52 protein-coding genes and 1 pseudogene (2 of these 53 cut by a window edge) are annotated in these 56,627 nt (G+C 67.2%); 34 read left to right on the forward strand and 19 right to left on the reverse strand.

Going from position 1 to position 56,627, the window contains the following annotated elements; translation table 11 throughout:
• Positions 1–297, forward strand: partial view of a histidine kinase gene (locus DIE11_RS23485; protein WP_124627417.1) — the end only. Its footprint begins 1,476 nt before the window's first position; the window shows 297 of its 1,773 coding nt (coding positions 1,477–1,773); its start codon lies beyond the left edge, outside the window; the stop codon is at positions 295–297.
• A gap of 18 nt (positions 298–315) precedes the next feature.
• Here the strand turns inward: DIE11_RS23485 and DIE11_RS23490 are convergent, their stop codons facing one another.
• The 5 genes from DIE11_RS23490 to DIE11_RS23510 all read right to left on the reverse strand — a co-directional run bounded on the left by DIE11_RS23490 (position 316) and on the right by DIE11_RS23510 (position 5,808).
• Positions 316–1,398: a PHB depolymerase family esterase gene (locus tag DIE11_RS23490; RefSeq protein WP_124627569.1), complete on the reverse strand. Its 1,083-nt coding sequence runs from the start codon at positions 1,396–1,398 to the stop codon at positions 316–318.
• A gap of 325 nt (positions 1,399–1,723) precedes the next feature.
• Complete coding sequence (locus DIE11_RS23495; protein WP_124627419.1) at positions 1,724–2,107, reverse strand: GtrA family protein; 384 nt, start codon at positions 2,105–2,107, stop codon at positions 1,724–1,726.
• A 15-nt stretch (positions 2,108–2,122) separates the two neighbouring features.
• On the reverse strand, positions 2,123–3,166 hold the full coding sequence (locus tag DIE11_RS23500; RefSeq protein WP_059599679.1) for a glycosyltransferase family 2 protein: 1,044 nt from the start codon (positions 3,164–3,166) through the stop codon (positions 2,123–2,125).
• Positions 3,167–3,193: 27 nt separating this feature from the next.
• A complete protein-coding gene (locus DIE11_RS23505; RefSeq protein WP_124627421.1) occupies positions 3,194–4,573 on the reverse strand; it encodes a glycosyltransferase family 87 protein in 1,380 nt (459 codons plus the stop codon).
• Positions 4,570–5,808 carry a glycosyltransferase family 87 protein gene (locus DIE11_RS23510; protein WP_124627571.1) on the reverse strand — a complete coding sequence of 413 codons (1,239 nt, stop codon included), beginning with the start codon at positions 5,806–5,808 and terminating at the stop codon, positions 4,570–4,572. Before DIE11_RS23510 ends, DIE11_RS23505 begins: the two co-directional genes overlap by 4 nt.
• Positions 5,809–6,519: 711 nt before the next feature.
• Between DIE11_RS23510 and DIE11_RS23515 the strand changes: the two genes are divergently transcribed.
• The 19 genes from DIE11_RS23515 (at position 6,520) to DIE11_RS23600 (ending at position 24,751) form a co-directional block, all read left to right on the forward strand.
• On the forward strand, positions 6,520–6,747 hold the full coding sequence (locus DIE11_RS23515; RefSeq protein ID WP_124627423.1) for a hypothetical protein: 228 nt from the start codon (positions 6,520–6,522) through the stop codon (positions 6,745–6,747).
• Positions 6,748–6,844: 97 nt separating this feature from the next.
• Positions 6,845–7,027 (forward strand): Flp family type IVb pilin, encoded by a 183-nt coding sequence (locus DIE11_RS23520; RefSeq protein WP_059599676.1) that lies wholly within the window; start codon positions 6,845–6,847, stop codon positions 7,025–7,027.
• Positions 7,028–7,194: 167 nt separating this feature from the next.
• Complete coding sequence (locus DIE11_RS23525) at positions 7,195–7,401, forward strand: Flp family type IVb pilin (protein ID WP_059599675.1); 207 nt, start codon at positions 7,195–7,197, stop codon at positions 7,399–7,401.
• 31 nt (positions 7,402–7,432) lie between these two features.
• Positions 7,433–7,972, forward strand: coding sequence for a prepilin peptidase (locus DIE11_RS23530; RefSeq protein ID WP_124627426.1), 540 nt, complete (start codon positions 7,433–7,435; stop codon positions 7,970–7,972).
• Between the two features lie 32 nt (positions 7,973–8,004).
• Entirely contained in the window at positions 8,005–9,405 is a 1,401-nt protein-coding gene (locus DIE11_RS23535; protein ID WP_124627428.1) for an ATP-binding protein, read from the forward strand.
• Positions 9,406–9,440: 35 nt separating this feature from the next.
• The gene (cpaB, locus tag DIE11_RS23540; RefSeq protein WP_124627430.1) at positions 9,441–10,286 is read left to right on the forward strand and encodes a Flp pilus assembly protein CpaB; all 846 of its coding nucleotides are present in this window, start codon (positions 9,441–9,443) and stop codon (positions 10,284–10,286) included.
• A 115-nt stretch (positions 10,287–10,401) separates the two neighbouring features.
• Positions 10,402–12,363: a type II and III secretion system protein family protein gene (locus DIE11_RS23545; RefSeq protein WP_124627432.1), complete on the forward strand. Its 1,962-nt coding sequence runs from the start codon at positions 10,402–10,404 to the stop codon at positions 12,361–12,363.
• 20 nt (positions 12,364–12,383) lie between these two features.
• Complete coding sequence (locus tag DIE11_RS23550) at positions 12,384–12,683, forward strand: hypothetical protein (protein ID WP_059599670.1); 300 nt, start codon at positions 12,384–12,386, stop codon at positions 12,681–12,683.
• Positions 12,684–12,708: 25 nt separating this feature from the next.
• Positions 12,709–13,980, forward strand: coding sequence for a pilus assembly protein TadG-related protein (locus DIE11_RS23555; protein ID WP_124627434.1), 1,272 nt, complete (start codon positions 12,709–12,711; stop codon positions 13,978–13,980).
• A gap of 13 nt (positions 13,981–13,993) precedes the next feature.
• Positions 13,994–14,527 (forward strand): TadE/TadG family type IV pilus assembly protein, encoded by a 534-nt coding sequence (locus DIE11_RS23560; protein ID WP_124627436.1) that lies wholly within the window; start codon positions 13,994–13,996, stop codon positions 14,525–14,527.
• Positions 14,524–14,967 (forward strand): TadE/TadG family type IV pilus assembly protein, encoded by a 444-nt coding sequence (locus DIE11_RS23565; RefSeq protein WP_059599667.1) that lies wholly within the window; start codon positions 14,524–14,526, stop codon positions 14,965–14,967. Before DIE11_RS23560 ends, DIE11_RS23565 begins: the two co-directional genes overlap by 4 nt.
• A gap of 21 nt (positions 14,968–14,988) precedes the next feature.
• Positions 14,989–16,197 carry a CpaE family protein gene (locus DIE11_RS23570; RefSeq protein ID WP_124627438.1) on the forward strand — a complete coding sequence of 403 codons (1,209 nt, stop codon included), beginning with the start codon at positions 14,989–14,991 and terminating at the stop codon, positions 16,195–16,197.
• Positions 16,198–16,216: 19 nt separating this feature from the next.
• Positions 16,217–17,584 (forward strand): CpaF family protein, encoded by a 1,368-nt coding sequence (locus DIE11_RS23575; RefSeq protein ID WP_124627440.1) that lies wholly within the window; start codon positions 16,217–16,219, stop codon positions 17,582–17,584.
• A gap of 33 nt (positions 17,585–17,617) precedes the next feature.
• Positions 17,618–18,595: a type II secretion system F family protein gene (locus DIE11_RS23580; RefSeq protein ID WP_124627442.1), complete on the forward strand. Its 978-nt coding sequence runs from the start codon at positions 17,618–17,620 to the stop codon at positions 18,593–18,595.
• Positions 18,596–18,633: 38 nt separating this feature from the next.
• The gene (locus DIE11_RS23585) at positions 18,634–19,608 is read left to right on the forward strand and encodes a type II secretion system F family protein (RefSeq protein ID WP_124627444.1); all 975 of its coding nucleotides are present in this window, start codon (positions 18,634–18,636) and stop codon (positions 19,606–19,608) included.
• 419 nt (positions 19,609–20,027) lie between these two features.
• Entirely contained in the window at positions 20,028–20,174 is a 147-nt protein-coding gene (locus tag DIE11_RS36505) for a hypothetical protein (protein WP_185633808.1), read from the forward strand.
• A 424-nt stretch (positions 20,175–20,598) separates the two neighbouring features.
• A complete protein-coding gene (locus tag DIE11_RS23590) occupies positions 20,599–23,247 on the forward strand; it encodes a xanthine dehydrogenase family protein molybdopterin-binding subunit (RefSeq protein ID WP_260437165.1) in 2,649 nt (882 codons plus the stop codon).
• A complete protein-coding gene (locus DIE11_RS23595; protein WP_124627447.1) occupies positions 23,244–23,762 on the forward strand; it encodes a (2Fe-2S)-binding protein in 519 nt (172 codons plus the stop codon). The genes DIE11_RS23590 and DIE11_RS23595 overlap by 4 nt, the downstream gene beginning before the upstream one ends.
• Complete coding sequence (locus DIE11_RS23600) at positions 23,759–24,751, forward strand: hypothetical protein (RefSeq protein ID WP_124627449.1); 993 nt, start codon at positions 23,759–23,761, stop codon at positions 24,749–24,751. Before DIE11_RS23595 ends, DIE11_RS23600 begins: the two co-directional genes overlap by 4 nt.
• A 223-nt stretch (positions 24,752–24,974) precedes the next feature.
• On the opposite strand, the gene DIE11_RS23605 is transcribed toward DIE11_RS23600, so the two are convergent.
• From DIE11_RS23605 to DIE11_RS23625, 5 genes are all read right to left on the reverse strand, one after another.
• Positions 24,975–25,934 carry a transporter gene (locus DIE11_RS23605; protein ID WP_124627451.1) on the reverse strand — a complete coding sequence of 320 codons (960 nt, stop codon included), beginning with the start codon at positions 25,932–25,934 and terminating at the stop codon, positions 24,975–24,977.
• Positions 25,935–25,967: 33 nt separating this feature from the next.
• Positions 25,968–26,495, reverse strand: coding sequence for a flavin reductase family protein (locus DIE11_RS23610; RefSeq protein ID WP_124627453.1), 528 nt, complete (start codon positions 26,493–26,495; stop codon positions 25,968–25,970).
• A 5-nt stretch (positions 26,496–26,500) separates the two neighbouring features.
• Complete coding sequence (locus DIE11_RS23615) at positions 26,501–27,739, reverse strand: styrene monooxygenase/indole monooxygenase family protein (protein WP_124627455.1); 1,239 nt, start codon at positions 27,737–27,739, stop codon at positions 26,501–26,503.
• Positions 27,740–27,802: 63 nt separating this feature from the next.
• On the reverse strand, positions 27,803–28,588 hold the full coding sequence (locus DIE11_RS23620) for an SDR family oxidoreductase (RefSeq protein WP_124627456.1): 786 nt from the start codon (positions 28,586–28,588) through the stop codon (positions 27,803–27,805).
• A 67-nt stretch (positions 28,589–28,655) separates the two neighbouring features.
• Positions 28,656–29,885, reverse strand: a complete 1,230-nt coding sequence (locus DIE11_RS23625; RefSeq protein ID WP_124627458.1) for a dienelactone hydrolase family protein — start codon at positions 29,883–29,885, stop codon at positions 28,656–28,658.
• Between the two features lie 354 nt (positions 29,886–30,239).
• On the opposite strand from DIE11_RS23625, the gene DIE11_RS23630 reads away from it, so the two are divergent.
• Both DIE11_RS23630 and DIE11_RS23635 read left to right on the forward strand, forming a co-directional pair.
• A complete protein-coding gene (locus DIE11_RS23630; RefSeq protein ID WP_124627574.1) occupies positions 30,240–31,265 on the forward strand; it encodes an AraC family transcriptional regulator in 1,026 nt (341 codons plus the stop codon).
• Positions 31,266–31,441: 176 nt separating this feature from the next.
• Positions 31,442–32,635, forward strand: coding sequence for an NnrS family protein (locus DIE11_RS23635; protein WP_124627460.1), 1,194 nt, complete (start codon positions 31,442–31,444; stop codon positions 32,633–32,635).
• 207 nt (positions 32,636–32,842) lie between these two features.
• On the opposite strand, the gene DIE11_RS23640 is transcribed toward DIE11_RS23635, so the two are convergent.
• The 4 genes and pseudogenes from DIE11_RS23640 to DIE11_RS23655 form a co-directional block, all read right to left on the reverse strand.
• Positions 32,843–33,952: an S-(hydroxymethyl)glutathione dehydrogenase/class III alcohol dehydrogenase gene (locus tag DIE11_RS23640; RefSeq protein WP_059599651.1), complete on the reverse strand. Its 1,110-nt coding sequence runs from the start codon at positions 33,950–33,952 to the stop codon at positions 32,843–32,845.
• Between the two features lie 55 nt (positions 33,953–34,007).
• A complete protein-coding gene (gene frmR, locus DIE11_RS23645; protein WP_059599650.1) occupies positions 34,008–34,283 on the reverse strand; it encodes a formaldehyde-responsive transcriptional repressor FrmR in 276 nt (91 codons plus the stop codon).
• 83 nt (positions 34,284–34,366) lie between these two features.
• A pseudogene (locus DIE11_RS37420) lies at positions 34,367–34,525 on the reverse strand (LysR family transcriptional regulator); the annotation flags it as partial.
• Between the two features lie 298 nt (positions 34,526–34,823).
• On the reverse strand, positions 34,824–35,837 hold the full coding sequence (locus DIE11_RS23655) for a LacI family DNA-binding transcriptional regulator (protein ID WP_124627462.1): 1,014 nt from the start codon (positions 35,835–35,837) through the stop codon (positions 34,824–34,826).
• Positions 35,838–36,071: 234 nt separating this feature from the next.
• On the opposite strand from DIE11_RS23655, the gene DIE11_RS23660 reads away from it, so the two are divergent.
• From DIE11_RS23660 to DIE11_RS23685, 6 genes are all read left to right on the forward strand, one after another.
• Positions 36,072–37,226 carry an ABC transporter ATP-binding protein gene (locus tag DIE11_RS23660; protein ID WP_124627464.1) on the forward strand — a complete coding sequence of 385 codons (1,155 nt, stop codon included), beginning with the start codon at positions 36,072–36,074 and terminating at the stop codon, positions 37,224–37,226.
• 63 nt (positions 37,227–37,289) lie between these two features.
• Positions 37,290–38,528, forward strand: coding sequence for an ABC transporter substrate-binding protein (locus DIE11_RS23665; RefSeq protein WP_124627466.1), 1,239 nt, complete (start codon positions 37,290–37,292; stop codon positions 38,526–38,528).
• A 97-nt stretch (positions 38,529–38,625) separates the two neighbouring features.
• Positions 38,626–39,543: a carbohydrate ABC transporter permease gene (locus tag DIE11_RS23670; protein ID WP_059679901.1), complete on the forward strand. Its 918-nt coding sequence runs from the start codon at positions 38,626–38,628 to the stop codon at positions 39,541–39,543.
• Positions 39,544–39,554: 11 nt separating this feature from the next.
• Complete coding sequence (locus DIE11_RS23675) at positions 39,555–40,406, forward strand: carbohydrate ABC transporter permease (RefSeq protein ID WP_124627468.1); 852 nt, start codon at positions 39,555–39,557, stop codon at positions 40,404–40,406.
• 36 nt (positions 40,407–40,442) lie between these two features.
• Positions 40,443–42,413 carry a beta-galactosidase gene (locus DIE11_RS23680; protein WP_124627470.1) on the forward strand — a complete coding sequence of 657 codons (1,971 nt, stop codon included), beginning with the start codon at positions 40,443–40,445 and terminating at the stop codon, positions 42,411–42,413.
• 4 nt (positions 42,414–42,417) lie between these two features.
• Positions 42,418–43,716: a sugar efflux transporter gene (locus DIE11_RS23685; RefSeq protein WP_124627472.1), complete on the forward strand. Its 1,299-nt coding sequence runs from the start codon at positions 42,418–42,420 to the stop codon at positions 43,714–43,716.
• Positions 43,717–43,760: 44 nt separating this feature from the next.
• Here the strand turns inward: DIE11_RS23685 and DIE11_RS23690 are convergent, their stop codons facing one another.
• From DIE11_RS23690 to DIE11_RS23700, 3 genes are all read right to left on the reverse strand, one after another.
• Positions 43,761–44,921 (reverse strand): arabinogalactan endo-1,4-beta-galactosidase, encoded by a 1,161-nt coding sequence (locus DIE11_RS23690; RefSeq protein ID WP_124627474.1) that lies wholly within the window; start codon positions 44,919–44,921, stop codon positions 43,761–43,763.
• 170 nt (positions 44,922–45,091) lie between these two features.
• Complete coding sequence (locus tag DIE11_RS23695; protein ID WP_124627476.1) at positions 45,092–46,180, reverse strand: aldose epimerase family protein; 1,089 nt, start codon at positions 46,178–46,180, stop codon at positions 45,092–45,094.
• Positions 46,181–46,207: 27 nt separating this feature from the next.
• Positions 46,208–47,401: a DNA-binding transcriptional regulator gene (locus DIE11_RS23700; protein ID WP_059679896.1), complete on the reverse strand. Its 1,194-nt coding sequence runs from the start codon at positions 47,399–47,401 to the stop codon at positions 46,208–46,210.
• A 266-nt stretch (positions 47,402–47,667) separates the two neighbouring features.
• On the opposite strand from DIE11_RS23700, the gene xylA reads away from it, so the two are divergent.
• From xylA to DIE11_RS23730, 5 genes are all read left to right on the forward strand, one after another.
• On the forward strand, positions 47,668–48,990 hold the full coding sequence (xylA, locus tag DIE11_RS23710) for a xylose isomerase (protein ID WP_059599708.1): 1,323 nt from the start codon (positions 47,668–47,670) through the stop codon (positions 48,988–48,990).
• Between the two features lie 4 nt (positions 48,991–48,994).
• Entirely contained in the window at positions 48,995–50,473 is a 1,479-nt protein-coding gene (xylB, locus tag DIE11_RS23715; RefSeq protein ID WP_124627478.1) for a xylulokinase, read from the forward strand.
• Positions 50,474–50,582: 109 nt separating this feature from the next.
• Positions 50,583–51,611, forward strand: coding sequence for a D-xylose ABC transporter substrate-binding protein (gene xylF, locus DIE11_RS23720; RefSeq protein WP_059599639.1), 1,029 nt, complete (start codon positions 50,583–50,585; stop codon positions 51,609–51,611).
• A gap of 73 nt (positions 51,612–51,684) precedes the next feature.
• Positions 51,685–53,244: a D-xylose ABC transporter ATP-binding protein gene (gene xylG / locus DIE11_RS23725; protein ID WP_124627480.1), complete on the forward strand. Its 1,560-nt coding sequence runs from the start codon at positions 51,685–51,687 to the stop codon at positions 53,242–53,244.
• On the forward strand, positions 53,241–54,440 hold the full coding sequence (locus tag DIE11_RS23730) for a sugar ABC transporter permease (protein ID WP_124627483.1): 1,200 nt from the start codon (positions 53,241–53,243) through the stop codon (positions 54,438–54,440). The genes xylG and DIE11_RS23730 overlap by 4 nt, the downstream gene beginning before the upstream one ends.
• A gap of 58 nt (positions 54,441–54,498) precedes the next feature.
• On the opposite strand, the gene DIE11_RS23735 is transcribed toward DIE11_RS23730, so the two are convergent.
• Positions 54,499–55,401, reverse strand: coding sequence for a LysR family transcriptional regulator (locus tag DIE11_RS23735; RefSeq protein WP_124627485.1), 903 nt, complete (start codon positions 55,399–55,401; stop codon positions 54,499–54,501).
• A 99-nt stretch (positions 55,402–55,500) separates the two neighbouring features.
• Here DIE11_RS23735 and DIE11_RS23740 point away from each other — a divergent pair, with 99 nt between their 5' ends.
• The gene (locus tag DIE11_RS23740) at positions 55,501–56,376 is read left to right on the forward strand and encodes an aldo/keto reductase family oxidoreductase (protein WP_124627487.1); all 876 of its coding nucleotides are present in this window, start codon (positions 55,501–55,503) and stop codon (positions 56,374–56,376) included.
• A 14-nt stretch (positions 56,377–56,390) separates the two neighbouring features.
• Here DIE11_RS23740 and DIE11_RS23745 read toward each other — a convergent pair whose 3' ends face one another.
• Positions 56,391–56,627 carry the 3' portion of a cupin domain-containing protein gene (locus DIE11_RS23745; protein ID WP_124627489.1) on the reverse strand. It continues 162 nt past the right edge of the window, so only the last 237 of its 399 coding nucleotides appear in the window; the start codon falls outside the window, past its right edge; its stop codon occupies positions 56,391–56,393.

The following is a 56,627-nucleotide window of genomic DNA, read 5'->3' on the forward strand; positions in this document are numbered from 1 at the left end:
ATCACGATCCGCACGTCGAGCGACGGCGAACAGGTGTCGATCGCGATCAGCGATACCGGCACCGGCATGACGCCCGACGTCGTTCGGCGGATCTTCGATCCGTTCTTCACGACGAAGCCGGTCGGGCAGGGCACGGGGCTGGGGCTGTCGGTGTCGCACGGCATCGTCGAGCGCCATCGCGGGGCGATCGACGTGACGAGCGAGCCGGGGCGCGGCACGACGTTCTGCGTTCGACTGCCGATCCGGCGCGCCGAAGGCAGCGCGGACGCGGCGGCGGCAGTCGAGCAACGGGCATAAGCGACAGGCGACGCGTCGTCACCGCACCCGCTTGCGCCGTCGCCTGCGAAAGAAATTCCAGAACATCGCGGTCGCGTCCGGCCCCGTCGCGGAGTGGAACGCTTCGCGCGGATCGCCGCCGCTCCACGCGTGCGCCAGGCGGCGGACGATGCAGACCCGGACGATCAGCCGGCCGCCGCGCAGATAGTCGGTGTAATCGGCATCGTCATGCGCGTAGGTATGTTGCTCGCCGACACGCAGTTCGCCCTGTTCGTCGACGAGCCGATTGATCCGCGCGAACGCGACGCCGAGCTGCCGTGCGTTTTGCTCGGCGACGACCGTATCGAGTCCACCATGCACGACGAGCGCGGGCATGCCGGGATAAGCTCCCACGTCGACGCAGGCGTCGACGACGCTTATCGGATCGTCGCGCAGGCCGCGGCGCATGAGGCTCATTGCGGCCATCGTCGACAACGGCGGCGCGATGGCCGGACCGGAGTGCAGGCCGACGGCCGCGAACAGATCGGGAGACTCGATCGCCAGCCGTGCCGCCAGTCCCGCGCCGGCCGACATGCCGGCCAGGTAGATCCGGTCGGGGTCGAACCCGCGCGCCCGCACGATCGCGTCGATCAGTGACGCGATCGCCGGGGCCTCCGACTGCGACGCATCGCCATGCCAGTTCCAGCAGCGATGCGAATGGGCTGTCTTCGCCTGTTCGGGAAACAGCACGGCAAACCCGGCGCGCTCGGCGATGCGGCAGATGCGCGTGCCCGCGGCAAACGACTCGGCCGACTGCTTGCAGCCGTGCAGCATCACGACGACGGGCATGCCGTCACTCGCCGCCGAAGCGGCGGGCAGGTACAGCGCGTAGGCGAGATGGTTGACGAGGCGGCCGGCGGCCGGGCGCGCGGAATGAAACGAGCGCAGCCACGTTCCGGGTGCCTGATGTGGCGATGTCCGTGCGGGCGGCGCCGGCGCGCGCACGCGACGCGTGGTTCGGGCGGTGGCCGCGCGCTGGGTGGACGGCGCCGGTTTGGCCGTCTTCCTTTTGGGGCGCGTAGTCGCCGCTGCGGAAAGCAGATCGAACGGCCGCAGCCAGAGGCTGGATTTTTTCCTGGGCATGGACGGATCTCGTGCCGGCAGCTCGCGCGACAGCATGCGGCGAGCCCGGCCGCTGGATGGACGGCGAATGCGGGCGGCAGCGCACGATGCGTGCCGCGGGAAGCGTCCGCGTCGGCGTGCCTCGGCACGGCCGATACGGGGAGCGACTGACCGACAGAACACCACGCCGCGCGACATCAATCCGGCAGCGTCCCGATTCTGGCCGGCCACGCACCATGCTAACAGGCGTCGCTCGCCTCGGGTGCGATGGTTCCGTGACCAATCGGTGAATGCTTTGACCCCACTGCCGACGGATGTCGGTTGCGTGCGAGCGGATGCCGACGCTTCACCGATACGTCCACAACCGGTGCATCACGAACATGGTCGGCGGGATCAGCAGTGCGATCGCGACGATGGCCCAGCCGCGAGGCACGTCGAGCAGTTCGGCGGTGCGGGCGAGCAGCATCGTTTCGGCGAAGCCGGCCAGCGCGGCGGTCAGATAGCGCAGCAGGTTGCGCGAACGCACGGTCGACGAGAAGCTCCACAGCGTGTTCGCGAGATACGAGAACGCCGTCGCGCAGACGAACGCGACGGCGTTGGCGATTACCTGAGTGGCATCGAACAGCGCGTACATCGCGGATGCGATCAGCACGTGCAGCGCGGTCGAGCCGAGCCCGGACAGGCCGAAGCGCGCCAGCCGCACGCGCTCGGCGTAAAGCAGCTCGAACATCGCTACCTCCGCGCTTCAGCGCTCACCCACCCGCACGCGGGCCGGCTGCGCGCGGCGGCGTGCGTTCGGGCGCCGCGCATCGCGCGCGACCGGCAGTTCGATCACCTTGGCGTGCGTCTGGTAGCGACGGCGAATCAGATAGACGGGGCGTTGCTTCGACTCGTCGTAGATGCGTCCGATGTACTCGCCGACCACGCCGATGCCGACGAGTTCGATCCCGCCGATGAACAGCGTCACCGACAGCAGCGACGGATAGCCGAGCACCGGGTTGCCGAACAGCAGCGTGCGGCCCACGATGAACGCGCCGTACAGGAATGCGAGCGCGGCGATACCGAGGCCGATGTAGGTCCAGCTGCGCAGCGGCACGGTGCTGAAGCTTGTGATTCCCTCGAGCGCGAAGTTCCACAGCTTCCAGCCGGAGAACTTCGAGTGCCCGGCGCTGCGCGCTTCGCGCTGATACTCGATGATCACGGTCTGGTACCCGACCCATGCGAACAGCCCCTTCATGAAGCGATGACGCTCGGGCAGGCTGCGCAGCGCGTTCACGACCTTGCGGTCCATCAGCCGGAAGTCGCCGACGTTCTCCGGCAGCTTCACGTCCGACAGCAGGTTGTGCACGCGGTAGTAGATCGCGGCGGCGGTGCGCTTCGAGAACGAATCGCATGCGCGATTGCTGCGCTTCGCGGCGACGACTTCCACACCGTTGCGCCAGTGCTCGAGCATCACCGGAATCAGGCTCGGTGGATCCTGCAGGTCGGCGTCGAGCGGAATCACCGCGTCGCCGCCCGCCTCGTCGAGGCCGGCCGTCAGCGCCGCTTCCTTGCCGAAGTTGCGGGTGAGATCGATGACGCGCACGCGGCGGTCGGTCATGCTGACCCGGATCAGGCGCTCGAGCGTGTCGTCGCGGCTACCGTCGTTTACGCAGACGATCTCGAAGCGGATCGCATCGAGACCGGCCATCAGCGGAATCACGACGTCGAAGAAGCGTTCGACGGCCTCGCCTTCGTTGTAGAACGGTACGACCAGCGAGACGAGCGGTGTGTAGAGTGGTTCGCGCATGATGAGTTCCCCTGTAAGACGTGCGTATCAGCGGCCGGCACCGAAGGTGGGGCGGCCGGCGCGGCGCAGTCCGTGCGCCGGGCGGTGGTGTGAGCGGACCGGATGCGGGAACCCGGTCTCGGTCGAGTTGTCGTGTGCGTCGGGCATCGACGGGACGTCGTGTCTTTCTTGTGCAATCCGGCTGACGAGCAGCGCCAGCGACGCCAGCGTGACGAGCGGCATGAACTGGAACGACAGATGCGTGACGATCGCGAGGCCGGCGAGCGGCGTCGCCCACATCAGCATCAGCCATTCGCGATCGAAGCGTCGCCAGCCGTGCGTCCACGCATAGCGCGCGTACCACGCGATCACGAGCCCGTACCAGGTCAGGTCGTAGTCGTACAGGTACGGGCTGACGATCAGGCATGCGCAGGCGAGCGTGGCGGCGCGCAGCGCGTACGAACACGCGCCACGCCACGCGTACACGACGGCGATCGCGGCGGCCGAGGCCGACAGCAGCTGCAGGCCGCGCGCGACATAGGCGGGCCAGCCGGCGAGGGTGGCGAGCGCGAACACGGTCGGCATGCGCGCGAGCTTGACGTGGCCCGCGTCGACCGTCTGATACGCGTCGTTGATGCCGTGCACGAATGCGATCCACGACTCGATCCCGAACGCAAGCGTCGTCAGTACGACGCCGACGGCGATCGTCGCGGCCCATGCGGCCAGTGCGCGCCATTGTCCGGCGCAAAGCAGCGCGAGCGGGAACAGGACCGCCATCTGCGGTTTCATCGTCAGCAAACCGAAGCAGATGCCGGCGATAACGGGGCGGCGATTCAGCGTCAACAGTCCGACGCCGGCGAGCGTCGCGGTCAGCAGGCTCGTCTGCCCGACGATCACCGTGAGGAACGCGCCGGGGAACGCGAGCGCGCAGAGCAGCGCGGCATCGCGCTGCACGGTGGCGCGGATCGTCACCGCGAACAGCGTGTAGGTAACACCGAGCCACAGCACCAGCGCGAGCAGGTAAGGCATCCAGCCGAGCGGCAGCACCAACAGCAGCATGGTCGGCGGATAAAGCCACGGCAGCGAACCGTCCGCGGCGTTCATCATCGGGATCGCGAGTTTCTCGATCGCGAAGAGCGAGGAGAACTGCCATGCGTCCACCGCGTGCCCGAGCGCGGCGAGCCGTGCGGCGCTCCAGATCGGCGCGAGATCCTGCGCGAGCGGTTCGGGCACGGACGTATGCGACCCATGCACGCGTGCGAGGTAGATGCAGATGAACAGCAACTCGGTGAACAGTACCGCTGCCGCATAGAGGCGCACCCGATCACGATTGAGCCAATGCGGGAACCGGCGCGGGCCGGCGATCGGCAGTTCCGGATGGGCGTCGATGGCCGAATCGACATGCAGAAGGGAGAGCGGCGATTTCATTGCGCATTCCGCGACGCGAGGGTCGAGCGACGCACGACGACGAACAGGACGGCGAGCAGCACGACCGGGCCGATCTGCGGCAGCCTCGTGATCCGGTTGAACACCTCGAATATCGGCAGCAGCCACGCGAGCACGATCACGATCTGATCTCCCGGCAGCCAGCCTTCGTCGAGACCGTGGGCGATCAGGCAGAAGACCGCGATGCCGAGCCAGGCCAGCTCGTAATGCCACAGATAGGGTGTCGACAACAGTGTGGCGACCGCCAGCGCCGCGCCGCGCAGCCGCATGTCGTTCGTGCGACGCCAGACTTGAACGGCGGCGGCGATTGCGAGCAGCCCCACGGCGGCTTGTGCGGCAAGCGAGACCGGAATCGATGCACCCGCGAGGCGGAGCGCCGCGAACGGCGTCGGGGAAACGAACCAGTAGGCCGGCAGGGTGAAATGCATGCCGCGCACGATCGACATCGCATGGGCCAGGCCGTTCAGCGAGCCCGTGCCGGTCAGCGCAATGCCGGCCACCGTGAACAGCGTGGTCGTGATCGCTGCCGACATGAAGGTTCGCCACGAGCGCGTCGCGATCAGCACGAACGGAAACACCAGCGCCATCTGCGGCTTGATGGCGAGCAACCCGATCAGCATGCCGGCGACGACCGGGCGTCGGCCGAGGAAATGCAGCGCGAGTGCGGCGATGCCGGCGGTCAGGATGCTGTTCTGCCCGTACAGGACGCACGCGAACACGCCCGAATAGGCGAGCACGGCGAGCGCGGCGGCGCGCGGAACGGGCAGGTGCGCGCGCAGGCCCGACAGTCGCAGGACGGCGTACGCATAGCATAAAAGGCTGCCCGCAAAAAAGAGGAAATACGCGGGCAGGAAAGGCACGAGGGCAACCGGCGCGATGAACAGCAGCATCGTCGGCGGATAGAGCCAGGGCAGCGATTGGTGACCGATATAGGAACCGAACCGCGCTACCTCGGCATGGGAGAAGAAGACCGGATCATAGGTCGCTGCGGCATGGCCTTGCAGCACGAGCTGCGACGCGGTCCAGAAGACGGAGAAGTCGACGCCCGGTCGGGCAGTCGTCTGTGACGTGAAGGTGTCCGTAACGACGCCCCAGGTGATCAGAAAGGCCACGCAAAGCAGCAGCATGACGCAGCTGTACGGAACGATCCGGTCAGCTGTCAGCCATTGAGCACAGCGTTTGGCGCGATAGCGCACTCCACGATTGGCTGTGTACATGATGCCCCGTTTGCAGTGAAGGCTGCCTGGTCTTGCGCAGCCATTTTGTGTTGTCGTGTGTCCGGATCGAATCGCGCTCGATGGCGCTGTCCGGTGAGTGCATTGTTGGAGAAAAAATCGTGTGACGCAAACCGCGGGCTGAATCGCGAAATGGCGATTCGACGGCGACATGGCTGAAAAGCGGCTTTTCACGTCTGAGAAATCCGTACCGGCGCAAATGATGTTTCTCGCTTGAAACATTCCGTGTTTTTCACCGGTCCCGCGGTGTGCGGAATGCGCGTCGGGCGACGGGCGACCCGGATTCGGGAAAATCCCGAGAAAATTTTTTGGGGCCCTTGCACAGCACGACGGCGCCCTGCCGGCACGCGGCGCCGGCCGGCACGCGTATATCAAATCTGAAACATTTTGTGCAGCGCGCCGAAACCCGATCGACGGATGAATCGACGGAACCCTTGCTGCGCCTCGTTTTCCCTCCGGCTGGCCTGCTCTTTGCGTCAAGGTCCGCACGACAGTCGACGACGTGATGAACGACCGGTTGAAGCAACAGGCTGACAAGACCGGACTCAATCACCTGCGGAAAGCAACGGATCGAGGGCGCGTCGGGGAATACGCCGCCCAGGCCTTGGAAACCGCCGGAAACGTCGACCGGGCGAATAGGCGACGGCATCGTCCGCGCAAAAAGAATCACATGACAGCATTTGGGGAATAAAAATGAAAGACCAGAGCACGCCGCGGCTCGCATGCCGCGAAGAAGACCCGCAGTGGAATCGACGCGTCAGCGTCATCCGTTCAATCCGTATTCATGCCCGGGACGGTTATTTCGCCGTTCTGCTCGATCGCGCCATTCGCCAGATCGCAGCGCGCATGCATATCGCACGCATCAGCTCACCGACAATCGTTCGCCCGGCCAGGCTCGTACCCTGCCGTGTGCGTCGCTGAGCGCAGCATCCGAATCCTTGAGTTGTTCCGGCAGTACCCGCTCCCCGCGTCGATCCCCGACAACGGGTTTTTATAGTAGTGCGAAAGGAGAGTAGCCATGTCCACGTTCATCACGAAGATCCGCGGTTTCGTTCAAGACGAACAAGGCGTGACGGCCATCGAATACGGCCTGATTGCCGCACTTATCGCAGTCGGCCTCGTTGCAGCGCTGACGTTGGTCGGAAACGACCTCAAGACCGTCTTCAACACGATTGCAGACGATCTCAACGCAGCGATCTGAATGGCGGGGCGGCGAACGGCGGGTCCGGCCCGTTCGTCGCCATCCCGTCACTCGTGCAGGGCCGGACACTCAACCAACAGATGTCGAACGGAGCGAACGGCGGATGACTCGGCCGGTGCACTGCGCGAGTCTCCCCGCTCTCTCGATCAACCGAATCGGAGGCTGTCATGCGGACCAGCGGACGTGCGGTAGCGGTATCGCGATGGATCGGCGACGAGCAGGGGGTGACGTCGATCGAGTACGCGCTGATCGCGGCAGTGTTCGCCACCATCGTGCTGGGAAGCGTGGTTACCCTGAAGGGTTCGGTTCAAGACGCGTACAACATGATCGCGGCAATCGTGACCGCGGCGGTCAATACCGCACTGGGTCAGTGATTCCGACTATTACAGCCAATCGAGGTTCGCCATGTTGCCTGCCGCACTGCCTCACCCGGTCCCGTTGTGCGTGACGCTGCTCGTCGTCGTCGCGGCCAGCACGGACATCACGAGCCGACGCATCCCGAACCGGCTCGTCGCGATCGGGCTGGCCGGTGCGCTGATCGCCCAGTGCGCGCTGCACGGGGTCCAGGCGGGCGCACTCGCGTGGCTTGCCGGCGCGGCGACCGGCTTCGGCATGCTGCTGCCGTTCTATCTGATGCGCGGAATGGCTGCAGGCGACGTGAAGCTGATGCTGGCGATCGGCGCATGGGTCGGCGCACAGATGGCGTTCTACATCGTGCTAGCCACGTTTCTGGCCGGCGGGATCGGCGCGATCGGCCTTGTGCTGCTGCGCGGGCGCATGCGCCAGATGTGCGCGAACGTCCGGGCGCTGATCGCGCATCGCTCGATCCGCGCGTATGCAGGGGCAACCGACGGCCCCATCGAAGTTGCGTCGGTCGGCGCGTTGCCGTATGGCGTGGCAATTGCCGCCGGCACGCTGGGCATGCTGTTCGCTTCGTGCGTCTAGCGCGACGAACCCGCAACGAGGATGAAACGCACATGAACACGATCCCCACCGAACCGAAGCGCGACGCGCAGGTTGCACACCTGCCGCATCCGTCGCCGTTGCGGGAGGCGCATGCGAAGCCGGGCACGCAGTTGCCTGCCGCGCCGCGCTCGCTCGAGGAAACCGGACTGAGCCAGGCGTTCGTCGCAGGGCTCGTGCTGAAGTCGACGCTGGTGCTCGGCCGTCCGTCCTACGGCGACCTCATCGAGCGCCACTGCCTGCCGCTCGCGGTGCTCGACGACGTCTTCGCGTTCCTGGTGCGCGAGCATCTGGTCGAACTCACCCATCGCGGCAAGACGGATCTCGACGTGACGTTCCGCCTGACCGACGCGGGCCGCGTGGCCGCACTCGAGGAGTGTGCGCGCAGCACGTACAGCGGGCCCGCGCCGGTGACGCTCGACGCGTATCTCGACTGCGTGTCCACCCATTCGGTGCGCAAGCTGCACGTGGCTCAGAACGACGTGTGGGCCGTATTCGAAGGCATCGTGATGGACACGTCGGTACTCGACTCGGCGGCCGCCGCGCTGAACTCCGGCCGTCCGCTGCTGATCTACGGCCCCGCCGGCAGCGGCAAGACCTTCCTCGCCGAGCGGCTCGGCGCGTTGATGGGCGGCCACGTACCGGTGCCGTATGCGATCTATGCGGCCGGGGAAGTCATCCAGATCCACGATCCGCTCGTGCATGTCGACGCGCCGTTGCAAACGGAGGGTCAGTCGGTCGATCGTCGCTGGCGCCTGTGCGAGCGGCCGGTCGTGATGTCCGGCGGCGAGTTGACGCTTGACGAACTCGACCTGCGCCGCGATGACGCGGCGGGCTTCTACCAGGCGCCGCCACACATGAAGGCGAACATGGGCATGTACATCATCGACGATCTCGGCCGCCAGCGTGTCGAGCCGCGCGACCTGCTCAACCGCTGGCTGCGTCCGCTCGATCGAGGCGTGGATTTCCTGACGCTCGAATCCGGCAATCGATTCGTGCTGCCGTTCGACGTCTGGCCGGTGTTCTCGAGCAACCTGGCGCCGGAACAGTTCGCCGACGACGCATTCCTGCGCCGGCTCGGTTCCAAGCTTCACGTCGGCGCGCTGTCGATCGACCACTACCGCGCGGTGTTCGACGCCGCATGCGAGTCGCTCGGACTGGTGTCGAGTCAGGACGCCTTCGACTATCTGCTGCACCGGCTGCACCTGCCGACCGGCAAGGCGTATCTCGCATGCTTCCCGATGGATCTGCTGCGCCTCGTCGCCGCCGGCGCGCGGTATCGCGGCGATCCGCTCGAGGTGACGCACGACGCGCTGCATGACGCATGGGCCAGTTATTTCGGCACCGCGCCCGAGCGCGACGGCGGATATCTGCCGCCTGCCGAGCACGGCGGTCACACGTACATAACCGGTTGAGCCGTTTCTTTCACGATTCGTTGAGGAGCATTGCCATGAAAAACAGTCGAGCGCTCATGATGCTGATCATCGCGATGGTCGCGGGCCTTGCCGCGGTCGTGTTCGCGTCCCGCTGGTTGATGAATACATCCAGCAGCTCGGTCACGTCGGTCGCGGTGGCGACCACCGACCTGAACCTGGGCGAGCCGCTCGGGCCGAACCAGATCCGCATGGTGAGCTGGCCGTCGGGCAGCGTGCCGACCGGCGCGTTCACCGACACGAAGGAACTCGAAGGGCGCGTCGTGCGCACGAGCCTCGCACGCGGCGAACCGGTGATCGAGTCGAAACTCGCGCCGGTCGGCACGAAGGGCGGGCTGTCCGCCGTGATCGCCGACGGCAGCCGTGCGATCACCGTGCGGGTGAACGACGTGGTGGGCGTCGCGGGCTTCGCGCTGCCGGGAAACTACGTCGACGTGATCGTCAACACGCAGGAACAGCAGGGCAAGACCGACGGGCAGAGCATCTCCAAGATCGTGCTCGAGCACATCCTGGTGCTGGCCGTCGCGCAGCAGGTCAGCCGCGACGACACCGCACCGAAGGTCGTCAACGCGGTGACGCTCGAAGTCACGCCCGATCAGGCCGAACGCCTCGACCTCGCGCGCAGCGTCGGCACGCTGTCGCTCGTGCTGCGCAACCAGGTCGACCAGAAGACGCTGACGACCGATGGCGCGACCAAGCTGACGCTGCTCGGCAAGGCTCCGGTACCCGACGCGACGCCCGCACCGGTACACGAACGCGTACGGACCGTGCGCGTGCACGTTGCGTCGCACGCGGCACCGGACGCACGGCACGATTGTGTAGGCGTGCTGACCGGGGTACGGGGCAGCGTCGAATGCTTTTGAAACCGTAGAACACACATCCAGATAAACAGATTAACCAGATCGGCCGCCGTCAGGGCACGGCGGCCTTGGAAGTCGACAACCGGCCGCTCGCCGGTCACTCGGGGGATCAGACGAAATGAAGATCAATCCGCAATATTCAGGTACCGGCCCGGTGCGCACGCGTATCGCACGGGGCACGATGATGGCCGCGATCCTGTGTACGGGGTGGCTGACGGTGTACAGCGCGCTGGCCCAGGAAGGCGCGGAATCGGCTGCGCTGATGAAGGGCGGCGCGAGCGCGCCGGCTGCCGTCGCCAAGGGGCCGATGCAGATGACGATCAGCATGGCGCCGGCGCCTGCCGCCGCGGCTGCCGCATCGTCGGGCCCGCTGCGCGGACCGAATTGCGTGGGCGCGGTGCGCGAGTCGACCAGCGTCAGCGTGCCGCTCGGCAAGTCGCTGCTGGTGCCGATGCCGGAGCCGGTCCGCAACCGGACCATCGGCAACCCGGCCGTCGCGCAGGCGACGATGGTGTCGCCGCAGACGCTGTACATCCTCGGGCTGTCGGTCGGCACGACCAACATGATCGTGCAGGGTCGCAGCGGTGCATGCCGCGTGATCGACGTGGCGGTCGGCGCGGACGCCGGCGGCCTGCAGGCGTCGCTGATGCAGCTGATGCCGAACGAGCGCGACATTCACGTATCGACCGCCGCCGGCACGATCGTGCTGGCCGGCACGGTGTCGAACTCGCTGGCCGCGCAGCAGGCGGTGCAGATTGCTCATGCGTACGGCGACAGCGCCGGTGACGGCGGCGGCAAGGGCGCCGGCGTGCTGAACATGCTGGCCGTCACGTCGCCGCAGCAGGTGATGCTCGAGGTGAAGGTCGCCGAAGTGTCGAAGACGCTGATCAACCAGATGGGCAGCGCATTCAACATCCAGGGCGGATTCGGCTCGTGGAGCGGCGCGCTCGTCAGCAACCTGCTCGCGGGTGTCGCGAGCGCCGGGATCTTCAACAAGGCGAACAACAAGCCGTTCAGCATCGCGGCCGATGCGCAGAACACCGACAACCTCGTCAAGATCCTCGCGGAGCCGAACCTCGTGACGATCAGCGGCCAGGAGGCGACATTCCTTGCCGGCGGCAAGATCTTCATCCCGGTGCCGCAGAGCAGCGGGACGGGCACGTCGTCGATCACGCTGCAGGAAGAGGAGTTCGGTGTCGCGCTGAAGTTCACGCCGACGGTGCTCGGGAACGGCCGGATCAGCCTGAAGGTTGCGCCGGAAGTGTCGGAGCTGTCGCAGACGGGCGTCACGCTGAGCGCGACCAACATCGGCGGCACCTCGATCCTGCCGCTGATCACGACACGGCGCGCGTCGACGACGGTCCAGATGGGCGACGGCGAATCGTTCGCGATCGGCGGTTTGATCAAGGACAACGCGAGCGGCGCGCTGAAGGCGATTCCCGGCGTCGGCGAGGTGCCGGTGCTCGGCGCGCTGTTCCGCAGCACGTCGTTCCAGCAGGACCGCACCGAGCTGATCTTCGTGATCACGCCGCACCTGGTGAGGCCGCTGCAGACCGCCGACCTGCCGCTGCCGACCGACAGCTTCTCGAAGCCCAACGAAGCCGACGTGTATGCGACCGGCAACATGGAAGGGCGCAAGGGTGTCCGCAAGGCGGGCGCGCAACCGGCGAGCGGCGCGATGGATGCACCGCAGACGCCGGCACCTGCTCCCGCGCCGCAATCGGCTGCACCGGCCGCACCGGCCGCCGCGCTGCCCGCTCCGCGTGCGCCACAGCCCGCCGATGCACCGGCACCTGTGCCGGCGCAGCCTGAGAAGCCGGCGGCTGCAGCGGCCGCCGCGGCAGGAGCGGTGAACGCCGAGCCGGCGCATGCCGCGCAGTCGCAGCCGAAACCGCAACCGCAGGCCGATGCGGCCAGCGCGGCACGGATCGCGCGCATCGAAGCCGCTGCCGCGCGTCTCGCGGCGGCTGGCTCCGATACGCCGGCCAAACCCGCGCCGCGTTCGAAGAACAGTCTGCCGGCCGCCGCCCACGCGCAGATCGCGCGGGCGAATGCGGAACCCGCGTCCACCGATCGTTGAAGCCATCCAAGGGGAAGCTCATGAAATCCGCCTACCTCGTATTCGTGCGCCGTGCGGCGCTCGCCGTCCCGCTCGCGTTCGCGCTTGCCGGCTGCATGTCGTCGACGCCGGTGTGGGACAGTCGCTTCGGCGACTCGGTCCGCGCCGTCACGCAAGCCCAGATCATCGATCCGCATGCCGCCGAACACGCGGCCTCGCGCCCGGGGGTCGACGGCAGCGCCGCCGCGGCCGCGCTCGACAACTACGACAAGTCGTTCAGGCAGCCCGAGCCGAAAGCCAATGCATTCGTGATCGGGATCGGCAAGTCGTCGGGCCAATAACACAGGCACGCTCAGGGAGAACGCCATGTCCAGCGCAGCTCGTCATCCGAAACTCACGCGTCGAGGGTTGCATCGCCAGCAAGGCGCCGTCGCGATCATCGTCGGTCTCGCGCTGGCGGTGATGATCGGATTCGTCGGTCTCGCGCTGGACCTCGGCAAGCTGTACGTCACGCGCAGCGAACTTCAGAACAGCGCCGACTCATGCGCGCTGTCCGCTGCGCGCGACCTCACGTCGGCCATCAGCCTGCAGGTCGCGGAAGCGGACGGCATCGCCGCCGGCCACTCGAATTTCGCCTTCTTTCAGCAGAACGCGGTGCAGATGCAGACGGATTCGAACGTCACGTTCAGCGATTCGCTGACCAATCCGTTCCTGACGAAGACGGCGGTCGCCACGCCGGCGAACATCAAGTACGTGAAGTGCACGGCGCAGCTGACCAACATCGCGCACTGGTTCATCGAGGTGCTCAACACGATTCCCGGTGTGCAGGTCGCGAACGCGGCGCAGGTCTCGGCGAGCGCGATCGCGACGGTGGGCGCCGGGCAGACCACCTGTGCGATCCCGGTGTTCGTGTGCCGCGCGGCGTCCACCGCGCCGTACAAGGTCGGTGACTGGATCTCGTCGCCTTCCGGCTCGTCGTCGACATACGGGCCCGGCAACTTCGGCTGGGCCGCGCTCGACGGTTCGACCAACGAAACGACGATCGCCAGCGAACTGTCCGGCAATACCTGCAACATCACGTCGCCGCCCACCCTCGGTTCGACGGGCCTGAAGTCCGCGTCGCTGCGCGCGTGGAATACCCGCTTCGGCATCTATACGAACGGCGCCAACGGCTCGAGCGGCCAGCCGGACTTCACCGGCTACGCGTACGTCGGCCCCAACTACGGGCCGCCGGGAACCGCGGGCATCGTCGGCGACGCGTACACGCAGTTCGTGCTCGATCGCGCGAGCTTCAAGTCCTACCAGGGCGACGGTGCACCGCCCGCCGGCAGCGGCATCGCGACCAACGGAACCGCCACGGCAAGCAACTATCAGACGTTCGGCGGCGACCGCCGGGTCGCGCTCGCCCCCGAGGGCGACTGCTCGACGCTGCAGGGCGCAAGCAACCAGCTGACCGTCACGCAGTGGGACTGCGTGCTGATGCTGGATCCGCTGCCGTTCAGCCCGGGCGCCGGCGGGGTCGTCGCGCATCTCGAATACCTCGGCTCGGCGTCGTCCGGCAGCACGCCTTGCGCGACGCACGGTTTGCCGGGCAGCGGCAGCTCGGTCGGCCTCAAAGTGCCGATGCTCGTTCAATAGAGGAGACGCGATCATGAAAAGGCTCCCGATTCGCCGGTCGCGCATGCGCGGTGTCGCCGCGGTCGAGTTCGCGCTCGTGCTGATGCCGATGATCGTGCTCGCGACCGGTGTGGCCGAGTTCGGCCGCGCGATCTATCAGTACGAGACCCTCACCAAGGCGACGCGCGACGCGGCGCGCTACCTGTCGGTCTATCTGCCGGCCGACAGCGCGTATCCGCTCGCGGCGGCGCAGTGCCTGGTCGTCTACGGCAACACGACCTGCGGGTCTGCCGGCACCGAGCTGGTGCCGGGGCTCACGACATCGATGGTGATCGTGTGCGACGCCGCGCATTCGAGCGATTGCGCCGACGCGTCCGATCCACCGCAGTTCGCGAACCTGCCGACCTACGACGCGACCAACAACGCGGCAAGCGGCACGGCGACCGGCAGCATCAACGTCGTCGAGGTGAAGGTGAAGGGCTATAAGTACCAGCCGATTCCGGCCTACCCGGGGCTGTCGTCGATCACCTTCGGCAACATCGTCACCGTGATGAGGCAAGTGTCATGAACCCGCGCTCCTGTCTGCCGTCGCGCCGTCGCGCCCAACGCGGCGCGACGATCGTCGAATTCGCGCTGATCGCATCGATCCTGATGATGCTGCTGATCGGCGTCTTCGAATTCGGGCGCGTGCTGTTTTACTGGAACACGGCGGCCGAGGCCATCCGGCTCGGCGCACGCACGGCGATCGTCTGCGACGTGAACGCCGCCGGCGTCGTGAAGCGCGTGAAGTCGCTGATGCCGATGGTGTCGAGTGCGAACGTGTCGGTGAGCTACACGCCGTCGGGCTGCGACGTGAGCTCCTGCTCGTTCGTGACCGTCAGCATGACCAACTTTACGGTCAAGACGATGATTCCGCTCGCTAGCGTCTCGATCACGATGCCGCCGTTCACCACGACGCTGTCGCGTGAAAGCCTGAATTCATCCACGGGCGGCACCGCCTGTCAATAATCGAACCGACGAGGCACAGCCATGATCAATATCCTCGTAGCTGCCGACGATACCGCCCGGCTCACGCAGATCGCGCGCCTGGTCACCGACAGCGGACACTATCGCGTGACACGCGCGCATGGACGATCGTCGCAGATCGAGAATCGAACGGACGGACTCGATTCATTCGACATCCTGCTGATCGACGGCGCGACGACCGATGCGACCGAGCTGTCGGCGCTCGAGCGCATCTGCCGGCTGCACCCGGGCCTGACCTGCATCCTGGTGACGGCCGACGCGGCGCCGAACGTGCTGCTGGACGCGATGCGCGCCGGCGCGCGCGACGTGCTGCAGTGGCCGATCGACCCCGCGGCGCTGGCCCGTGCGCTCGAGCGTGCCGCCGCGCAAAGCACGCGACGCGACGCCGAAGATACGCGCTTCGTGTCGTTCATGTCGTGCAAGGGCGGCGCGGGCACGAGCTTCGCCGCGAGCAACGTCGCGTACGAGATCGCTGAAGGATATAAGCGCCGCGTGCTCCTGGTCGATCTGAACCAGCAGTTCGCGGATGCCGCGTTCCTCGTCAGCGACGAGACGCCGCCGTCGACGCTGCCGCAGCTGTGCGCGCAGATCGAGCGACTCGACGGCGCGTTTCTCGACGCGAGCGTCGCGCACGTGACGCCGACCTTCCACGTGCTGGCGGGCGCGGGCGACCCGGTCAAGGCCGCGGAGATGCGCGAGGATGCGCTCGAATGGATCCTCGGCGTCGCGGCGCCGCGCTACGACTTCGTGATCTTCGACATCGGCGTGAGCATCAATCCGCTGTCGATGATCGCGCTGGATCGCAGCGACCAGATCCAGCTCGTGCTGCAGCCCGCGATGCCGCACGTGCGCGCGGGCCGCCGGCTGCTCGAAATTCTCGTGTCGCTCGGCTACCCGACCGACCAGATGCGGCTGGTGGTGAACCGGATGACACGCGCGGGCGAACGGTCCCGCACTGCGCTCGAGGAAGTGCTCGGCCTGCATGCGAGCAGCACGATACCCGACGACGCCGATACCGTGCGCGAAGCGCTCGACCTGGGGCATCCGGTCTCGCGCGTCGCACGCAGCGCAGCGGTTACGCGTGCGTTGCAGGCCTGTGCGAAGCAGATCGTCGAAGGGGACGTGCGCACCAGGCACGACGCGTCCAGCAGCGAACCGTTGATGTCCCGGCTGTTCGGCCGCAAGGCCACGCCGAAGCTCAAGTCCATGTGAATCTTTCGGGGAAACCATCATGTCATTGCGCGAACAGATGTCCTTGTACCGGACGCAGCCCCAGGCGACGAGCACCGATCCGGCGGGTGCGACGCATTCGTCGGTACGCGACGCGTACCAGAGGCTGCGCCGTGAAATTCACTCGGCGGTTCTTGAACGGGTCGAGCTGGAGCGTCTGTCACGCCTGCCGCAGGAACAGGTGCGGCAGGAAATCTCGGCGCTGATCTCGCGCATCCTCGACGAGGAGCGCCTGCTCGCGAACGACATCGAGCGGCGCCAGCTCGTGATCGACGTGTACGACGAAATGTTCGGCTTCGGCCCGCTGGAGGCGCTGCTGCGCGACCCCGGGATCTCCGACATCCTCGTGAACACGTACCGGCAGGTCTATGTCGAGCGCGCCGGCCAGCTCGAGCTGACCGACGTGACGTTCTACGACGACGCGCACCTGATGAAGGTGATCGAGAAGATCGTGTCGCGGGTCGGGCGGCGCATCGACGAATCGACCCCGATGGTAGATGCGCGTTTGCCGGACGGCTCGCGCGTGAACGCGATCATTCCGCCGTCGGCGATCGACGGGCCGCTGATGTCGATCCGGCGTTTCGCGGTCAACCCGCTGAAGATGGACGACCTCGTGAGCTACCAGAGCCTCACGCCGCCGATGGCGGAACTGCTCGATGCGCTGGCCAAGGCGAAAGTGAACGTGCTCGTGTCGGGGGGGACCGGCAGCGGCAAGACGACGCTGCTCAACATCCTGTCGGGCTTCATCCCGCGATCGGAGCGGATCGTGACGATCGAGGACGCAGCGGAGCTGCAACTGCAGCAGCCGCACGTGCTGCGGCTGGAAACGCGGCCGCCGAACATCGAGGGCAAGGGCGAGATCACGCAGCGCACGCTCGTGCGCAACGCGCTGCGGATGCGGCCGGACCGGATCATTCTCGGCGAAGTGCGCGGCGCGGAAGCGCTCGACATGCTCAATGCGATGAACACCGGCCACGAAGGCTCGCTCGCGACGATCCACGCAAACACGCCGCGCGACGCGCTCACGCGGCTCGAGAACATGATCAGCGTCGGCGGCCTGACGCTGCCGCCGAAGACGATGCGCCAGCAGATCGCGTCGGCGATTTCGGTGGTGGTCCAGGCGACGCGGCTTACCGACGGCAAGCGCAAGATCGTCAGCATCCAGGAGCTGACCGGGATGGAAGGCGACATCATCAACATGCAGGAGATCTTCACGTTCAAGCGCACCGGCATGGATCGCGACGGGACGGTGCGCGGACACTTCTGCGCGACCGGCGTGCGGCCGAAGTTCGCCGAGCGGCTGCAGTCGTTCGGCATCAACCTGCCGGATTCACTCTACGACCCGGCGCAGCGTTACGAGACGAAGTGACGACGCGCCGTCGTCTGATTCCGGGGAGGTCTCATGGACTCGATATTCTATGGTTTTGTGATTCTCACCTTCGTCGCGGTGGTGCTCGCGATCGAAGGCGTCTATCAATGGTGGAACTCACGCCACGGTGCCGCGGCACGCCGGATCGAGTCGCGCCTGCGCGCGATGTCGGCCGGCGGCAGCGTGCAGCAGGAGCGGCTGTCGATTCTCAAGAAGCGGATGCTCGACGAATCGAAACCGTTCGACCGGCTGTTGATGCGTATGCCGCGCGTGCAGTCGGTGGATTTGCTGCTGCAGCAATCGGGGCTCGACTGGACGGTGGCGAAGCTCGTCGTGTACACCGCGGTGTTGCCGGTGACGGCGATGCTCGTCCTGCTGTTCACGCCGTTGCCCCTGATCGCCATGTTGCCGATTGCGCTGCTGACCGCGTGCATGCCGGCAATGTACGTGATGCGGCATCGCAACCGGCGGATGCTCAAGCTCGAGCGCCAACTGCCGGATGTCTGCGACATGATCGCGCGCGCGCTGCGCTCCGGCCACTCCTTTACGAGCGCGCTCGGGATGGTCGGCGAGGAGTTTCCCGATCCGATGGGCGGTGAATTCCGGATCACGTTCGACGAGATCAATTACGGCGTATCGCTGCACGATGCGCTGGTGAACCTCGCGACACGCGTGCCGGCCCATGACCTGCGCTACTTCGTGATCGCGGTGCTGATCCAGCGCGAGACCGGTGGCAACCTGGCCGAGCTTCTCGACAGCATCGCATCGCTGGTTCGCGAGCGCTTCAAGCTGTTCGACAAGGTCCGCGTGCTGTCGGCGGAAGGGCGGCTGTCGGCCTGGATCCTCGGGCTGCTGCCATTCGGCACGGCGGGCATGATGGCGGTGTTGAACCGGGAGTTTCTTTCGGTGCTCTGGCAGGATCCGGCCGGCATCAAGATGGTCGGAGTGATGCTGGGGTCGATGGCATTCGGCATGCTGTGGATCCGACGCATCATCCGGATTCGCGTCTGACGCGTGTCTCAGGCTTCACGAACCGATTCGAGGCTGTCATGCAAAACCTGAGCGTAGTACATACCGTGATGCTGGCCGGCTTGTTCATCTTCGTCGCCGGCGGCGTGCTGGTCGCGATGCTGCTGTTTGCGCCGCGCAACATGGAGCGCCGGATCCAGCAGGCGAGCGGAGCAAGTGTAGGCATCGGCGCCGGCGCCGGCGATGGCGGCGGGCAGCCATCGCGCTGGGTCGCGAAGCTCGTCGAGCTGTCGCAACCGATTTCCCGGCTGTCGGTGCCGCAGGAGGGCTGGGAGAATTCACCGCTGCGCATCCGGCTGATGAACGCCGGCTGGCGCGATCCGAACGCGGGCGCGCTTTACTTCGCGGCGAAGACGGTACTCGCGCTGGCGCTGCCGGGCGTCGCGCTGCTGGCGCTCGCCACGACCCGGCTCGCGGGTCAACGCATGCTGCTGTCGTTCATCCTCGTCGCGCTCGCCGGGATCGGCTACTACGTGCCGAACGTGATCCTCAGGCGGCGGATTGCGACGCGTCAGCGAGTGATTTTCGAGGACTTCCCGGATGCGCTCGACTTGATGACCGTATGCGTCGAAGCAGGGCTCGGGCTCGACGCGGCGCTGATGCGGGTGAGCGAGGAACTGCGCTTTCGCAGCGAAGTGGTCGCGGGTGAACTCGACTTGCTGCTGCTCGAGATGCGTTCCGGGTTCACGAAGGAAACCGCGCTGCGCAATCTGGCACTGCGGACCGGCGTCGAGGATATCGAATCGTTCTGCGCGATGCTGATCCAGGCCGATCGCTTCGGCACCAGCATCGCCGAATCGCTGCGCGTGTTGTCCGACATGCTGCGCACGCGACGGCGGATGCGCGCCGAGGAGCGCGCCGCGAAGATCGCGCTGAAGCTGCTGTTCCCGCTGATCTTCTGCATCTTCCCGGCGCTGATGTGCGTATTGCTCGGGCCGGCGATGATTCATGTGTATCGCGTGCTGCTGCCGACCTTCACCAGTATCGGGCAGTAAGCAGCGGCGCGGGACTGCCGCGCGAACCGGATGTACGTGCCGACCGGGCATTGCCGGGCCGGCACGGTCACCGTCTTCATGGGAGGCTCCTTCTCCCCCCGGGCGGCGCCGCGACACAGGTCGATCATAGCGGCGTCAATGCAACCCGGACCCATGGTCGACCATGGAGACAGCCGTAGTCCACTGCCCGCGCGGGTGGCCCCCTACGACTAACCTCGAACGCAGTCGCGGCGGCGCGCCGACCGGACTGAAAGCGGATCCGACAGGTCCGATCTGCACGGCTGAATCCATCCGTGTCGATAACGCGAGCGATTGTTTACCGAATTGCCGGCCGGCGCAGGCAGTCGCCGCGCGGCCGCAGCGCCCTCGGGCCGCCAGCGGTGGCATGCGCCAGCCGATGACGCGGCACGTATCCACAGATGCCGCTGCCGATGCGCGTCATCGTGCCCGAAAATCTCCTTGAAATCGTCGATTCGAATTCCTACGATTATTCAAAATCAGGCTTGAATGGAGCTGCGAACGGGACGATCGCCCCGCGTCGCGGAAAGAACGAACACAACGCCTGAAATTGAAGCGGTTGCCCGACGATACGGGCAACAGGCCAGTCAAGCACGATCGGGGCCGGGGGAATCATGAACGAACACGCAGCGCGATGCACGCCGCCTGACGCCTCATCGAGCAGGCGACCACCCGCGTGGACCGAACCCGCGATGCCGCCGGGCTACGGCGCGCGTCGTCTCCCTCCCGATTACTGACAGCCGGCGCGCGCAACCGCGCCCGGAACACCGCTTTCTCACCGACATCCTGTGCACCGACGCACACGCGTATCGGGCCGCTCGCGGCCGGCGTGGCGACGCACGTCGCGCACTCGACGACCGACATAACAATTCGAACGAGGGACGCAGCATGGCCATCCGTGTGCCAGTGACACGCCGGACTTTTCTGAAGCTCGCCGGCAGCGGCGCCGTTGTCGCCGTTTCGGTTACGCATTTGCCGGCACTCGTACTCGCCGCAGGCGAGACGCAGGCCGATGCGGACGGCCCGAGCTGGGCACCGGTGCCCGGAAAGGCGCGCTGGCGCATCGATGGCGTGCCGAAGGTAATGGGCCAGAAGATCTACGCGCGCGACTTCAAGTCCCGCGACTTCGTCGGCTGGCCGCAGCAGGAGAACTGGCTTTATGCGCTGCGCTGCGACCGGGTCGACGCGGTGTACCAGGGCTACGATCTCGGCGTGCTGCCGCACGAACTGCAGCCGATCGCCATTGTCGACAACGCGTTGCTGAGCGCGCGCAGGATCAATCTTGCACCGCGGCCCGATCCGATCGCGAACCAGGACATCTACTGGCTCGCGCGGGTGGGTCATCCGGCGGACTGCTACGGGCAACCGGCCGCGCTGTTGATCTTCGAGAACTTCGATATCTATCGTCGCGCGAGGAAGCTGCTCGATTTCAATCGCGGCGTGATCCGCTACGGCGCGCCGGTCGGCGCCGGCCAGGCCGCACCGGTCGTGCCGTATTCGCCCGTGACCGTCTACGTGCGCGACGACGCACGGCGGTTCAACTACGTCGACAACTACGAGGCCGACAGCACCGGCAAGCCGACCGCGAAGTATCTGGAGGAACGCGAGGCGGCGGTCGCCAACATCGATGCGACGATTGCCCACCACGCGGCCGCCGGCACGTGGATCGGCATTCGGGCGACGGGCGACGACGGGTTCGAGACGCCGGCGATGGATCCGATGTTTATGGAGCCCGAAGCGGGACTCGCATGGTACGACGCGTCCGCCTCGAAGATGAGCCTCGTTCTCGGCACGCAGTCGGCGAACGACGATGCGATCGGTGCGTGTGCGCTGTTCGACGGCAGCAACGTCCCGGTCAAGGAGGCCCAGGTCATCGCGTGCTACCCGGGCGGTGGTTTCGGCGGACGCGACAAGTCCTATTTCCCGCTGTATCTGGCTCTTGCGGCGCCGTTCGCGAAGGGCGCGCTGCGTTGGCAGCAGTCACGCTACGAGCAATTCCAGGTTGGCCTGAAACGCTGCGAGACGCAGTTCTCCGAATCGCTGTGGTTCGACCGCCGCGGCAAGCTCGAAGCGATCACCTGCGATTTCCTGATGAACGGCGGCGGGAAGAAGAACCTGTCGCCGTACGTCGCGCAGCTTGCCGCGTTGAGCGCGATGAGCTGCTACGAGATTCCGCGGGCACGCGCGCAGGCCGCGTCGACCTACACGCGGGAAGTCTTCGGCGGTTCGCAGCGCGGCTTCGGCGGGCCGCAGGCGTTCATGGCGATCGAGACGCTGATGGACGAGGCTGCACGCCGGCTAGGGATGTCGCCGTTCGAGATCCGGCGCGCCAATCTGCTCGGCAAGGCGCCCGCTCTCGGCAAGGGCCGCGCGATCACGGGCGCGCCGATCCTGTTCGACCTGCAGCTGGACGCGCTGCTCGACCGACTCGAACGTCATCCGTTATGGCTCGAGCGTGAGCAGATTCGTGCCGAGCGCAGCGCGCGCAGCCTCCGCTACGGTGTCGGCCTCGCGATGGCGAACGAAGCGTACGGCACCTCCGGCGACGGCATGTTCGGCATGGTGCAGATCCTGCCCGACGGCAACCTGCGCGTGGTCACGCCGTACACCGACATGGGCAACGGCGCGGCCACGACGCTCGGTCTCGCGCCGGCCGAGTTTCTCGGGCAAAACGCGCAAACGATTGCGATGAGCGAGATCGGACCGTTCAACTCGCTCGGGTTGCAACGTTCGAGCAATCCGCCAGACGACAGCAAGTACGTGTGCTACACGTACGGCTCGTCGAGCGCCTGTCTCGGCGCATTTCATCAGTACCACGCGGTCAAGGGCGCCGCGCAGGTGCTGTTTCTGCAGAGCGTGCTGCCGGCCGCGCGCGCATGGTGGGGCGTACCCGTGCGTGCGGAGGACGTGCACTGGACCGATCGCGCACTCGCCGCGAACGGCCTCGCACCGATTCCGTGGGCGACGCTGCTCGGCACGATCAGGAAGCTCGGCCTGCAGACGACCGCAGCCGTGCATGCGAGTTATGCCGGGTATTTCTGGAAGGGAACCTATCCGTTCGCGTCCGGCAGTGCGCAGATCGACTACGACTACGTGGCGGTCGGCCTCGATCCGTATCACCTGACGCCGTTGAAGCGCGTGCTGCAGCCGCCGCCGATCAACACGACACTTTACGGGCGCACGACCTATGCGCCGTCGGCGACGCTCGTCGCGGTGTCCGTCGATTCGGCGACCGGGCGCGTGAAGGTCGAACGCGTGGTGACGGCGGTGAGCGTCGGCCGGCAGTTGTCGCCGGAGCTCGTCGAAGGGCAGTCACAGGGCGCGGTCGCGATGGGTATCGGCAACGTGCTGACCGAAACGTGTCCGCTGGGGCCGGACGGGCCGGGCGGCGGCCGATGGAATCTGGATCGCTACGAGGTCACGCGGCTGCCGGACATCCCCGTGCAGGAGCTGATCGCCTTACCGCCGCCCGGCGGCGATCCCGCGAATGCACGCGGCATCGCGGAAGCGGTGATGTGTCCGATCGCGCCGGCGCTGCTCAATGCGCTCGCGATGGCGACGGGGCGGCGGTTCCGGGTGACGCCCGTGACGCCGGAGAAGATTCGGGAGGCACTGCAATGAGCAATCCGGTCCGGATGATCATCAACGGCAAGCCCGTCGAAGCGGACGCGGCCGACGCGGACATGAACCTCATCGACTTCCTGCACGAGCGGCAGGACCTGACGGGCACCAAGCTGTGCTGCGGCATCGGCGTGTGCCGCGCGTGCACGGTCGGCGTGCGCAATGCGCCCGATGCGCCGATGGAAAAGACGCTGTCGTGCTCGACCCCGGTCAGCGCGATGGCGGACATGCACGTGTACACGGTCGAGGGGCTCGCGCAGGGTGGCGCGCTGTCGCCGCTGCAGCAGAGTTTTCTCGAGTCGTTCGCGTTCCAGTGCGGCTACTGCGTGTCGGGTTTCCTGATGGCCGCGACCGCGATGCTCGATCATCTGCGCGCGCAGCCGGTGCACGAGCGCGATCTGGACGCGATGATCGAAACCTGGGTGGGCGGCAACATCTGTCGTTGCACCGGTTACGTGAAGTACATCGAGGCCATTCGCAAGGTGGCGATACGCTACACGAAGGGGGCGGCATGACGATGAGAAACTGCGTCGTCGCGCTGGCGACGATGCTGGCCGCACAGGTTGCATCGGTCGTGCCGGTTGCGCTCGCGGCGGCAAACGGCGATACGTCGTTGCACGAGTATGCGCAGCGGTGCACCGACGAAATCGGCGAGATTCCCGCGTTCGACTGCAATGACGGCACCGATGTGCCGATCACCGTCAACGGCCGCGTGCCCGTGCGCTACGCAGCACACATGACGTGCGATCGCCCGGCGCTATTGCCCTATGACGCGCCGACGTCCGGACAGTGCACACCGTATTCGAAGATCCTCGACCTGTCGCATGGCGACACGCAGATCTCGGCGTTTTGCCGCCGCAAGCAGATCCGCGCGAATCGGAGCCCGTATTACGACGAAGTCGACATCGTGCTGCATCATGCGGGCAACGGCAAGACCTGCTGGTTTCATGCGGAGCAGGGCGGCACCGCCGGCATGAACGCGGCGCGCGTGCCGCCGCCGAACGAGACGACGCCGCCGCCCGGCCATCCGTCCGCGGCGGAGTTCTGGTGGAAGCCGGCCGCGACTGCGACGAAGCGCTGCGTGTCGTGTCACGACGCGAGCCCGGTCATGTACAGCCCGTGGATCGGCCAGGTCTGGAGCAAGGTGCCGACCGATCCGTGGGGCAAGTACGTGAATCTCGGCGCTGACTTCGCGTCGTGGACGTCGCACGCGATCAGCACGCCGGGCAATACCTGCATCGGCTGTCACCGGATCGGCGATCAGAACAGCTGCAAGATCTACGTGCCGCTCGCGGCCGGTTTGCTGCCGCCGCCGAAGGGAAGCAACGCGCGTGCGAGCCGGTATCCGATGACGCACTGGATGCCGATCGACAACAACAAGAGCCTGTATGAATGGAATGCGGCGAACGCGAAGTCGGTGAGCGACCTGCTCGAATGCTGTTCGGCGCGCGGCAAGGACGATCCGAAGTGCAGTTTCACGCCGGTGGCGCAGGCGGCCAAATAGGTTGCGCGCGGGTTACGCGCCGGACCGCCACGGCGCCTCTCGCGCGCCGCATCCGCGGCCTTGCCGGGCTCGCCCATGACGATACGCGCGGATCGCCTCGGCCGGTGGAGCCACGGTCATGTGATGCGCCGGCTGATGAGCGATGCGCGAGAGAAACCGGGGTAGTAGAAGTTGCCATCCGTCATACGTACCCGCGGTGCGGCGTCACGCGTCGGTGTTTCGCCTACTGAAAGTGATGCACGTACCGCAGCACCATCCGCGAACCCTGCGGGCGGTTACGGGCATGGACTTCGAAGTACGCGTTGAACATCAGGTGATCCTGGGGCGAGAAGCTGTACATTGCACCGGGTCCGATCGCCAGCACGGCTTCCCGCGTGCCGGACACGTCCTGACCGTTCACCTTCGTGTCGGTGGTCTGGCGCAGCCAGTAGCCGTTGAGACCCAGCCGCAGCCCGGGCCGCACTTCATACTCGGTCGCAAAGTTCGCATGAACGGCCTGGCCGGCCTGCGTCGACGTCACGTCCGGCCCGAGCGCGGTCGCCGGCTCGTGATTGGTCGCATTCCACAAATAGTGCAGACGCCACGACACGGTCCACTTCGGCGTGATCCAGAACGTCGCGGCCCAGTACGGATCGAACGACCAGAAATGGCTGCCGGGATTGATCGCGCGCGCCGGATCGTATGCACCGGTCGGCGCAATGAACTGGAACTCCAGCCGCTGCGCGAAGCGCGGCCCCTGCGCGCCCATCACCGGATCGAACTGGATGAACGGTCCGACCAGCAGGTCGCCGAATCCGGCACGCGAATTCAGCGCGACGTTGCCGATTCCGTCGTTCGTATGCACGGAGGCCACCCACGGCAGGATCACGTCGAGCCCCGGATGCATGCCGCCGAACGTCAGCGGCGACTGGTAGACGAGCTGGCTCAGCCCCGCGAACAGGTCGATGTCCTGCTTCGGCAGCCCGACCTTGTTGCCGGCGTTGTCGTTGACGCGTCCGGCGGTGTAGTACGTCAGATACTGCGTGCCGTACCAGCCGGAGCCGGCCGGCGGCATCCCGTCGAGGAAGCTGGTCATCCCCAGGTTGACCGACGGCAGGTCGGTCGCATGCGCCGGCGCGGGGCCGGCCAGGCCGACTAACCCGAGACCTGCGATCGCAAGCAGGCGAGAGCCGCATTTCATCATCACCACCTCCTGAATATTTATTTGTATAACTAATCAAACGACGCGAGAAAGATCGGGATGTGCGGAGATTGCGCGATACTGGCCCGCATGGAACACTAGCGGCGCCTTTCCGAACGCATCGAACTGTTCGATCTGTCCGATGAACAGAAGATGGTCGCCGCCTTCGTAATGGCCCACGTTGCGGCACACGAAACGCGCGCTCGCGCCGTCGAGACAAGGTACGCCGCCCGCATCGGCTTCCACGTGGGACACGCCGTCGAACTTGTCGGCGCTCGGTGTCGCGAAACGGCGCGACAGCTCGATCTGGTCGTGCGCGAGGATATTGATCGCGAAGTGCGTGGCCGCGACGAAGTCCGGGCGGCTCGGCGCGACCTTGCGCAGGCTCCACAGCACGAGCGGCGGGTCGAGCGACAGAGACGAGAACGAATTGGCGGTGAGGCCGACCTTGCGCCCGTCCGCCGAACGCGTCGTGATCACGGTGACGCCGGTCGGAAACTGCCCGAACGCGGCGCGCAGTTGCTGCGGGTCGAGGCCCGAAATGCAGGTCGCGGTGGTGTCCATGTCGCTTACTCCGAACGTGCGGCGTGGTCGCGGATCAGCGCCGCACAGGCCGACGGTTCGAACCACCACGGCGCGAACTGGCGCGGATCGTCGAAGCCATTGACGAGCGTCGCGGCCAGCGACGGCAACTGGCCAGCGGCACCGAGCAGCTCGAGGATGTGCGGCGGCGGCGGGGTGAGCAGCGAGTTGGTCCAGCGCACGACGTGCTGCGCATAGGACCAGTAGCGTTCGAACGTGTCGTGCATCCAGCCTTCGTCGAACGGCTGGGCTTCGCGTGCGAGGATGGCGTCGCCGTATACCTTCGCGCATTTCGCCGCATTGTTCGAACCCTGGCCGGTGATCGGATCGTTGACGACCACCGCATCGGCCATGCCGAATACGGTTCGGCCAGACGGCAGGCGGAAGAAGGGCTTGCGCACGGTCGGCGTGAAGCGGCCGGACAGCGTGCCGTTCGGATCGGTGAGCTCGACGTCGCGGCAGCGCTCGAATTCCCACGGCACATACTGCTGCAGGAACGACAGGCTGCGGTCGAGATGCTGCTCGGGCGTCTTGACGTCGGCCCAGCAGTCGAGCGGGCCGCCGGGGATTCCTTCGAACACCATGATTTCGCACGGGCCCGTCGTCGTCAGCGCGGGAAAAACGAAGTATTCGCCGATGCCGGGCAGGAGGTTGAAGCGCACGCGCGAATACGGCTGGCTCGGCGTCATGCCTTTCACGTAGGTGAGCGCAAGCGCGCGTTGCGGGCGCTCGAATGCGCTGCGTGCGTCGTCGCGGCCCAGCAGGTGCACGATTTCGCCCTTTCCGGCCGCGAGCAGCACGAGATCGTGGCTGAGCGCGAGGTCCTCGAGTTCCGGCACGCCGACGTCGCAGATGCGCACGTCCGCGCCGCGGCGCCGGATCGCGTCGAGCCAGTCGGCCATCTTCACGCGCTGGTCGACCGATTGTGCGTAGCGGGTCAGCCGCGACGACCAGTCGATCGCCTTGCGGCCGTTGCCTTCCGGATGCGGCACCGCGATGCCGATGCCTTCGACGGACGGGCACGCTTCTTCCCAGGTGTTCAGGCCGAGATCGCGTTCGATCTGCAGTGCGGTATGGAACATGCACTGGCTCGACATGACCTTGCCGGCGCGGATCTGTTCCGCGTCGCGGTTGGTCGCGAGCGTGACGTGATAGCCCTGGTCGAGCAGCGTGAAGGCGAGTTGCAGGCCGGCCTGGCCGGCGCCGACGATAGCGATGCGTTTCATGATGAAATCCTTGGTAGAACGAATTGCATGAGGCGAAGTATGGGCGGGAGAAGCGGCTGCCGGTTATTCGGCCAGCCGCGGAATCGCCGGCACCGCCTGCTCGGGACCCATCGCGGAGTAGCCGCCGTCCACCGCGTAGTCGGCGCCCGTCACGAAGCTCGCCGCGTCGCTGCACAGGAACGTGACGACCTGCGCGACTTCCGACGGATCGCCCACGCGCCCAAGCAGATGAAACGGCGCGGCCACGCGATCGGTTTTCGCGCGGTCGCCGTGCGTGAGCTCGTCCATCACGCGAGACCACGTCCATCCCGGCGACACCGAGTTGACGCGAATCCGGTCGCCAGCGAGATCCATCGCCATGCTGCGGGTGAGCTGGCGCATCGCGGCCTTCGAGGTCGGATAGAGCCAGCGGCCGGTCTGTGCACATTGCGCGGAGATGGAACTGAAGTTGACGATCGCGCCGCCGCGCCGCTTCAGGAACGGATGAACGGCCTTGACCAGCATCGCGGCCGACACGACGTTGACGTCCATCGCCGCCAGCCAGTCGTTGCGCGTGGCCTGGATCCCGTTGTCGACGTAGCTGCAGGCCAGGTTGATCAGCAGGTCGATCGCGCCGAAGCGTTCGGCGACCGCCGACACCGCTCGGTCGATCGCGCGGTCGTCGGTGATGTCGGCCGCGATGAACATCCCGCGTTCGCCGAGCGTGTCGGCGACGCGCGCGCCGTTTTCCGCATCGAGATCGAGGATCGCGACGCACGCGCCGGCGCGGCCGAGGTCCTGCGCGACGGCGGCGCCGATCAGCGTCGCGCCGCCGGTGACGATCGCGACTTTGCCAGCAAGGGCAGTCATGGTGTGTCTCCTGGAATGATTGAGTGAAGGCGGCGCGCGTTGCGCGCGCCGCATGCGTATCCGTCGATCACGCGCTGTCGTGCCAGCGCTGCATCAGCCTGTTCGACGGCACGGTTTCGTCGAGCAGCTTGCGCGCCGTTTCGACACCGGCAACGGGCAGCCCGGCCGCGTCCAGCAGGCCGATCTGCACGAGCACGCTCGCCTGGTCCCAGTAAATGTGTTCGTGATACAGCTTGTCGCCGCGGAACTTGACGATCGCGACGAGCGGAATCTCGACACGCTTGCCGGTCGGCGCGACGCCGGGCAGCATCCAGTCGATCTCGGTCGTGTGCGTGAAGCAGAACAGCAGTTCGTCGACGATCTGGCTCGCGCCGACCGTGCGCGAGATCGGCGTGATCGTCGTGTCCGGCGGGTTCGCATGCACGAAGTGATGCGTGTAGAAGCGCTTGAGCTCGTCGTAGCCCACGCCGCCCGTCAGCGTCGGAATATGGTTCACGTAAGGCTGCGCGACCATCGTGGCCATCGTCGCGTCGACGTTGCGCGTGTCGAACTCGTGCCGGAGGTGTTCTTCCCACAGGGCGGACAGATCGTAGTGCGGGCCGAGCGCCGCGCGAAACGCGGCGATCGCGCGCTGGTGCGCCATGACCGCGGCGGCCTTGTCGAAATGATCGCCGCCGACGCGCGCGAACGCATGATCGACACCCGGGTAGACGTACACTTCGACGCCGTCGCGGCCGGCCAATGCAGCGGCGATGCGCTGCTGCGCGTCGGGCGGGCAGAAGCGGTCCTGGGCGGCGATCTGCAGCACGAGCCGGCCGCGCAGATGGGCGGCTTCGTCGAGCGCGTGCTCGATCCCCACGCCGTAATAGCTGACGGCGGCGGCCACGTCCGGCAGCCGGCACGCGGCGAGATACGCGAGCTTGCCGCCCAGGCAGTAGCCAAGCACGCCGGCCTGGCCCGTGCATTCTGGCCGTTGCATCAGCACGGCCAGCGCGGCGGCGATGTCCTCGACGCCCTTGTTTTCGTCGTACTCGCGGTACAACGCCATCGCGCGCTCGAAGTCGGCCGCCGTGTAACCGAGTTCGATGGCGGGCGCCTGGCGCCAGAACAGGTCGGGCACGAGCACCGTGTAGCCTTCCTCGGCGTAGTAATCGGCCACGTCGCGCATCGTCGCGTTCGCGCCGAAGATCTCGTGACACAGCACGATACCCGGCCCCGTGCCGCCGGCCGGCGTGCTCATGTATGCGCGAAACGTCCCGCCGTCCGGCGACGGGATGTCGATGTGTCGTCCTTTCATGTGTCCCTCCGTTCTGTTCGTGACTGGCATGGGCCCAGTATTGGCGGACGAAACGCGCGCTTCTATCCGCTTTCTTCGGCCGGTATCCGCGAATTCCGGAAACCTGCGGATCGGCCCGCCGCGTCGGGGACGGAACGCGGCGCACTGCGGGTATGTGCGGATGCGGAAGGTCCGCACAGTTTTCTACGATGCGCGAACGGTCCACTTCTTGCGTGATGTGCGCAGGGCTTGCGTAGTGTAACGAGGCGGACTGTCCGGATACTCCGGACGCTATCCGGATCGTGCGACGGGGTTCCCCGGAATCGGGAACGCGTGCACGGCGCAGGTGCAATCGAGCACGACGGGAGAACTTCGATGGGGCAATTTTGCGGAGCGGGCTGGCTGGGTGACGCTGCCTGTTTCAACCACGACACGCTGCTGCTGCAGTCAGATGACGTCGACGAGGTGCGCGCGCGGGTTGCGGACGTGTTCAAACCGCATCGGCTTACGCTGACCGGCGATTCGCGCGCGCTGCACGGCCGCATGCATCATGCGCGCTGGGGCAATCTGTCGCTGAATCTGCTCGACTACGGCGGCGAAGTGTCGATCGAACCGGGGCCGCTCGAGCACTTCTATCTGTTGCAGATTCCGCTGCGCGGCGACGCCGAAATCGAGTGCGGCGCGACGCGCTTCGTGTCGTCGCCCGACACCGCGTCGCTGCTGTCGCCGACGCTGCCGCTCCGGATGCGGTGGGGCGAGGCGTGCCCGCAAGTGATCCTGCGCATCGAGCGCGAGGTGATGGAGCGGCATGCGCAGCGGCATTGCGGCGATGACCGGCGCGTGCCTGTGGAGTTCGAGCCGGAATTCAGCCTGTCGTCGCAACAGGGCGCGTGTCTCGCGCAAATGCTGCCGATGCTGGCCGACGCGATCGCGACGGACGGGCATCCGCTGCGCCATCCGCTCGCATTCGAGCAACTCGAATCGACGCTGCTCAACCTGTTGCTGTACGGCCACCCGAACAGCGCACGCAACGGCACACGCCCCGCGCCGGCGCCGCTCGCGCCGTTCTATGTGCGGCGCGTCGAGGAATACATCCGTGCGCATCTCGACGAGCCGTTGACGATCGAACGGCTGGCCGAACTCGCGGGCGTCAGCCCGAGCACGCTGTTCGCCGGATTCCGCAATCGCCACGGCATCACGCCGATGGGATTCGTGCGCCAGTTGCGGCTGCAACATGTGCGCGACGAACTGCTCGACGACGCGACACCGGGGCTCGCATCGGTGACGGACGTCGCGCTGAAATGGGGCTTCGCGCACCTCGGGCGGTTCGCGATCGACTACAAGCGCGCGTTCGGGGAATCGCCGTCGGCCACGCTCCGGATGCGGCGTGCGCGGTGCTGACGGGAGGGCAGCCACAACGCAGGCTCACTTTTTAAAGTCTGGCACACGCGTGAAGCGCGCGCTTGACGCATGTCATGAACGCGGGCGATGCCACTGCGCCGCGTAGGGGCACGCTCCCGTCTCGCGTCTCACCGCGCTAGGATGAATGACGTCATCCTCGATTGCCGGAGACGCACATGAAAATCAGCGAGCCGATGCGAGCCCCGTCGGCGCCCGATACGTCACCGCTGCTGCAGCTTGGCCTGCGGCCGTTCTATCTGACCGGCGCGCTGTTCGCGAGCGTCGCCATCGTCTTGTGGCTTGCGGCCTGGCACGGCGTGCCTGTCGCCGGGCGCGCCGGTCCGATGACCGGGCTCATGTGGCATGTGCACGAGATGATCTTCGGCTTCGTCGCCGCGATCGTCGTCGGCTTCTTGCTGACCGCCACGCGGGCCTGGACTTCGCGCGAGACGCTGCGCGGCCCGGCGCTCGCGGCGCTGTGGCTGCTTTGGCTGGCCGGACGCGTGCTCGTCTGGTCGGGGCCGCCGATGCTCGCGGCCGTCGTCGATTCGTTGTTCTTGCCGGTGACGGCCATCGTGTTGTTGCGCGTGCTCATTTCGGCGAAGAACCGTCACAACGTGTTCCTGCCGGTCGCGCTGCTGCTGTTCGGCGCGCTGAATGCGCTGTTCCATGTATCGGTGACGACGGGGCGGGCCGATCTCGCGTTGCGTGCGGCCTACGCGGCGACGGGGCTGGTCGTGTTCTTCGTCGCGGTGATCACCGGACGCATCGTGCCGATGTTCACGATGAATGCGATTCCCGGCTTCAAGATTCACCGCTTCAGGATCGTGGACGCGCTCGCGGCCCCCGCGGTCGCGCTGACGTTGTTCGCGGACGCGCTCGGCGCACCCGATACGCTGTTGGTCGTCGCTGCGCTCGCGACCGCCGCGCTGCATGCGTGGCGCCTTGCCGGATGGCATTCATGGCGCGTCGGCAAGCGGCCTATCGTGTGGATCCTGCACGTGTCCTGTCTGTGGATTCCGGTCGGCTTCGTGCTGCTCGCGCTGTCGTTCGCTGGCGCGGTCGCGCACTCGCTCGCCGTGCATGCGTTGACCGTCGGCGCGATCGGCGGCGCGATCATCGCGATGATCACGCGCACGGCGCTCGGCCACACGGGACGCATGCTCGTCGCGGGCCCGTGGGAGCAGCTGTGTTACTGGCTGGTGATCGGTGCGGCAGTCATTCGCGTGTTTGGTCCGCTCTTGCCGGGTGTGCCGTACACGGTCTGGCTCGATGCGTCGGGCGCGTGCTGGATCGTCGCATTCGCGGCGTACGCGGTTCACTACGCGCCGTTCCTGATGTCGCCGCGTGCGGACGGTCGCCAGGATTGACGCTCGCGCGTCGTCGGATCGCTGCAGGAAGCGTCGGGCGCAGCATCAGAGCCGCCTTGCGCGCCGGGCACGGCGTCATGAGACGTCGACCGTTGCCGGTCTGATAAGCGATGGTTCGGAGAATGCGTCGCGCCGGCAAGCATCGCGGCTTGCCGGCGGTATCGCGCAACGAGACCGGTTACTGCAGCCGATCTCGTTGCGCGTATTTCAGAAATGCACGACGGTCCGGATGGACTCGCCGTTGTGCATCAAGTCGAATGCCTCGTTGATGCCGGTGAGCGGCTTCGTGTGCGTGACGAACGGTGCCAACTGGATCGTGCCGGCCATCGCTTCCTCGACCATGCCCGGCAGTTCGGAGCGGCCCTTCACGCCGCCGAATGCCGTACCCAGCCAGCGGCGACCGGTGACGAGCTGGAACGGGCGCGTGGAGATTTCCTGGCCGGCGCCCGCGACGCCGATGATGACGGACTGGCCCCAGCCGCGGTGCGCGCATTCGAGCGCGGCGCGCATCACGTTGACGTTGCCGATGCACTCGAAGCTGTGGTCGACGCCCCAGCCGGTCATTTCGACGATAACTTGCTGGATGGGCTTTTCGTGATCCTTCGGATTGACGCAGTCGGTTGCGCCGAACACGCGCGCAAGGTCGAACTTGCCGGGGTTGGTGTCGATCGCGATGATGCGGCCGGCCTTCGCGAGCTTGGCGCCCTGAATCACTGCGAGGCCGATGCCGCCGAGACCGAATACGGCCACCGTATCGCCTTCCTGCACCTTCGCGGTGTTCTTGACCGCGCCGAGGCCGGTCGTGACGCCGCAGCCCAGCAGGCAGACCTGCTCCGGGTTGGCGTCCGGGTTGATCTTCGCGAGGGAGACTTCGGCGACGACCGTGTATTCGCTGAACGTCGAGCAGCCCATGTAGTGATAGATCGGCTGGCCGTTGTAGCTGAAACGCGTGGTGCCGTCGGGCATCACGCCCTTGCCCTGGGTGGCGCGCACCGACACGCACAGATTGGTCTTGCCGCTCTTGCAGAACAGGCACTCGCCGCATTCGGCGGTGTATAGCGGAATGACGTGGTCGCCGGGTTTCACGCTCGTCACGCCTTCGCCGACTTCCACAACGATGCCGGCGCCTTCATGGCCCAGCACGGCCGGAAAGATGCCTTCCGGATCGTCGCCCGACAACGTGAAGGCATCGGTGTGACAGACTCCGGTATGGGTGATCTTGATGAGCACTTCGCCCTTGCGGGGCGGTTCGACGTCGATTTCGACGATCTGGAGCGGCTTACCCGCCTCGAACGCAACTGCAGCACGTGATTTCATGGCAATCCTTTAAAAAATCATCGAATGGATCGAAAGGTCGACGATTCCGCACCGGTCAGCGCAAGTAGGACCGAACGAGGGTCACGATATCGTCGATCGACCCGGAAGCGGGGCGCGATGCGTCCGCGAGCTGGGTGAATTCCTCGCGCAAATGGCTTTCGAGCACGCCGGCCATCACGCCGTTGATCGCGCCGCGAATGGCAGCCAGTTGCTGAAGTATCGGGCCACAGTCCGCGCCCTCCTCAAGCGCTTGCTCGAGCGCATTCAGTTGCCCGCGAACACGGCGCACGCGGGTCAGGACGCGTTTCTTTTCTTCGGGGGAATGCGGCATGGGATCTGTGGGTTTCCGGATACTGGGGGGCAGTATAGAGCAATGTGGCGCGGAGGTATACGGAATCGCTGCCGGGCACACCGTCAGATCAGCAGCGTGAGCGTGCGGAACAGCGCAAGATCCTCGTTGCGCGCCGACCGCGCATGCCGCCGGATCACTTGCAGCAGGCGGTCGATGAAGCAGCGCGCGGCGCCGCTCAGAGTGCTGGTGCGGCGCATGACGATACCGAGTTCGCTCGGCTCGTCGCTCGACCGGGGATATGTGCCGGGGCAGCTGGTCTGCCGTCGACGTCGAAGCAGCTGATGGTGCATGCGGGGATTCGGCATGAGTTCCGACTGGATCGGGCGCGAATGCGGGACGGGCGGCCGGCTTGGCGTCACCCGCTCGCCCAATCGGTGGATCCCGGCGATGTCAGCGACCATGCGCTGTACGGCAATCTGTCGTGGAAGTTCTGAGCGGGGAGGGGCGGCCATTTGCGCTGACACGCGAATGCGTGAACGGCCGGCCGGAGCGCGACGTCGACGTGGCGCGCTCCGTGCGTCAACTCCGCGCCACCCCCGTCGATTCCCGCACCACGAGCTCCGGCGCCCCGATCGTATGCACGGCGGCAGCCGGCTCGACGCCGTCGATCATGTCGAGCGTCAGCGCGATCGCCCGCGCGGCGATCTGCGACGTCGGAAACCGCACCGTCGTCAGCGCGGGGCGGAACTGGTGGGCGAGCTGGATATCGGTCATGCCGACCACCGACAGATCGGCAGGCACGCGCAGCCCAAGATCGGCGGCTGCCTGCATCGCGCCGATCGCCATCAGGTCATTGGTGGCGAACAGCGCGGTGAGGCCCGGCTTCGCCCGCAGCAGCGCGGCGGCCGCTTCGTAGCCACCTTCGATCGAATCGTGAACCGACACCGTCGTCAGCGCCTCCGCCGGATGGCCGCATGCCGCGAGTTCGTCCGCGAACCCGCGCAAGCGCACCGATTGCGGACCGCCCGAGCCCTTGCCGACGAGCGCGCCGAACGCGCGATGCCGCAGCCCGGACAGATGCGAGGCTGCCAGCGCGCCCGCCGCCGCGAAATCGACGGTGACGCACGGCAGCGTGCGCGACGCATGCACGTGCTCCCACATGCACAGCACGATTGACGCGCCGTGGCGTGCGATGTCGGCGAGTTCGGCTTCCGCGAGGTCGGTGTTCATCACGATTGCGCCGGCGGCAAGCGTGCCGGCGATCCGCTCGAGGTAGTTGCGCGTGATCGCAGGATCGTCGTCGGTATTTGACACCAGCAGGTAATGGCCGCGCTTGCGCGCCTCGCGCTCGGCTGCCAGCACGAATTCCGGATAGAACGGGTTCGTGATGTTCGACAGCATCAACGCGAGCGTGGACGTGCGGCCCTCGGCCAGTGCCCGCGCGGTCAGGTTGGGCCGATAGCCGAGCTCGCGGATCGCCGCCATCACGCGCTCGACGGTCGCCGGCTTCACCTTCTGCGGATTGCGCAGCACGTTCGAGACGGTCGCCGCGGTGACGTTCGCGCGCCGCGCGACTTGCGCGAGCGTCACCATGCGCGGCCTCGGGCCGGGCGGGCAATGCTGCACGAGGGAAGGGAAGCGAGGGAGTGTCTGCTCATATTCTGGGAGTGCGTCCCACAAGTTGCACAAGGACAGGCGATACGCTAATTTCTCGACACATCAGATCAAGGAGACGACATGGTACGGCGAACAGGGCGAATTGCACCATCGGAATTTAAGCGGTTAAATTTCTCGTCCCGAAGCGCCTGACCAGGAGAGGAGAGCGCGATGACCGCCATTTCATTGAAGGACGTCTCGAAGCGCTACGGCGACCATGCGCCGGTGCTGCGCGACGTGAACCTCGAGATCGCGTCGCACGAGTTCTGCGTGTTTCTCGGTCCGTCGGGTTGTGGCAAGTCCACGCTGTTGCGGATGATCGCCGGGCTCGAGGACGTGACCGAAGGCGAGTTGCGGATCGGCGGCGCGCGCATGAACGACACGCCGCCCGCCGAGCGCGGTGTCGCGATGGTGTTCCAGAGCTATGCGCTGTTTCCGCACATGACCGTGTTCGACAACATCGGTTTCGGCCTGCGCATCGCCGGCACGCCGAAGGACGAGATCCGGCGCCGCGTGACCGAGGCCGCGCGTGTTCTGCAACTCGATGCGCTGCTCGATCGCAAGCCGAAGGCGTTGTCGGGCGGCCAGCGGCAGCGCGTCGCGATCGGCCGCGCGATCGTGCGCGAGCCGCGCGTGTTCCTGTTCGACGAGCCGCTGTCGAATCTCGACGCGACGCTGCGCGGCCAGACGCGCGTCGAAATCGCCCGCCTGCATGCACGCTTCACGCAATCGAGTTCCGTCTACGTGACGCATGACCAGATCGAGGCGATGACGCTTGCCGACCGGATCGTGCTGCTGCACGCGGGCGACGACGTCGCACGCTTCGGCAGCATCGCGCAGGCCGGCGCGCCGCTCGAGCTGTATCACCGGCCGGCCAACCGTTTCGTCGCGGGCTTTATCGGCTCGCCGCGGATGAACTTCCTGCCGGCGGTCGTCGACGCGGCCGATGCGCATGGCTGCCGGCTGCGGCTCGAGGGCACCGGCGAAACACTGACGCTGCGCGATCGCCCGCTGCCGCGCCACATCGGCAGCGGCGCGCGCGTGACGCTCGGGATTCGTCCCGAGCATCTGACGATCGCTGCGTCGGGCGATGCCGACCCGCCCACGATCGTCCGCGACATCGCGCTCGTCGAGCAACTCGGCGAAGCCGCCTACGTGCATCTCGACCAGCCCGGCGGCGTGCCGCTGCTCGCGAAACTGCCCGGCCAGGCCGCGATGCGGCGCGGCGAGCGGCATGCGTTCCACGTGCCGCCGTCGCGCTGTCACCTGTTCGACGAGGCCGGCATCGCGTTGCCGGCCATCCACGCCGAAGCGGCGTTCGCATAGCGGCGCAATGCCGACCCGCCGCGCGCGACGCGGCACCTATCACACCAATACCAGGAGACAACGATGAAACTTCGTGCGAGCCGACTGCTGCTTGCCCTGACGACTGCCGCCGCGCTCGCGGCGGGGACGGCCGACGCGGGCACGCTCAAGGTGAACGTCGCCGCGCGCGGCAACCAGCGCGCGACGTGGCAAGCCGTGTTCGACCAGTTCCACAAGGCGAATCCCGACGTCGACCTGAAGGTCAGCTACGTCGGCGAGGAGGCGTACAAGGTGCAGATGTCCGGCTGGCTCGCGACCGATCCGCCCGACGTGTTGAGCTGGAACAACGGCGAGCGGCTCGCGTATTTCGCGAAGCGCGGGCTGATCGATGACCTGAGCGCGGACTGGCAGAAGAACGGCTGGAACGACACGTATGCGGCCGTCAAGCAGTCGTCGACCTACGGCGGCAAGCTTTACAGTTTGCCGCTCGGCTATGACGCGTATGGCCTCTTCTACCGCAAGGACCTGTTCGAGAAGGCCGGCATTCACGGTGAGCCGGCCGATTGGGCTCAGTTTCTGGATGCGTGCCGCAAGCTGAAGGCGGCCGGTATCGCGCCGATCGCGGTGGCCGCGCGCGATGCGTGGACGCTGGCCGCGTGGTTCGACTACCTCGACCTGCGGATCAACGGCTACGCATTCCACCAGAAGCTGATGGCCGGCGACGTCGCCTATACCGATCCGCGCGTGCGGGCCGTGTACGCGGCATGGAAGAAGCTGATCGACGACAAGTATTTCATCGACAACGCCCTGTCCTACGACGTCGATTCGCTGAGCCCGCTGATCGTCAACGGCCAGGCCGCGATGACGCTGATGGGCACCTGGTATTCGGCGGGTCTCTCGAGCGCGACGCGCAACCCGATCAGTTTCTTCCGCTTCCCGGTGATCGACGCGTCGGTGCCGCTTGCCGAGGACGGCCCGGTCAACGTGATGATCGTGCCGGCAAAGGCGCGCAACAAGGCGGATGCGCGTCGCCTGCTCGCGTTCATGGGGCAACCGGCGGTCAACGGTGAGTTCGCGAAGGGGATGGGGCAACTGCCGTCGAACAACAAGGCGCCCGAGCCGCAGGACCCGATCTCGAAGATCGGCTTCCGCACGCTCGCGACCACGCCGGGCGGCATCGCGCAGTTCTACGACCGCGACATGACGAAGGAAATGGCGGACGAGGGGATGAAGGCGATGCAGCAGTTCCTGTCCGACCCGACGCAGCTCGATGCGATCCTGCAGCGCCTCGAGCAGACCCGCAAGCGCATCTACCGGAAGTAACGCGCCGCGCGGCCGGGCCGGCCACGCCGGCCCGGTGCGTCGTTGCCGCCGTCGCGTCCGTTTCGTCAGTTACGTCCGTCTCGTCGAAGGTAATCTCATGTCAACCAGCCTGTCCGAAAGCACCGCGCGCCGCGCAGCCGGCCCGCGGCGGCATGCGCGTGCGTCGCTGGCGCGCCGCCGCAACCGCGCGGCCCTGCTGTTCGTGCTGCCGGGTTTCGCGCTCTTCACCGTGTTCGTGCTGTATCCGATCGTCAGCAGCATCTGGCTGAGCTTCCATCACTGGGACGGGATGACGCCGATGACGTACGCGGGGCTCGACAACTACCGCGAGCTGCTGCAGTCCGACACGTTCTACGTCGCGCTGAAGAACAACGTGCTGTGGCTCGTGCTGTTCCTCGCCGCACCGCCACTCGGCCTTGCGCTCGCGCTGTACCTGAACCAGAACGTGTTCGGGATCCGGCTCGTGAAGTCGCTGTTCTTCGCGCCGTTCGTGTTGCCGGGCGTCGTCGTCGGCCTGGTGTTCTCGTGGTTCTACGACCCGACGTTCGGGCTGCTGAAGCTGATCGTCGGGCACGGGATCCCGGTGCTCGGCGATCCGCGTTATGCGACCTTCGGCGTGATCGCCGCCGCGCTGTGGCCGCAGATTCCGTTCTGCATGATCCTCTACCTGACCGGGCTCACGGGCATCAACGGCGAGATCGTCGAGGCGGCGCGCATGGAGGGCGCGCGCGGCTTCACGCTGCTGTGGCACGTGATCCTGCCGCAGTTGCGGCCCGCGACCTTCATGGCAGTGGTGCTGACCGTGATCGGCGCGCTGCGCAGCTTCGACCTGATCTCCGTGATGACGGGCGGCGGCCCGTTCGACAGTTCCACCGTGCTCGCTTACTTCATGGTCGACCAGGCGATCAAGTACTACCGCGAAGGCTATTCGGCCGCGATCGCGGTCGTGCTGTTCGCGATCATGCTCGTCTATATCGTGTGGCAGCTACGCAAGCTGGTGCGCGTCGAATCATAAGGATCACGAAAATGTATCCGATACCCGTGTCCCGCTGGGGACGTCCCGCCCGCTGGTTGTACCGGCTGTCGCTGCCGTGCGCGCTCGCGCTGTGGCTCGTGCCGCTGCTCGCGGTGCTCGTCACGTCGGTCCGCTCGACCGACGAGATCATGGCCGGTCATTACTGGGACTGGCCGAAGCAGTTCGCGCTGCTCGACAACTACGGCACCGCGCTCACGCAGACGCCGATGCTGCATTACTTCTCGAACAGCATCCTGATCACGGTGCCGTCCGTCGCCGCATCGATCCTGCTCGCGTCGCTCGCGGGGCACGCGCTCGCGAACTACCGGTTCCGCGGCAATCTCGTGCTGCTCGGGCTGTTCGTCGCCGGCAACTTCGTGCCGATCCAGATCCTGATGATCCCGGTGCGGCAGATCATGCTCGGCGTCGGCCTCTACAACACCGTGTGGGCGCTCGTGCTGTTTCATACCGCGTTCCAGACCGGCTTCTGCACGCTGTTCCTGCGCAACTTCATCCGCGAGCTGCCGTTCGAGCTGATCGAGGCCGCGCGCGTCGAAGGCGCGTCCGAGTGGGCGATCTACTGGCGCGTCGTGCTGCCGCTCGTGCGGCCGGCGCTCGCCGCCCTCGCGATCCTCGTGTTCACGTTCGTGTGGAACGACTACTTCTGGGCGCTGTGCCTCACGCAAGGCGACGACGCGGCGCCGATCACGGTCGGCGTCGCCGCGCTCAAGGGGCAGTGGACGACCGCCTGGAACATCGTGTCGGCCGGCTCGGTGCTCGCCGCGCTGCCGTCGGTGCTGATGTTCTTCGCGATGCAGAAGCACTTCGTCGCGGGGCTCACGTTCGGCGCGACGAAAGGCTGATCCGTCACATCCATTTTCTTCTGCAAGGAACCCACGATGCACCTCGGCGTTTGCTATTACCCCGAACACTGGCCGCGCGAACAATGGGCCCGCGATGCGCGGCGGATGGCCGAACTGGGCCTGACCCGCGTGCGGATCGCCGAATTCGCGTGGAGCCGGATGGAGCCGGAGCCGGGCCGCTACGACTGGGCGTGGCTCGACGAAGCGATCGACACGCTCGCCAGCCAGCAGCTGAAGATCGTGCTCGGCACGCCGACCGCCGCGCCGCCGAAGTGGCTCGTCGATCGCCATCCGGAGATCCTGCCCGTCGGCGCGGACGGCGCGGTGTGGCAGTTCGGTTCGCGCCGCCATTACGACATCGCGAGCCCCGTGTATCGCGAGCACTGCGTGCGCATCGCGGACGCGATGGCACGACGCTACGGTGCGCATCCGGCGGTCATCGCATGGCAGACCGACAACGAGCTCGGCTGTCACAACACGCTGCCGAGCTATACGCGCGCGGCGCTCGAAGGCTTTCGCGCGTGGCTCGCGGTGCGCTACGGCGACATCGGTGCGCTGAACCGCGCGTGGGGCAACGTATTCTGGAGCATGGAGTATCGCGGTTTCGACGAGATCGAACTGCCGCGCCATACGCCGACCGATGCGAATCCCGCGCATCTGCTCGACTTCCGTCGCTATCAGTCGGACGAGGTCGCGCGGTTCCACGCCGTGCAGGTCGATGCGATCCGTCCGCACGCGCCGGGCCGCGACGTGCTGCACAACTTCATGGGCTTTTTTACCGAGTTCGATCACTATGCGTTCGCGCATGGCGGCCTCGACGTCGCCGCGTGGGACAGCTACCCGGTGCCGCGCACCGAAGTGCTGCCGCTCGACGAAGCGGACAAGCGACGCTGGGCACGTACTGGCCACCCGGACGTGTCGGCGTTCTCGCACGACCTGTATCGCGGCGTCGGCAACGGGCGGATGTGGGTGATGGAGCAACAGGCGGGGCCCGTGAACTGGGGGCCGTACAACCCGGTGCCGCATGCCGGCGCGGTGCGGCTGTGGACGTGGGAAGCGTTCGCGCACGGCGCGGAACTCGTGTCGTATTTCCGCTGGCGACAGTATCCGCATGCGCAGGAGCAACTGCACTCGGGGCTGAATGCGCCGGACGACCGGCTGTCGCCGGGCGGCCACGAAGTGGCGCGCGTCGCACGCGAACTGGCCGCGCTGGATATCGGGCTCGTCACCGGCCCGCATGAGCCTGCACGCGTCGCGCTGCTGTTCGATTACGCGGCCGACTGGATGATCCGGATCCAGCCGCACGGCGCCGACTTCGACTACCAGCAGCACGCGTTCGACTGGTATCGCGCGTTGCGCGAACTGGGGCTCGACGTCGACATCGTCGCGGCCGACGCCGACGTGTCGCGTTATGCACTCGTCGTCGCGCCGACGCTGCCGGTTGTGCCGGACCGTGTCGTCGAGCAGGCGGCGTGCGGAGACGCGCACTGGCTGTTCGGGCCGCGCACGGGCTCGCGCACGGCGGAATTCGCAATCGCGCCGGGCCTCGCACCCGGCAAGCTGCGCGACGTGCTGCCGGTGCGAATCGGCCAGGTCGAGTCGCTGCGGCCGTCGCTCACACCGCGCGTCGCGTTCGACGGCATCGATGGCCATGCGCTGAAATGGCGCGATCACGTCGATATGGAATCGGCGACCGGCATCGACGTGCTTGCTGCCTGCGACGACGGCGTGCCCGCGCTCGTGCGGCGCGGCCGCGTGACGATGGCGACCGCCTGCTTCGACCACGCGCTGTTGCGTGCGATCGTCGCCCGCTGCGCGCGCGACGCCGGACTGCCGGTCCGCGCGTTGCCGGATGGCGTGCGCTTGCGCCGGCGCGGGCGTCTCGTGTTCGCACTCAATTATGGCGACGCGCCATGCACGCTGCCGGCGCCGGACCGTGCGCGTTTCGTGCTCGGCGGCCCCGAACTCGGCGCGGTCGACGTCGCCGCGTGGGTCGAGCCGGACTGACGCGATGCAATCGCCGCGGTCGCTACGGTCGCATTTCGCGCGCCTCGCCGGGATCGCGCATTTCTTGCCGCTGTCCGCCGCCGCGCTGATGCTCGGCGTCGCGATGTCCTTTACGGCTCCGTACCTGTCGCTGTTCGGCGTGGAGGCGGCGGGGATGTCGCCGTTTCTCGCGGGCATCTTCATGACGCTGATCGCGGCGAGCGGTGTCGTCGCGAGCACGTGGGCCGGGCGCTGGTCGGACCGCCGCGACCGGCACAGGCCGTTGCTCGTCGTGTCGCTTGCGGCGGCCGCGCTCGGTTTCGCGCTGCTGTGCGTGCTGCGCGCGCACGGGCCGGTGATCGCGGCCGGCACGATCCTGCTCGGTGCAGGGGCGGTGTCGCTGTCGCAGATCTTCGCGTTCGCGCGCGCGGTGCTGCCGGTCGACGACGATGCGCAGCGCGATCTCGCGTCGGCGGCGCTGCGCACGATGCTGTCGGTTGCGTGGGTGTTCGGTCCCGCGCTCGGCGCGCTGATCCTCGCGCAGACGGGTTTCGTCGGGCTTTTTCTCGCTGCTTCAGCGGGCTTCGTCGCATGCGCGGCGATCATCGCGCGGATTCCGGAGCCCGCGCGGCGGCCGGCGGCGGCTCATGTACGCGCAGTGGACCATGCTGCGCCGCTGTCCGCCGAGGCACCGGCGGAGATCGTCGTCGCACCGCGCGCAAGCGTGCGGCGCACCCTCGTCGCGCTCACGCTGATGGGGCTCGCGGCGAACGCGACGATGATCGTGCTGCCGCTGTACATCGTGCGCGGGCTCGGCGGATCGCCGGGCAACGTGTCGGCCGCGCTGGGTCTCGCCGCGTTGCTCGAGATCCCGATGATGCTTTGGCTCGGCATCCGGTCGACGCGGCTCGACAAGGCGCGCTGGCTGACAGCGTGCGCGGCCGTGCATGCGGCGTATTTCATCGGACTCGCGGCGGTGACGCGGGTGGACATGATCCTGCCGCTACAACTGCTAAGCGCTTGCGTGGTCGCGATTACGTCGTGCCTCGGCATGACGCGCGTGTGCGACCTGATGCCGACGCGTCCCGGCACCGCGACCGCGATGTTCTTCAGCACCGCGCGCGTCGGCTCGATCGCATCGGGCGTGCTGTCGGGCGCGTGCGTCGACCTGTTCGGTTATCGCGCGACGTGCGCGGGGTGCTGCGTGCTCGCGCTCGTCGCATTCGCGCTGCTCGCCCGGGACGCGCACGGCGAGCGGGGCGGTGCGAGTGGCGCAGGCGGCACCACGGCATCTGCCGGAGGCCGCTTCGATGCACCGCACTGACGCGGGATGCGTCGGTGCGGTGATGCGGTGACGACGCGAATGCGTCAGCGTTGGCGATACGCGTCGAGCGACGACAGCGCGTTGCCGTGGAAGTCGAACAACGTGTTGTTGTCCCATTGATCGCCGGCACCGAGCTTCCAGCCGACACCCGGCGTCGGGATCCATTCCGGTTCCCACCAGAACACGCCCTTGCCGCGATTGCCCGGCACGCCCTTCACGATATCGACGACCGCCGCGAGGAACTGCGCCTGGCCGGCCGGCGACGGCGGGAACGCGGTCGAGCCGGTGTTCGTCATCGCGTTCGGTTCCGAGTCGCCGTCGCTGGTGGTCCATGGATACGCGGTCTCGACGACGATCAGTTCCTTGTCGTATCGCACCGCGAGGTCATTCGCGTTGTTGCGCAGGTCGTCGAGCGAGCCTTGCCACTGCGGGTAGTACGACAGGCCGATCACGTCGAACGCGACACCGCGCTGCGTCGCGCTGTCGAACCACCAGCGGCTTTTCGCGTTGTCGCCGCCGCTGTCGATGTGCAGCATCACCTTGATGCGCGGATCGACGGCCTTCACCGCATCGCGGCCCGTCTTCAGCAGCTGCGCGAGGTTGTCCCACTGGTCGTAGCGGCCGAGCGGCCACAGCATGCCGCCCGTGATCTCGTTGCCGATCTGCACCCACTCCGGCCGCACGCCGGCGCGCTGCAGTTGGCGCAGCACGTCGGTCGTATAGGCCGACAGCAACGCACACGTTTCGGCGAGATTCTTGCCGGCCCACGCATGCGGCGGGTATTGCTTGCCGGGGTCGGCCCACCAGTCGCTGTAGTGGAAATCGATCAGGATACGCATCCCGAGCGCGGCCGCGCGTTTCGCGAGTGCGACGACATGGGCCGCGTTGTTGTAGCCGGCCGCATCACTCTGGTTGGCCGGGAAGAATGCCGGATTGCCGGGATCGTTCCATACCTTGATGCGGATCGAGTCGACGCCGTGCGCGTGCAGGACCTTCAGGCAGTCGGTCGGGCGGCCGTGGTCGAAGTACCGCGCGCCGTGCGCCTCGAGCTCCGGCAGCGTCGACACGTCGGCGCCCATCGCGAACGGGATGCCACCCGCCGCGCGCGCGACGCCTTGCGCGACGGCCGGCAGCGCGCCGGCCAGGTCGACGCATGCGAGCGCCGCGGTCGAGACACTCCAGCGCAACATCGATCGTCTGTTCATCGTCATCCTCCAGTATCGGGCCCGGTCGATCGATCGCAGGATCGCGGGCTTCGTCGGTTTAAGCGCTTAAATTTCAGCCTCGATGCGAGGCCGGATCGAGCGTAGCGCAGCCGCCGATGCCGATGCAAAGAACGCGTGCGTTGCCTACTATCTGGCGACCGGCATGTCCGCTACCCGCGCACCCCGACCCGATATCGGGTCGTCTGGCGATAGGTGTTGCCCGGATGAAGGATGGTTTCGTCGCGCAGCGCATCCATGTTGACCTGGTTCGGATAGAACCCGGCTTCGACGCACAGCGCCGCATGTCGCACGCACGGCGTGCCGCCGGCCACGCGCACGCCATCCAGATAATTGCCCGTATAGAGCTGCAGCCCGCGCTGATCCGTCGACACGGCAAGTTCCCGACCGCTTTCCGGATCGTAGATCGACGCGACGGGCCGCACGTAGCGCTCATGGTCGCGCAGCACGTAGCAGTGGTCGAACCCGCGCCCGCGCGTGAGCTGCGCATGTGGCCAGTCGAGGCGAGCGCCGATCGGCGCGCTCTGCCGGAAATCGAACGCGCTGCCCGTCACGTCGGCGGTGCCGGTCGGGATCAGCGCATCGTCCACTTCGACGAACGCGTCGGCGTGGATCTGCAGCAGGTGGCCGCGCACGTCGCTGCCCGCGCGTCCGCTCAGGTTGAAGTAGCTGTGATTCGTCAGGTTCAGCGGCGTCGGCGCGTCGGTCACACCCACATAGTCGATCGTCAGCGTGCCGTCGTCGTCGAGCGTGTAGCGCACCTGCACGCTCACGTTGCCGGGGAAGCCCGCATCGCCTTCCGGCGAATCGAGCCGCAGCGTCAGTCCGCCGCGGTCGTCGACCACGTCCCAGCGCGCGCGGTGAAAGCCGCTCGCGCCGCCGTGCAGCAGGTTGCCGTTCTCGTTGCGGTCGAGCGTATAGTCGATGCCGTCGAGCGAGAAGCGCGCATCCGCGATCCGGTTCGCCCACCGGCCGACCGTCGCGCCGAGGTACGCACCCGATTCGACATACTCGGCCGGCGTGTCGTGCGCCAGCACGATATCGGCGAAGCGCCCGGTGCGGTCGGGGGCGAGCCACGACACGACGGTCGCGCCGAGATCGCTGATGACGACGCGCATGCCGTGCGCGTTGCGCAGCGTGTAGCGCCGCACCGGATCGCCGCCGGGCAGCGCGCCCCACGGCTCGGACGGAATGCGGCCGACATCGGCTGACGGGCGGGAAGAGTCGGTATCGATATGCATGAGTGGGTTCGCTCGTGGGCGGTGAATTCAGTGAGCGGCCGCCGCGCGTTCCTGGTATTCGCGCGGGGTGCAGCCGAGTTCGCGGCGGAACACCGCGTACATGTATTGCAACGACGTGAAGCCGCAACGGATCGCGACTTCCGCGCTAGACGCATTGCGGCCCGCGAGCAGCGCCTGCGCGGCCTCGAGCTTGTGACGCAGGATTTCCTGGTGCACGGTGCGCTGCAGTTCGCGCCGGAAGTGCTCTTCGAGCAGCGAGCGCGACACGCCGACATAGTCGGCGACCTGTTCGGTCTTGATCCCCTGGCATGCGTACTGCCGGATGAAGTGCCGCGCGCGCATCACGTGCGGGCTCGCGAGCGGCTGGTGGCGCGTCGATTCGAGCACGTTGATGCCGACCGGCGGCACGAGGATGCGCTGCCCGGGAAACCTGGCGCCGCGCAGCATCCGGTGCAGCAGGTGCGCGGCGGTGCGGCCCATTTCCTCGGTGCCCTGGATCACCGACGACAACGGAATGCGCGTCAGCGTGCGCGTGAGCGGATCGTTGTCGATGCCGATGATCGCGACCTGTTCCGGCACCGCGATGCCGGCGAGCAGGCACGCCTGCAGCAGATGCCGCGCGCGCGCATCCGTGACCGCGATCACGCCGACGGGCTTCGGCAGGGCATGCAGCCAGCCGATCAGTTGCTCGATCGCGTGATTCCAGCCCGATGCGCTCGTCGACACGCCGCGGTAGATCGGCGCGTCGAGCCCGTCCGCGCGCGCGAGCCGGTCGAACGCGAGCTCACGCTGCTGCGCCCAGCGGTTCTCCTGCGCGACCGGCAGGCTGTACATCGCGAAATGCGCGAGCCCCGCGCCGATCAGGTGCGTGTAGGCGAGCGACACGAGCTTCGGGTTGTCCGTCGCAATATATGGGACACCGTCCGGGTACTGCGCCGGATCCTCGTACGACGAGCCGACCGCGACGATCGGCAGCGGCGAGCCGGCAAGCGCGTCGGCGACGGCCGGATCGTCGAAGTCCGCGATGATGCCGTCGCCGTCGAAGCGTTCGATGCCGGCGAGCCGGCAGCGGAAGTCGTCTTCGAGGAACAGGTCCCACACGACGCGCGTCGTGTGCAGGTACTGGCCGATGCCGCTGATGATCTCGCGGTCGTAGACCTTGTTCGCGTTGAACAGCAGCGCGATGCGGTGCGGTGTCTGGGCGGAAGAGGCACGGGTCATGTCGGTCTCGGGGCGGGCGCCGCTCGGGCGTCGCGCCATTGTCTCCGGGGCGCGCGGGCGGTGCCGCGCGGTTCTCTGGTGTCCGGCGATTGTAGGACGGAACGCACGCCGCGCGCAGCGGCTGGCAAGAAACGTTAAGCGTGCTGCGCAATTTCGCAATTGCCGGCCGGCAGGCGCGCGGGCACGATCCAGCCAACCGGATTCGGCCGCGTGCGTCGTCGTCGCGACGCGCGTTGCGCTGCACCAAGACCCAGCACGGAGACGCCATGTCGTATTTCGAACACATTCCCGCGATTCGCTACGAAGGTCCGCAGTCGGACAACCCGCTGGCGTACCACTATTACGACCCCGAGAAGCGCGTGCTCGGCAAGACACTCGCCGAGCATCTGCGGATTGCCGTCTGCTACTGGCACACGTTCGTATGGCCGGGACACGACATCTTCGGGCAGGGCGCATTCCAGCGGCCGTGGCAGCAGCCTGGCGACGCGCTCGAACGTGCGCGAATGAAGGCCGACGCGGCATTCGAGTTCTTCACGAAGCTCGGCACGCCTTTCTATACGTTCCACGACACCGACGTCGCACCGGAGGGCGACAGCCTGCGCGAGTACGCAGCCAATTTCGCGCGGATGGTCGACTATCTCGGCGAGCGCCAGCAGGCGAGCGGCGTGCGGCTGCTGTGGGGCACGGCGAACCTGTTCTCGCACCCGCGCTTCGCGGCGGGCGCCGCGACGAATCCGAACCCCGACGTGTTCGCGTGGGCCGCGACCCAGGTGTGCCACGCGCTCGACGCGACACACCGGCTCGGTGGCGAGAACTACGTGCTGTGGGGCGGCCGCGAAGGGTACGAGACGCTGCTCAATACCGACCTGAAGCGCGAGCGCGAGCAGTTCGCGCGTTTTCTGTCGATGGTCGTCGAGCACAAGCACCGGATCGGCTTCAAGGGTGCGCTGCTGATCGAGCCGAAACCTCAGGAGCCGACCAAGCACCAGTACGACTACGACGTCGCGACCGTGCACGGATTTCTGGTGCAGTACGGACTGCAGAACGAGATTCGCGTGAACATCGAGGCGAACCATGCGACGCTCGCCGGCCACTCGTTCCACCACGAGATCGCGAACGCGTTCGCACTCGGCGTGTTCGGCAGCGTCGACGCGAACCGCGGCGATCAGCAGAACGGCTGGGACACCGACCAGTTCCCGAACAGCGTCGAGGAACTGACGCTTGCGTTCTACGAGATACTGCGCCACGGCGGCTTCACGACCGGCGGGATGAACTTCGACGCGAAGGTGCGGCGCCAGAGCATCGATGCGGAAGACCTGTTCTACGGCCACGTCGGCGCGATCGACGTGCTCGCGCTCGCGCTCGAACGTGCGGCCGTGCTGGTCGAGAACGACCGGCTCGATGCGCTGCGCCGGCAGCGCTACGCGCAGTGGGACGACGCGTTCGGCCGCAAGATCCTGTCGGGCGGCTATACGCTGCAGTCGCTCGCGGATGACGCGCTCGCGCGCGGCGTGGACCCGCGGCATGCGAGCGGCGCGCAGGAGCGGCTGGAGAACATCGTGAACCAGGCGATCTACGGCCTGCGCTGACGCCATGTATATCGGACTCGATCTCGGTACGTCGGGCGTGAAAGCGGTGTTGCTCGACCGCGACGGCACGGTGCGGGCGAGCGCGAGTCGCCCGCTGACGGTGAGCCGGCCGCGGCCGCGCTGGTCCGAACAGGCGCCGCGCGACTGGTGGGACGCCGCGTGCGGCGCACTGGCCGCGCTCGTCGATGAGGCACGCGCGGGCGGCATCGATCCGCGCGCCATCGACGCGCTGGGACTGACCGGGCAGATGCACGGCGCGACGCTGCTCGATGCGCAGGGCGACGTGCTGCGTCCCGCGATCCTGTGGAACGACGGCCGCGCGGATGCGGAGTGCGCGGAACTCGAGCGGCTCGCACCCGCGCTGCGCGCGGTGACGGGCAACGTCGCGATGCCGGGCTTCACCGCGCCGAAGCTGCTGTGGGTGCGCCGCCACGAGCCCGACGTGTTCGCGCGCATTGCACACGTGCTGCTGCCGAAGGATTACCTGCGCTACCGGCTGACCGGCGCGTTCGCGACCGATCCGTCGGATGCCGCCGGTACGCTCTGGCTCGACGTCGCGAAGCGCGACTACGACGACACGCTGCTCGCCGCGTGCGGGCTGTCGCGCACGCAGATGCCGGCCGTGTTCGAGGGCAACCGCGTAACGGGCACGCTGCTGCCGAGCGTCGCGCGCGCGCTCGGGCTGCGCGAGATTCCGGTGGTGGCCGGCGGCGGCGACAACGCGGCCGGCGCGGTGGGCGTCGGGATCGTGCGGCCTGGCGACGCGTTGCTGTCGCTCGGTACGTCGGGTGTCTATTTCGCGGTGTCGGACGGGTTTCGCGCGAACCCCGAATCGGCGGTGCACAGCTTTTGCCACGCGCTGCCCGATACATGGCATCTGATGTCGGTGATGCTGAACGCGGCCGGCTGCATCGACTTCACCGCGCAACTGGCCGGTTACGACGGCGTCGCGGCGCTGCTCGCCGATGCCGAGGCGAACGCGCGCGCCAGCCGCCCGTGGTTCCTGCCTTACCTGAGCGGCGAGCGCACGCCGCACAACGACGTGAATGCGAAGGGCGTGTTCTACGGGCTCACGCCCGATACGCAGCGCGCGGATCTCGCGAACGCAACGCTCGAAGGCGTCGGCTTCGCGTTGCTCGACGGCATCGATGCGCTGCATGCGGCCGGACTGGCGCCCGACGGCATCACGGTGATCGGCGGCGGCTCGCGCAGCGCGTACTGGACGCAGATGCTCGCCGACGTGAGCGGACGCGCACTGACGCTGCGCGCGGGCGGCGAGGTCGGCCCGGCGCTCGGTGCCGCACGGCTCGCGCATCTCGCGCTCGAACCGGATGCGTCGCTCGACGATGTGTGCCCGCAGCCGCCGATCGTCGCGGTGCGCGAGCCCGATCCCGCGCGACACGCGTGGTATCGCGATGCGCGGCGGCCGACGTTTCGCGCGCTTTACCGCGCGCTCGAACCTGTGTTTGCAACGGGCGCGTGAGCGGCGCTTCGCCGGTGCGATCCCGTGCTGTGCAGTGACTCGATGCGGGCGGCGCATTCCCGCGGCCGCCCGGTGTTCGTGAGGTTGTCCAATAACAAGGAGTGGAGACATGAAATCCGTGACGCGCCGTACCGTATTGAGTTCCCTTGCCGGCGCAGCAGCGCTGGCGCTCTTCGCGCTCGGCGCTCCGCTCGCACATGCGAGCAAGGACAAGCCCGAGATCGGCTTCTGCATCGACGACCTGCGCGTCGAGCGCTGGTCGCGCGATCGCGATTATTTCGTCGCGGCCGCGACGAAGCTCGGCGCGAAGGTGTCGGTGCAGTCGGCCGACGCGAGCGAGGAGCGACAGATTTCCCAGATAGAGAACCTGATTTCGCGCGGCGTCGACGTGATCGTGATCGTGCCGTTCAATTCGAAGACGCTTGGCAACGTCGTCGCCGAAGCGAGGAAGGCCGGCATCAAGGTCGTGTCGTACGACCGTCTGATCCTCGATGCGGACGTCGACGCGTACATCTCGTTCGACAACGAGAAGGTCGGCGAACTGCAGGCGAAGGGCGTGTTCGACGCGAAGCCGAAGGGTAACTATTTCCTGCTCGGCGGCGCGCCGACCGACAACAACGCGAAGATGCTGCGCGAGGGCCAGTTGAAGGTGCTGAAGCCGGCGATCGATCGCGGCGACATCAAGGTCGTCGGCCAGCAGTGGGTGCCCGAATGGAGCGCATCGACCGCACTGCGCATCGTCGAGGATGCGCTCACCGCGAACAACAACCGGATCGACGCGATCGTCGCGTCGAACGACGGCACCGCGGGCGGCGCGATCCAGGCGCTCGCCGCGCAGCACCTGGCCGGCAAGGTGCCGGTGTCCGGGCAGGATGCGGACCTCGCGGCGGTCAGGCGCGTGATCGCCGGCACGCAGACGATGACCGTCTACAAGCCGCTGAAGCTGATCGCGAGCGAAGCCGCGAAGCTTGCGGTCGATCTCGCGAAGGGCACGAAGCCCGCGTTCAACGCGCAGTACGACAACGGGAAGAAGAAGGTCGACACGGTGCTGCTGCAGCCCACGCTGCTGACCAAGCGCAACGTCGACGTCGTCGTGAAGGACGGCTTCTATACCCAGGCCCAGCTCGCGAGCCAATAACGGCACGACGGGCAGGATGCATGTGGCCGGCCAGGTGCGGCCGGCCGCGTGCTCACTGTGAGGCAATCAACGTATGACGGAACCCTTGCTGACGATGCGCGGCATCGTCAAGGCATTCGACGGCGTGAAGGCGCTCGACGGAATCGATCTGACCGTGCGCCCCGGCGAGTGCGTCGGGCTGTGCGGCGAGAACGGCGCCGGCAAGTCGACGCTGATGAAGGTACTGTCGGGCGTCTACCCGCACGGCACGTGGGATGGCGAGATCCGCTGGGAAGGCGCGCCGCTCGTCGCGTCCGGCGTGCGCGACACCGAACGCGCGGGCATCGTGATCATCCACCAGGAACTGATGCTGGTGCCCGAGCTGTCGGTCGCCGAGAACATCTTCCTCGGCAACGAGATCACGCTGCCCGGCGGGCGCATGCACTACGCGGAGATGGTGCGGCGTTCCGAGGCGCTGCTGCGCGAGCTGCGGATCGACGCGATCAACGTCGCGCAGCCGGTGATGAACTACGGCGGCGGCCACCAGCAGCTGATCGAGATCGCGAAGGCGCTGAACAAGCGCGCGAAGCTGCTGATCCTCGACGAGCCGTCGTCGTCGCTGAGCGCCGCCGAGACGCGCATCCTGCTCGACATCGTGCGCGACCTGAAGCGCCGCGGCGTCGCGTGCGTGTACATCTCGCACAAGCTCGACGAAGTCGACGCGGTGTGCGACACCGTGACCGTGATCCGCGACGGCCGCCACGTCGCGACCGAGCCGATGCGCGGAATGACCACCGACCGGATCATCGCGATGATGGTTGGCCGCGAGATCCGCAACCTGTATCCGCGCGAGCCGCACGAGATCGGCGACGTCGTGCTGGACGCGCGCAACGTGACCTGTCACGACGTGGCGAACCCGCGCCGCAAGCGCGTCGACGACGTGTCGTTCAGCGTGCGGCGCGGCGAGATCCTCGGCATCGCCGGGCTTGTCGGCGCCGGCCGCACCGAGCTGATGCAGGCGATCTTCGGCGCGTATCCGGGCGCGAGCACGGCGACCGTGCGGATGAACGGCCGGCCGCTCGCGATCCGCTCGCCGGCCGATGCGATTCGCGCGGGCATCGCGATGGTGCCCGAGGACCGCAAGCGTCACGGGATCGTGCCGCAGCTTGGCGTCGGCCACAACATCACGTTGTCGGTGCTGCGCCGTTTCGCCGCCCACGGGCGGATCGATGCGGCCGCCGAACTCGACGCGATCCGCACCGAGATGCAGCGTCTGTCGGTGCGCGCCGCGCATCCGTTCCTGCCGATCGCGAGCCTGTCCGGCGGCAACCAGCAGAAGGCCGTGCTCGCCAGGATGCTGCTGGCCGATCCGCAGGTGCTGATCCTCGACGAGCCGACGCGCGGCGTCGACGTCGGCGCGAAGGCGGAAATCTACCGGCTGATCTTTGCGCTCGCGAAACGCGGCGTCGCGCTGATCGTCGTGTCGTCCGAGCTGCCGGAAGTGCTCGGGCTCGCCGATCGTGTGCTCGTGATCGGCGAAGGCGAGCTGCGCGGCGATTTCGTCAATGACGGTCTCACGCAGGAACAGATCCTCGGCGCCGCGCTGAAATCCGCGCGGCAGCCGGCCGAACCCATTGCAGCGAGTGCCCCATGAATACCGAACTGTCTTCCTCCACCGCCGTGCCGCCGGACGCCGACGCGCGTCGCACACACGGCCATCCGCTGCGCCAGATCTTCGTGCGCTACAAGGTGCTCGCGCTGCTGTTCGCGGTCGCGGCAATCTGGGTGTTTTTCTCGGTGCTGACCGACGGTGCGTTCGTCACGCCGCGCAACGTGTCGAACCTGCTGCGGCAGATGTCGATCACCGGGATGCTCGCGTGCGGCATGGTGTTCGTGATCATCGCGGGCGAGATCGACCTGTCGGTCGGATCGCTGCTCGGGCTGCTCGGCGGTGTCGCGGCGATCCTCGACGTCAATCGCCACTGGCCCGTGGCCGCGACGGTGCCGGCCGTGCTCGCGCTCGGCGTGCTGGTCGGATTGTTCAACGGCTGGTGGTCGACCTACCGGCGCGTGCCGTCGTTCATCGTCGGGCTGGGCGGGATGCTCGCGTTCCGCGGCATCCTGCTCGGCGTGACGGGCGGCTCGACGATCGCGCCGGTGTCCGACGGCTTCGTGTTCATCGGGCAGGGCTATCTGCCGCGCGCGGCCGGCGACGGGCTCGCGGTCCTGCTGTTCGCGCTCGTCGCGCTGCTGGTGATCCGGCAGCGCGGTACGCGGCACCGTTACCGGCTTGCGGTCGTGCCGCTGTGGCAGGACGTCGCGAAAGTCGTCGGCGCTGGGGCCGTGCTGTTCGCGTTCGTCGCGACGCTCGATCGTTACGGCGGCATTCCCGTGCCCGTGCTGCTGCTGCTCGCGCTGCTCGGTGCGTTCTCGTGGATCGCGACGCAGACCGTGTTCGGCCGGCGCATCTATGCAGTGGGTTCGAACCTGGAAGCGACGCGGTTGTCGGGCGTCGACACCGATCGTGTGAAGCTTGCGATCTTCGCGCTGATGGGGCTGATGTGCGCGTTCGCGGGCATCGTCAACACCGCGCGGCTCGCGGCCGGCTCGCCGTCGGCCGGCACGATGGGCGAGCTCGACGCGATCGCCGCGTGCTTCATCGGCGGCACGTCGATGCGCGGCGGGTCAGGCACCGTCTATGGCGCGCTGATCGGCGCGCTCGTGATGGCGAGCCTCGACAACGGGATGTCGATGCTCGACGTCGACGCGTACTGGCAGATGATCGTCAAGGGCGGGGTGTTGGTGCTGGCGGTGTGGATCGACGTGGTGTCGCGTTCGAACCGGCGGTGACGGGCGGTGCGGGCGCGATCGCCGCTTGCGCAGGCGCCGGGCGGCGGCGCCCGCCGTTCTACCCGGCATCCGCCTTGACGAAATCGACGAACGCGCGCAGCGGAGCCGGTACGAAACGCCGCCCCGGGTAATACAGATACGGGCCCGAGAACGGTCGCCACCATTCGCCGAGCACAGGCTCGAGCGCGCCGCTCGCGAGGTGCGGACGCAGCCAGTCTTCGAAAAGATGCACGATGCCGACCCCGGCGCAGGCGGCGTCCACGACGAGATCGACGGCGCCGCCGATCTGCACGACGAGCGGGCCCGACGGCTCCACCCGGACCACTTCGCCGTCGCGCTCGTACTCCCACGCCGGCATCGCGCCGCTCGCGAACCGGCCGCGCAGGCACGCGTGGTCGAGCAGATCGCGTGGATGCGCCGGACGGCCGCGCCGCGCGAGATAGGCGGGCGCCGCGGCGGTGGCGAAGCGTTGCGTACGCGGGCCGATGGGCACGGCGATCATGTCCTGTTCGAGGCGCTCGTCGTAACGGATGCCCGCGTCGCAGCCGGCCGCGAGGATATCGACGAAGTTTTCGTCGGCCACGACCTCGAGCCGGATCTCCGGATACGCGTCGAGAAAGCGCGGAACGATGGACGGCAGCACGAGCCGCGCCGCGCTCATCGGCACATTGAGCTTCAGCGTGCCGACCGGTCGCTCGCGGAACGTGTTCACCACGTCGAGCGCCGCCTCCACCTCGCTCAGTGCCGGCGCGAGCCGCGCGAGCAGGCGCTCCCCGGCTTCGGTCGGCGACACGCTGCGCGTCGTGCGGTGCAGCAGCCGCACGCCGAGTTGCGCCTCCAGCCGGCGCACGGCTTCGCTGAGACCGGATGCGCTCGCGCCGACCATGCGCGCACCTTCGCGAAAGCCCTTCGCCCGTGCCACCGCCACGAACGCGTTCAGATCGCCCAGATCGACTTGCATTGTTCGCCTTTTCGTACAGGTCGTGCGGATTATGACCGGTTATCGCGCAGCGCGACACGGCGTAACCTGCGGCCACGCATTCGATACAGGAGCACGATCATGTCCCCCTTTGTTCAGTCCGGCACGTATTCCGTCGCGGGCCGACGCGTTCACCGCATCGGCTATGGCGCGATGCAACTGGCCGGCCCCGGCGTGTTCGGTCCGCCGAAGGACCGCGACGCGGCGCTCGCCGTCTTGCGTGAAGCCGTCGCATCGGGCGTCGACCACATCGACACGAGCGACTTTTACGGCCCGCATGTGACGAACCAGCTGATTCGCGAAGCGTTGCATCCGTATCGCGACGACCTGCTGATCGTGACCAAGGTCGGCGCGAGGCGCGGCGACGACGGTTCCTGGCTGCCGGCGTTTTCCGGTGAAGCGCTCGCCGCAGCCGTGCAAGACAACCTGCGCAACCTCGGTCTCGACGTGCTCGACGTGGTCAACCTGCGGATCATGTTCGACACGCACGGCCCGGCAGAAGGCTCGATCGAGGCGCCGCTGTCCGCACTGGCCGAACTGCAGCGGCAGGGCCTCGTGCGGCACATCGGGCTGAGCAACGTCACGGCCGCGCAGATCGCCGAAGGGCGCCGGATCTGCGACATCGTCTGCGTGCAGAACCATTACAACCTGGCGCACCGGGACGACGACGATCTCGTCGATGCGCTCGCGGGCGACGGCATCGCCTACGTCCCGTACTTTCCGCTCGGCGGCTTCAATCCGCTGCAGTCGTCCACGCTCGACGCGATCGCGGCCCGGCTCGGTGCGACGCCGATGCAGACCGCGCTCGCGTGGCTGCTGCAGCGCGCGCCGAACATCCTGCTGATTCCGGGGACGTCGTCCGTCGCGCATCTGCGCGAGAATCTCGCCGCCGGTGGGTTGGTGTTGCCGGAGGACGCCGTGCGCGAACTCGACGGTGTCGCGTCCGTTCGCGGTTGAGGCTGGCGCGTGACTCAGCGCGCCTGACCCAACTGTTCGTCGATCGTCCGGGTCAGCGGTGACTGGACATCGCCGGTGTGCTTCGTCTGCACGGGCTCGATCAGCACGATCCAGCATTCGTCGTCGGCGACGGGGTTGTGCCGTTTGCCGCGCGGTACGACATGCATCGAGCCGGCGGGCAAGTCGACGGCGCGCCCGCCTTCATACTCGATCCTGAGGTGCCCGCGCACGACGAAGAACAGCTCGTCTTC

It is taken from the genome of Burkholderia sp. Bp9012 (assembly GCF_003853825.1).
GTDB lineage: Bacteria > Pseudomonadota > Gammaproteobacteria > Burkholderiales > Burkholderiaceae > Burkholderia > Burkholderia diffusa.

Excerpts from the sequence above, each read along its gene's own strand:
- DIE11_RS23605 (WP_124627451.1), bottom strand. The coding sequence starts at position 25,934 with ATGATGAAATGCGGCTCTCGCCTGCTTGCGATCGCAGGTCTCGGGTTA.
- DIE11_RS23670 (WP_059679901.1), top strand. The coding sequence starts at position 38,626 with ATGTCAACCAGCCTGTCCGAAAGCACCGCGCGCCGCGCAGCCGGCCCG.
- DIE11_RS23740 (WP_124627487.1), top strand. The coding sequence starts at position 55,501 with ATGTCCCCCTTTGTTCAGTCCGGCACGTATTCCGTCGCGGGCCGACGC.
- DIE11_RS23510 (WP_124627571.1), bottom strand. The coding sequence starts at position 5,808 with ATGTACACAGCCAATCGTGGAGTGCGCTATCGCGCCAAACGCTGTGCT.
- DIE11_RS23570 (WP_124627438.1), top strand. The coding sequence starts at position 14,989 with ATGATCAATATCCTCGTAGCTGCCGACGATACCGCCCGGCTCACGCAG.
- DIE11_RS23640 (WP_059599651.1), bottom strand. The coding sequence starts at position 33,952 with ATGAAATCACGTGCTGCAGTTGCGTTCGAGGCGGGTAAGCCGCTCCAG.
- DIE11_RS23660 (WP_124627464.1), top strand. The coding sequence starts at position 36,072 with ATGACCGCCATTTCATTGAAGGACGTCTCGAAGCGCTACGGCGACCAT.
- DIE11_RS23565 (WP_059599667.1), top strand. The coding sequence starts at position 14,524 with ATGAACCCGCGCTCCTGTCTGCCGTCGCGCCGTCGCGCCCAACGCGGC.
- DIE11_RS23520 (WP_059599676.1), top strand. The coding sequence starts at position 6,845 with ATGTCCACGTTCATCACGAAGATCCGCGGTTTCGTTCAAGACGAACAA.
- DIE11_RS23685 (WP_124627472.1), top strand. The coding sequence starts at position 42,418 with ATGCAATCGCCGCGGTCGCTACGGTCGCATTTCGCGCGCCTCGCCGGG.
- DIE11_RS23680 (WP_124627470.1), top strand. The coding sequence starts at position 40,443 with ATGCACCTCGGCGTTTGCTATTACCCCGAACACTGGCCGCGCGAACAA.
- DIE11_RS23700 (WP_059679896.1), bottom strand. The coding sequence starts at position 47,401 with ATGACCCGTGCCTCTTCCGCCCAGACACCGCACCGCATCGCGCTGCTG.
- DIE11_RS23675 (WP_124627468.1), top strand. The coding sequence starts at position 39,555 with ATGTATCCGATACCCGTGTCCCGCTGGGGACGTCCCGCCCGCTGGTTG.
- DIE11_RS23635 (WP_124627460.1), top strand. The coding sequence starts at position 31,442 with ATGAAAATCAGCGAGCCGATGCGAGCCCCGTCGGCGCCCGATACGTCA.
- DIE11_RS23630 (WP_124627574.1), top strand. The coding sequence starts at position 30,240 with ATGGGGCAATTTTGCGGAGCGGGCTGGCTGGGTGACGCTGCCTGTTTC.
- DIE11_RS23545 (WP_124627432.1), top strand. The coding sequence starts at position 10,402 with ATGAAGATCAATCCGCAATATTCAGGTACCGGCCCGGTGCGCACGCGT.
- DIE11_RS36505 (WP_185633808.1), top strand. The coding sequence starts at position 20,028 with ATGCCGCTGCCGATGCGCGTCATCGTGCCCGAAAATCTCCTTGAAATC.
- DIE11_RS23695 (WP_124627476.1), bottom strand. The coding sequence starts at position 46,180 with ATGCATATCGATACCGACTCTTCCCGCCCGTCAGCCGATGTCGGCCGC.
- DIE11_RS23535 (WP_124627428.1), top strand. The coding sequence starts at position 8,005 with ATGAACACGATCCCCACCGAACCGAAGCGCGACGCGCAGGTTGCACAC.
- DIE11_RS23655 (WP_124627462.1), bottom strand. The coding sequence starts at position 35,837 with ATGGTGACGCTCGCGCAAGTCGCGCGGCGCGCGAACGTCACCGCGGCG.
- DIE11_RS23595 (WP_124627447.1), top strand. The coding sequence starts at position 23,244 with ATGAGCAATCCGGTCCGGATGATCATCAACGGCAAGCCCGTCGAAGCG.
- DIE11_RS23550 (WP_059599670.1), top strand. The coding sequence starts at position 12,384 with ATGAAATCCGCCTACCTCGTATTCGTGCGCCGTGCGGCGCTCGCCGTC.
- DIE11_RS23600 (WP_124627449.1), top strand. The coding sequence starts at position 23,759 with ATGACGATGAGAAACTGCGTCGTCGCGCTGGCGACGATGCTGGCCGCA.
- DIE11_RS23490 (WP_124627569.1), bottom strand. The coding sequence starts at position 1,398 with ATGCCCAGGAAAAAATCCAGCCTCTGGCTGCGGCCGTTCGATCTGCTT.
- DIE11_RS23495 (WP_124627419.1), bottom strand. The coding sequence starts at position 2,107 with ATGTTCGAGCTGCTTTACGCCGAGCGCGTGCGGCTGGCGCGCTTCGGC.
- DIE11_RS23580 (WP_124627442.1), top strand. The coding sequence starts at position 17,618 with ATGGACTCGATATTCTATGGTTTTGTGATTCTCACCTTCGTCGCGGTG.
- DIE11_RS23525 (WP_059599675.1), top strand. The coding sequence starts at position 7,195 with ATGCGGACCAGCGGACGTGCGGTAGCGGTATCGCGATGGATCGGCGAC.
- DIE11_RS23690 (WP_124627474.1), bottom strand. The coding sequence starts at position 44,921 with ATGAACAGACGATCGATGTTGCGCTGGAGTGTCTCGACCGCGGCGCTC.
- DIE11_RS23615 (WP_124627455.1), bottom strand. The coding sequence starts at position 27,739 with ATGAAACGCATCGCTATCGTCGGCGCCGGCCAGGCCGGCCTGCAACTC.
- DIE11_RS23730 (WP_124627483.1), top strand. The coding sequence starts at position 53,241 with ATGAATACCGAACTGTCTTCCTCCACCGCCGTGCCGCCGGACGCCGAC.
- xylF (WP_059599639.1), top strand. The coding sequence starts at position 50,583 with ATGAAATCCGTGACGCGCCGTACCGTATTGAGTTCCCTTGCCGGCGCA.
- DIE11_RS23625 (WP_124627458.1), bottom strand. The coding sequence starts at position 29,885 with ATGAAAGGACGACACATCGACATCCCGTCGCCGGACGGCGGGACGTTT.
- DIE11_RS23610 (WP_124627453.1), bottom strand. The coding sequence starts at position 26,495 with ATGGACACCACCGCGACCTGCATTTCGGGCCTCGACCCGCAGCAACTG.
- xylG (WP_124627480.1), top strand. The coding sequence starts at position 51,685 with ATGACGGAACCCTTGCTGACGATGCGCGGCATCGTCAAGGCATTCGAC.
- DIE11_RS23505 (WP_124627421.1), bottom strand. The coding sequence starts at position 4,573 with ATGAAATCGCCGCTCTCCCTTCTGCATGTCGATTCGGCCATCGACGCC.
- frmR (WP_059599650.1), bottom strand. The coding sequence starts at position 34,283 with ATGCCGCATTCCCCCGAAGAAAAGAAACGCGTCCTGACCCGCGTGCGC.
- xylB (WP_124627478.1), top strand. The coding sequence starts at position 48,995 with ATGTATATCGGACTCGATCTCGGTACGTCGGGCGTGAAAGCGGTGTTG.
- DIE11_RS23735 (WP_124627485.1), bottom strand. The coding sequence starts at position 55,401 with ATGCAAGTCGATCTGGGCGATCTGAACGCGTTCGTGGCGGTGGCACGG.
- DIE11_RS23560 (WP_124627436.1), top strand. The coding sequence starts at position 13,994 with ATGAAAAGGCTCCCGATTCGCCGGTCGCGCATGCGCGGTGTCGCCGCG.
- DIE11_RS23620 (WP_124627456.1), bottom strand. The coding sequence starts at position 28,588 with ATGACTGCCCTTGCTGGCAAAGTCGCGATCGTCACCGGCGGCGCGACG.
- cpaB (WP_124627430.1), top strand. The coding sequence starts at position 9,441 with ATGAAAAACAGTCGAGCGCTCATGATGCTGATCATCGCGATGGTCGCG.
- DIE11_RS23575 (WP_124627440.1), top strand. The coding sequence starts at position 16,217 with ATGTCATTGCGCGAACAGATGTCCTTGTACCGGACGCAGCCCCAGGCG.
- DIE11_RS23500 (WP_059599679.1), bottom strand. The coding sequence starts at position 3,166 with ATGCGCGAACCACTCTACACACCGCTCGTCTCGCTGGTCGTACCGTTC.
- DIE11_RS23555 (WP_124627434.1), top strand. The coding sequence starts at position 12,709 with ATGTCCAGCGCAGCTCGTCATCCGAAACTCACGCGTCGAGGGTTGCAT.
- xylA (WP_059599708.1), top strand. The coding sequence starts at position 47,668 with ATGTCGTATTTCGAACACATTCCCGCGATTCGCTACGAAGGTCCGCAG.
- DIE11_RS23585 (WP_124627444.1), top strand. The coding sequence starts at position 18,634 with ATGCAAAACCTGAGCGTAGTACATACCGTGATGCTGGCCGGCTTGTTC.
- DIE11_RS23665 (WP_124627466.1), top strand. The coding sequence starts at position 37,290 with ATGAAACTTCGTGCGAGCCGACTGCTGCTTGCCCTGACGACTGCCGCC.
- DIE11_RS23515 (WP_124627423.1), top strand. The coding sequence starts at position 6,520 with ATGAAAGACCAGAGCACGCCGCGGCTCGCATGCCGCGAAGAAGACCCG.
- DIE11_RS23530 (WP_124627426.1), top strand. The coding sequence starts at position 7,433 with ATGTTGCCTGCCGCACTGCCTCACCCGGTCCCGTTGTGCGTGACGCTG.